59 protein-coding genes and 2 pseudogenes (1 of these 61 cut by a window edge) are annotated in these 56,074 nt (G+C 55.5%); 33 read left to right on the forward strand and 28 right to left on the reverse strand.

What is annotated here, in order from left to right; all coding sequences use genetic code 11:
* The 3 genes from ACR0IV_RS18765 to ACR0IV_RS18775 all read left to right on the forward strand — a co-directional run.
* Positions 1-1,976, forward strand: a 1,976-nt coding sequence (locus tag ACR0IV_RS18765; protein ID WP_480734420.1) for an efflux RND transporter permease subunit, incomplete at its 5' end; no start/stop codon positions are given.
* 23 nt (positions 1,977-1,999) lie between these two features.
* On the forward strand, positions 2,000-2,335 hold the full coding sequence (locus ACR0IV_RS18770; RefSeq protein ID WP_170624882.1) for a potassium channel family protein: 336 nt from the start codon (positions 2,000-2,002) through the stop codon (positions 2,333-2,335).
* 133 nt (positions 2,336-2,468) lie between these two features.
* Positions 2,469-3,272 carry a bestrophin-like domain gene (locus ACR0IV_RS18775; RefSeq protein ID WP_170624883.1) on the forward strand — a complete coding sequence of 268 codons (804 nt, stop codon included), beginning with the start codon at positions 2,469-2,471 and terminating at the stop codon, positions 3,270-3,272.
* A gap of 200 nt (positions 3,273-3,472) precedes the next feature.
* Here the strand turns inward: ACR0IV_RS18775 and ACR0IV_RS18780 are convergent, their stop codons facing one another.
* Positions 3,473-4,807, reverse strand: a complete 1,335-nt coding sequence (locus ACR0IV_RS18780) for a tetratricopeptide repeat protein (protein ID WP_480588544.1) — start codon at positions 4,805-4,807, stop codon at positions 3,473-3,475.
* A 410-nt stretch (positions 4,808-5,217) separates the two neighbouring features.
* Here ACR0IV_RS18780 and ACR0IV_RS18785 point away from each other — a divergent pair, with 410 nt between their 5' ends.
* The 7 genes from ACR0IV_RS18785 (at position 5,218) to ACR0IV_RS18815 (ending at position 13,211) form a co-directional block, all read left to right on the forward strand.
* Positions 5,218-6,885: a sulfatase-like hydrolase/transferase gene (locus ACR0IV_RS18785; RefSeq protein ID WP_170624885.1), complete on the forward strand. Its 1,668-nt coding sequence runs from the start codon at positions 5,218-5,220 to the stop codon at positions 6,883-6,885.
* Positions 6,886-6,953: 68 nt separating this feature from the next.
* Entirely contained in the window at positions 6,954-7,685 is a 732-nt protein-coding gene (locus ACR0IV_RS18790) for a hypothetical protein (RefSeq protein WP_170624886.1), read from the forward strand.
* 112 nt (positions 7,686-7,797) lie between these two features.
* Positions 7,798-8,907: an HlyD family secretion protein gene (locus ACR0IV_RS18795; protein ID WP_170624887.1), complete on the forward strand. Its 1,110-nt coding sequence runs from the start codon at positions 7,798-7,800 to the stop codon at positions 8,905-8,907.
* Between the two features lie 120 nt (positions 8,908-9,027).
* Positions 9,028-9,876 carry a formylglycine-generating enzyme family protein gene (locus ACR0IV_RS18800; protein ID WP_170624888.1) on the forward strand — a complete coding sequence of 283 codons (849 nt, stop codon included), beginning with the start codon at positions 9,028-9,030 and terminating at the stop codon, positions 9,874-9,876.
* Between the two features lie 190 nt (positions 9,877-10,066).
* A complete protein-coding gene (locus ACR0IV_RS18805; RefSeq protein WP_480659622.1) occupies positions 10,067-10,753 on the forward strand; it encodes a lipid-binding SYLF domain-containing protein in 687 nt (228 codons plus the stop codon).
* 59 nt (positions 10,754-10,812) lie between these two features.
* The gene (locus ACR0IV_RS18810; protein ID WP_170624890.1) at positions 10,813-12,009 is read left to right on the forward strand and encodes a DUF3300 domain-containing protein; all 1,197 of its coding nucleotides are present in this window, start codon (positions 10,813-10,815) and stop codon (positions 12,007-12,009) included.
* 50 nt (positions 12,010-12,059) lie between these two features.
* On the forward strand, positions 12,060-13,211 hold the full coding sequence (locus ACR0IV_RS18815) for a BamA/TamA family outer membrane protein (RefSeq protein ID WP_170624891.1): 1,152 nt from the start codon (positions 12,060-12,062) through the stop codon (positions 13,209-13,211).
* Between the two features lie 341 nt (positions 13,212-13,552).
* Here the strand turns inward: ACR0IV_RS18815 and ACR0IV_RS18820 are convergent, their stop codons facing one another.
* The 3 genes from ACR0IV_RS18820 to ACR0IV_RS18830 form a co-directional block, all read right to left on the reverse strand.
* Positions 13,553-14,506 (reverse strand): helix-turn-helix transcriptional regulator, encoded by a 954-nt coding sequence (locus ACR0IV_RS18820; protein ID WP_152460691.1) that lies wholly within the window; start codon positions 14,504-14,506, stop codon positions 13,553-13,555.
* Positions 14,507-14,693: 187 nt separating this feature from the next.
* Complete coding sequence (locus ACR0IV_RS18825; protein WP_152460690.1) at positions 14,694-15,983, reverse strand: helix-turn-helix domain-containing protein; 1,290 nt, start codon at positions 15,981-15,983, stop codon at positions 14,694-14,696.
* A gap of 367 nt (positions 15,984-16,350) precedes the next feature.
* Positions 16,351-16,845: a hypothetical protein gene (locus tag ACR0IV_RS18830; RefSeq protein ID WP_170417962.1), complete on the reverse strand. Its 495-nt coding sequence runs from the start codon at positions 16,843-16,845 to the stop codon at positions 16,351-16,353.
* Positions 16,846-17,228: 383 nt separating this feature from the next.
* Here ACR0IV_RS18830 and ACR0IV_RS18835 point away from each other — a divergent pair, with 383 nt between their 5' ends.
* The 17 genes from ACR0IV_RS18835 (at position 17,229) to ACR0IV_RS18915 (ending at position 30,832) form a co-directional block, all read left to right on the forward strand.
* Positions 17,229-17,585, forward strand: coding sequence for a hypothetical protein (locus ACR0IV_RS18835; protein ID WP_142638830.1), 357 nt, complete (start codon positions 17,229-17,231; stop codon positions 17,583-17,585).
* Positions 17,586-17,633: 48 nt separating this feature from the next.
* Complete coding sequence (locus ACR0IV_RS18840) at positions 17,634-18,047, forward strand: thermonuclease family protein (RefSeq protein WP_170602109.1); 414 nt, start codon at positions 17,634-17,636, stop codon at positions 18,045-18,047.
* An 814-nt stretch (positions 18,048-18,861) separates the two neighbouring features.
* Positions 18,862-19,410: a lytic transglycosylase domain-containing protein gene (locus ACR0IV_RS18845; protein ID WP_480734421.1), complete on the forward strand. Its 549-nt coding sequence runs from the start codon at positions 18,862-18,864 to the stop codon at positions 19,408-19,410.
* A complete protein-coding gene (locus tag ACR0IV_RS18850) occupies positions 19,407-19,688 on the forward strand; it encodes a hypothetical protein (RefSeq protein ID WP_480659620.1) in 282 nt (93 codons plus the stop codon). The genes ACR0IV_RS18845 and ACR0IV_RS18850 overlap by 4 nt, the downstream gene beginning before the upstream one ends.
* A gap of 3 nt (positions 19,689-19,691) precedes the next feature.
* The gene (locus ACR0IV_RS18855; protein ID WP_152460684.1) at positions 19,692-19,970 is read left to right on the forward strand and encodes a VirB3 family type IV secretion system protein; all 279 of its coding nucleotides are present in this window, start codon (positions 19,692-19,694) and stop codon (positions 19,968-19,970) included.
* Positions 19,963-22,329: a VirB4 family type IV secretion/conjugal transfer ATPase gene (locus ACR0IV_RS18860; protein ID WP_480659619.1), complete on the forward strand. Its 2,367-nt coding sequence runs from the start codon at positions 19,963-19,965 to the stop codon at positions 22,327-22,329. Before ACR0IV_RS18855 ends, ACR0IV_RS18860 begins: the two co-directional genes overlap by 8 nt.
* Positions 22,326-22,463, forward strand: coding sequence for a hypothetical protein (locus ACR0IV_RS18865; protein ID WP_170417970.1), 138 nt, complete (start codon positions 22,326-22,328; stop codon positions 22,461-22,463). The genes ACR0IV_RS18860 and ACR0IV_RS18865 overlap by 4 nt, the downstream gene beginning before the upstream one ends.
* Complete coding sequence (locus tag ACR0IV_RS18870; protein ID WP_170474359.1) at positions 22,463-23,209, forward strand: type IV secretion system protein; 747 nt, start codon at positions 22,463-22,465, stop codon at positions 23,207-23,209. The genes ACR0IV_RS18865 and ACR0IV_RS18870 overlap by 1 nt, the downstream gene beginning before the upstream one ends.
* Positions 23,206-23,706 (forward strand): hypothetical protein, encoded by a 501-nt coding sequence (locus ACR0IV_RS18875; RefSeq protein ID WP_170474356.1) that lies wholly within the window; start codon positions 23,206-23,208, stop codon positions 23,704-23,706. The genes ACR0IV_RS18870 and ACR0IV_RS18875 overlap by 4 nt, the downstream gene beginning before the upstream one ends.
* The gene (locus tag ACR0IV_RS18880; RefSeq protein ID WP_170474353.1) at positions 23,703-24,758 is read left to right on the forward strand and encodes a TrbL/VirB6 family protein; all 1,056 of its coding nucleotides are present in this window, start codon (positions 23,703-23,705) and stop codon (positions 24,756-24,758) included. The genes ACR0IV_RS18875 and ACR0IV_RS18880 overlap by 4 nt, the downstream gene beginning before the upstream one ends.
* A gap of 26 nt (positions 24,759-24,784) precedes the next feature.
* Positions 24,785-25,420, forward strand: coding sequence for a VirB8 family type IV secretion system protein (locus ACR0IV_RS18885; protein WP_170474350.1), 636 nt, complete (start codon positions 24,785-24,787; stop codon positions 25,418-25,420).
* Positions 25,420-26,235 (forward strand): TrbG/VirB9 family P-type conjugative transfer protein, encoded by an 816-nt coding sequence (locus tag ACR0IV_RS18890; RefSeq protein WP_170474346.1) that lies wholly within the window; start codon positions 25,420-25,422, stop codon positions 26,233-26,235. The genes ACR0IV_RS18885 and ACR0IV_RS18890 overlap by 1 nt, the downstream gene beginning before the upstream one ends.
* A complete protein-coding gene (locus ACR0IV_RS18895; protein ID WP_480659618.1) occupies positions 26,235-26,918 on the forward strand; it encodes a hypothetical protein in 684 nt (227 codons plus the stop codon). Before ACR0IV_RS18890 ends, ACR0IV_RS18895 begins: the two co-directional genes overlap by 1 nt.
* 11 nt (positions 26,919-26,929) lie before the next feature.
* On the forward strand, positions 26,930-27,763 hold the full coding sequence (locus tag ACR0IV_RS18900) for a TraB/TrbI/VirB10 family type IV secretion system protein (RefSeq protein WP_170474340.1): 834 nt from the start codon (positions 26,930-26,932) through the stop codon (positions 27,761-27,763).
* Positions 27,763-28,776, forward strand: a complete 1,014-nt coding sequence (locus ACR0IV_RS18905) for an ATPase, T2SS/T4P/T4SS family (RefSeq protein WP_170474337.1) — start codon at positions 27,763-27,765, stop codon at positions 28,774-28,776. Before ACR0IV_RS18900 ends, ACR0IV_RS18905 begins: the two co-directional genes overlap by 1 nt.
* Before the next feature lie 12 nt (positions 28,777-28,788).
* Positions 28,789-28,947 (forward strand): DUF4177 domain-containing protein, encoded by a 159-nt coding sequence (locus ACR0IV_RS18910; RefSeq protein ID WP_170474334.1) that lies wholly within the window; start codon positions 28,789-28,791, stop codon positions 28,945-28,947.
* A complete protein-coding gene (locus tag ACR0IV_RS18915; protein WP_170474331.1) occupies positions 28,940-30,832 on the forward strand; it encodes a type IV secretory system conjugative DNA transfer family protein in 1,893 nt (630 codons plus the stop codon). The genes ACR0IV_RS18910 and ACR0IV_RS18915 overlap by 8 nt, the downstream gene beginning before the upstream one ends.
* 214 nt (positions 30,833-31,046) lie before the next feature.
* On the opposite strand, the gene ACR0IV_RS18920 is transcribed toward ACR0IV_RS18915, so the two are convergent.
* The 3 genes from ACR0IV_RS18920 to ACR0IV_RS18930 form a co-directional block, all read right to left on the reverse strand.
* Positions 31,047-31,469, reverse strand: a complete 423-nt coding sequence (locus ACR0IV_RS18920; RefSeq protein WP_170474328.1) for a c-type cytochrome — start codon at positions 31,467-31,469, stop codon at positions 31,047-31,049.
* A gap of 161 nt (positions 31,470-31,630) precedes the next feature.
* Entirely contained in the window at positions 31,631-32,098 is a 468-nt protein-coding gene (locus tag ACR0IV_RS18925; RefSeq protein WP_170417767.1) for a DUF411 domain-containing protein, read from the reverse strand.
* A 74-nt stretch (positions 32,099-32,172) separates the two neighbouring features.
* Entirely contained in the window at positions 32,173-32,802 is a 630-nt protein-coding gene (locus ACR0IV_RS18930; RefSeq protein ID WP_170417770.1) for a cation efflux transmembrane domain-containing protein, read from the reverse strand.
* Positions 32,803-32,876: 74 nt separating this feature from the next.
* Here ACR0IV_RS18930 and ACR0IV_RS18935 point away from each other — a divergent pair, with 74 nt between their 5' ends.
* Positions 32,877-33,293: a MerR family transcriptional regulator gene (locus ACR0IV_RS18935; RefSeq protein ID WP_170417773.1), complete on the forward strand. Its 417-nt coding sequence runs from the start codon at positions 32,877-32,879 to the stop codon at positions 33,291-33,293.
* A gap of 209 nt (positions 33,294-33,502) precedes the next feature.
* On the opposite strand, the gene ACR0IV_RS18940 is transcribed toward ACR0IV_RS18935, so the two are convergent.
* The 12 genes and pseudogenes from ACR0IV_RS18940 to ACR0IV_RS18995 all read right to left on the reverse strand — a co-directional run bounded on the left by ACR0IV_RS18940 (position 33,503) and on the right by ACR0IV_RS18995 (position 44,219).
* Entirely contained in the window at positions 33,503-34,540 is a 1,038-nt protein-coding gene (locus ACR0IV_RS18940) for a hypothetical protein (RefSeq protein WP_170417776.1), read from the reverse strand.
* Between the two features lie 87 nt (positions 34,541-34,627).
* Positions 34,628-36,463: a relaxase/mobilization nuclease domain-containing protein gene (locus ACR0IV_RS18945; RefSeq protein ID WP_170417779.1), complete on the reverse strand. Its 1,836-nt coding sequence runs from the start codon at positions 36,461-36,463 to the stop codon at positions 34,628-34,630.
* A complete protein-coding gene (locus tag ACR0IV_RS18950) occupies positions 36,460-36,879 on the reverse strand; it encodes a hypothetical protein (RefSeq protein WP_170417782.1) in 420 nt (139 codons plus the stop codon). The genes ACR0IV_RS18945 and ACR0IV_RS18950 overlap by 4 nt, the downstream gene beginning before the upstream one ends.
* A 472-nt stretch (positions 36,880-37,351) precedes the next feature.
* Positions 37,352-37,552 carry a hypothetical protein gene (locus ACR0IV_RS18955; RefSeq protein ID WP_170417785.1) on the reverse strand — a complete coding sequence of 67 codons (201 nt, stop codon included), beginning with the start codon at positions 37,550-37,552 and terminating at the stop codon, positions 37,352-37,354.
* A gap of 683 nt (positions 37,553-38,235) precedes the next feature.
* Positions 38,236-38,778 (reverse strand): hypothetical protein, encoded by a 543-nt coding sequence (locus tag ACR0IV_RS18960; protein WP_170417788.1) that lies wholly within the window; start codon positions 38,776-38,778, stop codon positions 38,236-38,238.
* A gap of 22 nt (positions 38,779-38,800) precedes the next feature.
* A complete protein-coding gene (locus tag ACR0IV_RS18965) occupies positions 38,801-39,091 on the reverse strand; it encodes an addiction module antidote protein (RefSeq protein WP_152460667.1) in 291 nt (96 codons plus the stop codon).
* 5 nt (positions 39,092-39,096) lie between these two features.
* Positions 39,097-39,390 (reverse strand): type II toxin-antitoxin system RelE/ParE family toxin, encoded by a 294-nt coding sequence (locus ACR0IV_RS18970; RefSeq protein WP_170417791.1) that lies wholly within the window; start codon positions 39,388-39,390, stop codon positions 39,097-39,099.
* 115 nt (positions 39,391-39,505) lie between these two features.
* Positions 39,506-41,371 carry a ParB/RepB/Spo0J family partition protein gene (locus tag ACR0IV_RS18975; protein ID WP_170417794.1) on the reverse strand — a complete coding sequence of 622 codons (1,866 nt, stop codon included), beginning with the start codon at positions 41,369-41,371 and terminating at the stop codon, positions 39,506-39,508.
* 218 nt (positions 41,372-41,589) lie between these two features.
* Positions 41,590-41,769 (reverse strand): DUF3768 domain-containing protein, encoded by a 180-nt coding sequence (locus ACR0IV_RS18980; protein WP_480734423.1) that lies wholly within the window; start codon positions 41,767-41,769, stop codon positions 41,590-41,592.
* A 212-nt stretch (positions 41,770-41,981) separates the two neighbouring features.
* Entirely contained in the window at positions 41,982-43,013 is a 1,032-nt protein-coding gene (locus ACR0IV_RS18985) for an IS110 family RNA-guided transposase (protein ID WP_480659717.1), read from the reverse strand.
* 84 nt (positions 43,014-43,097) lie between these two features.
* Positions 43,098-43,763 (reverse strand): annotated as a pseudogene (locus ACR0IV_RS18990) (DUF3768 domain-containing protein); the annotation flags it as partial.
* Between the two features lie 168 nt (positions 43,764-43,931).
* Positions 43,932-44,219 carry a WGR domain-containing protein gene (locus tag ACR0IV_RS18995; RefSeq protein WP_237215935.1) on the reverse strand — a complete coding sequence of 96 codons (288 nt, stop codon included), beginning with the start codon at positions 44,217-44,219 and terminating at the stop codon, positions 43,932-43,934.
* Positions 44,220-44,434: 215 nt separating this feature from the next.
* On the opposite strand from ACR0IV_RS18995, the gene ACR0IV_RS19000 reads away from it, so the two are divergent.
* The 4 genes and pseudogenes from ACR0IV_RS19000 to ACR0IV_RS19015 all read left to right on the forward strand — a co-directional run bounded on the left by ACR0IV_RS19000 (position 44,435) and on the right by ACR0IV_RS19015 (position 47,050).
* On the forward strand, positions 44,435-44,827 hold the full coding sequence (locus ACR0IV_RS19000) for a GFA family protein (RefSeq protein ID WP_152460663.1): 393 nt from the start codon (positions 44,435-44,437) through the stop codon (positions 44,825-44,827).
* Positions 44,828-44,929: 102 nt separating this feature from the next.
* Complete coding sequence (locus tag ACR0IV_RS19005; RefSeq protein ID WP_152460662.1) at positions 44,930-45,232, forward strand: SH3 domain-containing protein; 303 nt, start codon at positions 44,930-44,932, stop codon at positions 45,230-45,232.
* 155 nt (positions 45,233-45,387) lie between these two features.
* A pseudogene (locus tag ACR0IV_RS19010) lies at positions 45,388-45,528 on the forward strand (DUF6429 family protein); the annotation flags it as partial.
* Positions 45,529-45,643: 115 nt separating this feature from the next.
* Positions 45,644-47,050, forward strand: coding sequence for a DUF7986 domain-containing protein (locus tag ACR0IV_RS19015; RefSeq protein WP_174819503.1), 1,407 nt, complete (start codon positions 45,644-45,646; stop codon positions 47,048-47,050).
* Positions 47,051-47,532: 482 nt separating this feature from the next.
* On the opposite strand, the gene ACR0IV_RS19020 is transcribed toward ACR0IV_RS19015, so the two are convergent.
* On the reverse strand, positions 47,533-47,832 hold the full coding sequence (locus tag ACR0IV_RS19020; protein ID WP_170417797.1) for an MBL fold metallo-hydrolase: 300 nt from the start codon (positions 47,830-47,832) through the stop codon (positions 47,533-47,535).
* Between the two features lie 84 nt (positions 47,833-47,916).
* Here ACR0IV_RS19020 and ACR0IV_RS19025 point away from each other — a divergent pair, with 84 nt between their 5' ends.
* Entirely contained in the window at positions 47,917-48,828 is a 912-nt protein-coding gene (locus ACR0IV_RS19025; RefSeq protein WP_170417800.1) for a homocysteine S-methyltransferase family protein, read from the forward strand.
* A 464-nt stretch (positions 48,829-49,292) separates the two neighbouring features.
* Here the strand turns inward: ACR0IV_RS19025 and ACR0IV_RS19030 are convergent, their stop codons facing one another.
* The 8 genes in view from ACR0IV_RS19030 to ACR0IV_RS19065 are tightly spaced (each overlapping or abutting the next) and all read right to left on the reverse strand, a layout consistent with a single transcriptional unit that may run on beyond the window.
* Positions 49,293-50,120: a citryl-CoA lyase gene (locus ACR0IV_RS19030; protein WP_170417803.1), complete on the reverse strand. Its 828-nt coding sequence runs from the start codon at positions 50,118-50,120 to the stop codon at positions 49,293-49,295.
* Positions 50,117-51,313, reverse strand: a complete 1,197-nt coding sequence (locus tag ACR0IV_RS19035) for a CaiB/BaiF CoA transferase family protein (protein WP_170417806.1) — start codon at positions 51,311-51,313, stop codon at positions 50,117-50,119. Before ACR0IV_RS19035 ends, ACR0IV_RS19030 begins: the two co-directional genes overlap by 4 nt.
* The gene (locus tag ACR0IV_RS19040; protein WP_170417809.1) at positions 51,313-52,758 is read right to left on the reverse strand and encodes an aldehyde dehydrogenase family protein; all 1,446 of its coding nucleotides are present in this window, start codon (positions 52,756-52,758) and stop codon (positions 51,313-51,315) included. The genes ACR0IV_RS19035 and ACR0IV_RS19040 overlap by 1 nt, the downstream gene beginning before the upstream one ends.
* Positions 52,755-53,450 (reverse strand): hypothetical protein, encoded by a 696-nt coding sequence (locus ACR0IV_RS19045; RefSeq protein WP_170417812.1) that lies wholly within the window; start codon positions 53,448-53,450, stop codon positions 52,755-52,757. The genes ACR0IV_RS19040 and ACR0IV_RS19045 overlap by 4 nt, the downstream gene beginning before the upstream one ends.
* A complete protein-coding gene (locus tag ACR0IV_RS19050; protein ID WP_170417815.1) occupies positions 53,447-54,457 on the reverse strand; it encodes an agmatinase family protein in 1,011 nt (336 codons plus the stop codon). The genes ACR0IV_RS19045 and ACR0IV_RS19050 overlap by 4 nt, the downstream gene beginning before the upstream one ends.
* Complete coding sequence (locus ACR0IV_RS19055; protein WP_170417818.1) at positions 54,454-55,329, reverse strand: arginase family protein; 876 nt, start codon at positions 55,327-55,329, stop codon at positions 54,454-54,456. Before ACR0IV_RS19055 ends, ACR0IV_RS19050 begins: the two co-directional genes overlap by 4 nt.
* Positions 55,329-56,003 carry a hypothetical protein gene (locus tag ACR0IV_RS19060; protein WP_170417821.1) on the reverse strand — a complete coding sequence of 225 codons (675 nt, stop codon included), beginning with the start codon at positions 56,001-56,003 and terminating at the stop codon, positions 55,329-55,331. The genes ACR0IV_RS19055 and ACR0IV_RS19060 overlap by 1 nt, the downstream gene beginning before the upstream one ends.
* Positions 55,996-56,074, reverse strand: the 3' end of a protein-coding gene (locus ACR0IV_RS19065) for an arginase family protein (protein WP_170608326.1). It continues 692 nt past the right edge of the window; only the last 79 of its 771 coding nucleotides appear in the window; its start codon lies beyond the right edge, outside the window; its stop codon occupies positions 55,996-55,998. The genes ACR0IV_RS19060 and ACR0IV_RS19065 overlap by 8 nt, the downstream gene beginning before the upstream one ends.

A 56,074-nucleotide genomic window follows, 5' to 3' on the forward strand; every position in this document is an offset into this window, starting at 1 on the left:
TGATCGGATTGCTGATGGCAATCGGTCTGATCATGGATGACAGCATCGTCATAGCGGACAATATCGCGAAATGGCGCCAGAAGCTGGGGCCTAAAGAAGCTGCAATCAAGGGCGCTACGGAAGTTATGCCAGGTGTACTGTCATCCTTTCTGACCACTGCGTGCGTGTTTGGCCCGTTGATGTTTCTTTCAGGTGAAACCGGAAAAGTGCTTCAGGTGATCCCGATCGTGTTACTGCTGACGATGATCACCAGCCTGATTGAGGCATTTCTGATCCTTCCTCATCATATGGCTCATACACGTGCCGATGCGGTTAAAAATGCCCGGCGTTTTGTACCACGCTTGTTGGATCGCTCGCGCGATGGGTTCTTCATTCCAGTCGCTTCGGCTCTGCTACGATGGCGGTACGCGACGTTGGGATCGGTCTTTGCGATCCTAATCCTGAGCATCGGAATGCTGGCATCCGGGCTAGTTAAAGTTGTCGGCTTTCCAGAGACCGAAGGTGACACAATTGAGGCGCGTATCGCCTTGGCTTCTGGCTTACCCATCGAGCGCACTCAGAATGCTGTGGCGCAACTGATTTCGGGTCTGCAGCGAGTAGACACGGAGCTGACGCCTGGAACCGAAGAGGCTCAGCCTCTAGTCGAGCGTATTCTGGTTCAGTATTCGGTCAATCAGGACGTCAAAGACAATGGTGCCTATACGGCTACTGTTACCGCAGATCTGCTTGAAAGCGATTTGCGCAACGTCGCTGCAAATGACGTACTGGCCCTTTGGAAACAAGCTACGGGACCTCTGCCGGATCTGGTTCAAAGCAATTTCACGCAGATCGCGGCTGGCCCCGGTGGAGACGATCTGGACGTGGAACTCGCCTCACACGATCTTGAGAATTTGGAGGCTGCGACCAATGAGCTACTTAAAAGGCTGATCGCTCGAGATGACGTGACCGAAGCCTATCAGGATTTTTCGAAGGGCCGATCTGAGATTCGACTTTCGCTGACGGAGTTCGGCTATGTCACCGGATTGACCCCACAGGGCGTAAGTGCGCAACTACGGGCTGCGTTTTCGGGAACTGAGACAGATAGCTTCCGCCAACAGTTTTCAGATGTCGCAATCCGCGTTGAGCTTGGCGACTCAGTACCAACACTTGCCGATCTAGAGCAGTTTCCAATTACAATCCCAACCGGTGAGCAAGTGGCACTGTCGGGCGTTGCCAACATTGAACTTACTCAAGCCTACGCGCAGATCACCAGAAAGAACGGGCAAGCCATTTCCCGAATTATTGGAAAGATCGACCGCCGAGCGACTACTTCAACCGCTGTCTCGGCCCTCGTCACAGACCAAATCGGGCCTGATTTGCAACAATCGTACCCCGAAGTCTCGATAGGTATCGGGGGTGCCACGGAGGAGCAGCAGAAGACGCAGGCCTCGATTTCTACTGCGCTGCTGACGGGCCTTGTCGGAGTCTATCTGATCCTCGCCTTTCAGTTCCACAGCTACACCCTGCCGTTCATGATTATGCTCAGCATTCCTTTTGCGTTAATCGGGACCATTTTTGGGCATTTTGCTCTCGGTATCGACATTTCAATGCCGAGCTTCATCGGCTTTGCTTCGTTAGCGGGTATCGTAGTGAATAATGCTATCTTGTTCCTGACGTTTTTTGAATCAGAGATCGAGGATGGCGATTATCTGAACGCAGCAATTGACGCGGTTCGCCATAGGTTCCGTCCCGTGGTTTTGTCCTTTGCAACAACCTTCGCCGGTTTAATGCCTATGCTCTTTGAAACCAGCCCACAGGCTCAGGTCCTTGTCCCATTGGTGGCGGCGGTAGCTTTTGGTCTGCTGGCCTCAACACTGCTCGTGATCTTCGTCTTCCCAACTGTGATTGGGATCTATTTCGACTTTGTCGATGTCAGAAAGTGGCGTGCAAATCGGCAGGGCCACAAGAATAACAGTTCAACACTGGAGCCTGCCTAACGTTTCAATGGCCGAGAACCGGAATGCTGAGTAACTTTCTATTCAATTATATTGGCCTGTTTCGAGCCTTGGCTATGGCGTTAACAGATGGACGGTCGCTGCACTTGCTCGCAATGTCCGCGTCACTGGTCTTTGTCAGTACTTGCTTTTACGTACTCGTCGAGGGTTGGAGCATTTTGAATGCGATGTATTTTTCAGTCATCACCATGTCGACTGTCGGCTACGGTGATATTGCGCCCATCACCGCAGCGGGAAAGGTCTTTACGATGATCTTCACCGTTGCTGGCATTGGAATTTTCGTAGCTACGATCACAACCATCGCCACCATCTTTGTTGCGAATTTCAAGGTGCGAAAGTGACTAGTGACAGGCTGAACCCCAAAGCAGCCGTTCATGCTTTCCGCAGCATTCAAAGGAACGAGATATACGGGCGCGCCATGCAACCGTTACCTAGCCTTGTTGATATTCAAAGCTATTCCAGAGGCCACTGACGATGGGTCCAATCGAGTATTTTTCAGCCTTTGCCTTCATTGGTTCAATTATTGTCTTAGCGCTTGTCAGCTATTTCTTGGCGCGTTTGGCTTTTCGCAACAGGATTGTGAAGGAGGAAACACGTGAGTTGGCAGTCTCTGTCCTGTTTCGGATTGGAGCCTTGCATGGATTGGTTCTGGCGCTTGTATTTGCGCAGGACCTGGCGGGAGTACGCAATGTTACGCAAGCTGCGGCGCGAGAAGCTTCACTGGTTAGCGACATCTACCATGACGCCGAACGTTACGGGCATGTCGAAACACATGCGTTGCGGCAGAGCTTTGCTCGATATGCCTTGATCGTCACGGAAGAAGAATGGCCACAACTCGCCAGTAAAAAAGAGCTTTCAGAACTGGCATGGCAACATTGGGAGGCAGGATATGCCCTGTTGCTGCGGATGACCCCTGAAACTTCCGAACAAAGCCGTTTACACCAATTCATGCTTGAAGATGTGCGAGAGATATCTGAATTGCGGGAACGGCGCGAGAACGCAGCGCGTGGTGCATCAAGGGCGTTGTTCAGTATGGCTGCTCTTGTGGGTATTGTTCTGATATCAGCGGCCTTTTTTACATGGCCCGCGACGGCATTGAATTTAACACTGGTCTCCATGTTTGCAGCTTATTCTGGGCTGATCCTGTTCATGACCGTTTCTTTTTCCAATCCGTTTGAAGCGCCGGGGAGGGCTCCAACATCTGGTTTTGAGCGGTTCTTGACTATTGAAGTACGAGAGATGGCAGCGACCGATTTTGATCAGGCAAACAGCGATTAGTGTCGCGGTTTGAGAGCATCTGGGCTGGAAATCGGAGAATTCAGCCGGAACCAAAAAAGGCCAATGCCTTAGACGAATACCTTGAATTTCACTTGTGCAGGCAAAGGAATCTTCTTGGCTAGGATTGCAATGATTGCCACGATCCTGGACAGAAATTTCAAACTTCAAGGGTAGGGCTTTCACTATGCTGGCCGGAATGATTAGGGCACCCATCCAGCCTGTCGCATCTGAGCAATCAGCTTCTCTGCATCTTGCGGATTTTGAAACAGGCGGAGCATGAGTTCTTCGATCCGGCTATCTGGCCAAGCTTCATTGTATTCCTTAACTAGTTTTTGCGCCTCTCGTGTTCTACCCGTCGCCTGTAGAGCAGCGATCAGATGCGCGGTATTGATCTCACTGACCGGACCACCCGATGCGGCAGCTTCCATCAGGTGTTTTGCGGCCTCGTTGTAGTTTCCAGTGTAGAAACTCGCATTGCCAAGTACGTTTCGCCAAGGAAAACGCGATCCTCGCCGGTTCAGGTGCAAACCCGGGTCTGAGTTGGCGATAGCCCTTTCAAAGTCACCTGAAAAAAAAGCGATGATCGCGTCGATTTCAAGTGTGATCAGGTCATCCGGGTCCAATGAAACTGCGCGCTTGGACAAGCGGTTTGCGTCATCGAAATCCCTCTCGAACATCAAAAGGAATGCCATGGCAGATTGGCTCCAGCCTTCTGCGGGAGCTAATCGCGATGCTTCCTCGGCGTATTGTCGCGCCTGCTCGAACATCTGATCGCGGTCTGGCCCATCTGGGGCTAGTCCACCAAACATAGCTGCGGCTTGCGCAGCTCCGGCATATCCACCGAAATAATCGGGGTTTAACTCGATGGCTTTTTCAAAAAGCGTTAGCGCAGCAAGCAGGCGCGTCGGCTGCGTTGCCGGAAATAACAAGCCGCGCGCTTCCTCGGCGAGATTGCGCGCTTGAAGTGCAGTGGGAGACTCCTCAAACAGGGCCGCTCGTTCTGCGTTTTGACGAGAGTCAGACTGGGAGTTCTTCGGCACCTTGTTTGGGTCATTCACCGAAATCCACAAAGTGATCGCAGCAATAGCCAACAATCCAAACGCACCGGCACCAATAAAGTACAGTCTAACATAGCTCTTTTTTGGTTTAGTCTCGTTTTCTTGGCTCTGTGCAACTTCAAACTGAGGCGTATAGCCACCCTTGGCGACTTGAATTCGTAGCGGATCTTTTGCCCCTTCGTCTGAATAGTACACTTCCAGTCTCCGTCGCAGACGACCCGCGTCGACTCGCACTACATTTGCAGTAGAAATGTCCTTCTGAGACTTCCGGCCATAAACGTCCTGAGCAATGTTTTTTCCACGTATTTTGTCGCCGCGCCCCGCAATACTTTCCTGAACAATGTACCTCAGAAACTCTTTGAGGCGGTCAGCTCCGGCGAAGGCTTTACTCGACACGACACGGTCCAAGGCACCCACGACTGCGTCGCTGTCCAAAACGATCTTACTTTGACCTTGCATTCCGAATCCCAAAGCCATGAATAACAACATAATATCATGAAGTTACGGGTTCAGTGTAACCGTAACATACCATATAAAACTATACCTAATTTTCTCATTCAAATATTCAATCCTTGTCCGCTAGTTCCCGGAGGCCTGCTGTGGAAATCGAAGAATTGTGGAGTGCTGGGTTAGAAGAGTGCTTCGAGAATGGGTTTGAACACGTTTGCGCGCTCTATCAGCGGGATGAAGTTTTTGCTGAGATGTGCCGCGACTTTGTCGAAATTCACAAACTGAGCAATCTAGACCACACCACAGATGTACATGTGCTTGAGTGCTTGATTGGGCTCAGACAAGAAATCCAATCCCACTTCCAGAGCGTACAATCATCGATCACTCCAAACCATCCGTAGAGAACTGGCAAAGTCAATCAGAGGAAATGTAAGAGTATGAAACTAACCTGGTTAGCAATTGCTCCTATTGCCTTGGCAGCGCAGCCGCTGCTGGCACAGGAAGCGCCGATCAATCATGACGCTGAGTATTATATCCTGCAATCGCAGCGCAGCACTCAGTGGGCTGAGGATGACGCTGCCGTTGATGATGCGCTGGCAGGCTTTCGCGAAGCGAACGGCGGCAAAGCGCCAAATATCATCAGTGTTCTGATTGATGACTTGGGTTTCGGCGATATGGGCATCCCGGAATTGAACGCGCTGCGCGGATATGAAACGCCAAACATAAACGATTTCTCGGACGAGGCTATGCGCCTGGTGCGCATGTACACCGAGCCATCTTGCACGCCAACCCGTGTTGCACAAATGACTGGCCGTTTGCCGGTCCGTATGGGAATGGGCGACACTGCGGTTGATATCGCGGGCTTTGGCCTACCGGGTGATGAAGTCATCCTGCCGGAAGTTCTGAAACAGGCCGGGTATGCAACCAGTCACGTTGGCAAGTGGCACATGGGTGACATTGCTGAGAGCTGGGCCATGAACCAGGGCTTTGACTATGCCCAGATGGCGGTACACCAGCAGGGTCAGCTCACGATTTTCAATGACGACGCCATCAAAGAGGGCGTGTCGGTCGCGAATAATGACTACTTGCCCACTTACACCTTGGACGCATTCTTTCGACCTGACGCATCGCACATGATGACCGTTATCGAAGGCGAAGCTGGAGGCCCGATCCGTGAGATTCGGATGGAAGAAGGCGAGCGATGGAATGCCGCGAAATATGGTGAAATGAACCAGGCGTTTCAGGACAAAATGATGGAAGAGCTGTCCCGCCTTGCTGGAGGAGAAGAGCCGTTCTTCCTGCAATACTGGCCGATGCTGCCGCTCGACAACACGCGAACTGGTCGGGAGGGGCCGCAGTCGCCGAATGGGGGCCTTTATGCGGACAAGATGCAGTTGGTCGACCGTTGGCTGGGCGACATGTTTGATGAAATGGAGAAGCTGGGCATCGCTGACAACACCATCGTTGTGGTGATGGGCGACAACGGTCATTTCACCAAGTATTCGCCGCAATCCGGCTATACCCCGATGATTTTCCGTGGCGGCAAATCGGATACGACCGAAGGGGGTGTGCGTACAGATGCCTTTATCCGCTGGCCTGGAATGATCGAGGCGGACAGCATGCTGAACAGCATCATCCATGTGTCTGACATCTATACGACGCTGGCACGCTTCGCCGGGGCTGATGAGTATATCCCGCGTGACCGGCTTGTAGATGGTGTGGACCAGACAGCGTCAATCCTGTTCGACGATGAGCAAAAGGGACGCCGTGACCATGTCATCATCTATTCCGATGATAAGCCAAAGGCCATTGTAAAGGATCAGCTGAAGCTGAAGCTGCCGCCTCCAGGCGAGAACCCGATCGTGGCGAAATTCTACAACCTGTACCACGATACACGCGAGGAATACTCGGTTTCGACAGAAGTCGGCGCATGGGGTGGCCAGGAATTCGTGCGTATTCTAGCTCGGCACAAAGCGCGCAAAGAGAACTATCCGGACACACCACCCGCTTTTGGAATGCCCTACGAAGGTATAGAGAACATTCGGCCAGAAACACAGGCCGCAGTTGATGCCTTTATCGTCCGCAAGGACTCTCCCAATCAATGACAGAACTCCGGCGGCCCTGATCTTGGGCCGCCGGGCATCTAGTTGCCACACGAAGATGGAGAAGTTGTTTGAAACAGCTCATTAGCACTACCGCGTTGACCGCGATCATGACTTGTGTCGCAGGGCCATCCTTTGCTGATCAAAATAATTGGGACTTCCGCGCGTTTATCTATCTCTGGGCGCCTGAATTGGGTGGTACCACGGTCACCGGCGAAAGCATGACCGTGAGTTTCTCAGACTTACTTGATAACCTTGATTTCGGTTTGATGGGCGCACTGGAAGCAAACAACGGGCCGATTTCAGTATTAGGCGATTTTCAGTACCTCGATGTAAGCGCAGATCAAGACAGTGCTGTAGGACCGGGCATCCCGGCCAGCGCAGATGCGGACGTTACAGGTTTCGTATTCACCGGCTCCGTCGGGTATGACTTCAGACATACGCAGGATGGTCAGTTGGTCGGTTTTGGTGGCTTCCGCTACCTCGACATGGACACGACGGCGAACCTGGCTGTTGGTAACGGTTCACAGCGCGTTTCCGGGTCAATCTCCAACACTGATGCCATCGTAGGCGTGCGAGGCGTCTTCCCAATAGCAGATCGTTGGGCCTTTTCATTTATTACCGACGTTGGCGGGGGTGATAGCGATCTGACCTGGCAGGCAGGTATCACGTTTGACTACCAGATCAACAATTGGAACCTGAGTTTTGGGTACCGCCATCTCGACTGGAATATCGGGAACTCAGACGTTGTGAGTGATCTCTCATTCTCCGGGCCCATAGTCGGCGCGAAGCTCTCGTTCTAATGCCGCGAAAGAAGCAACGACAACCGACTCCCAACTAAGGAAACCCGTGTGAATGGCCTTCCTATTGCCGACGGAGTTGATTGGATGATGAATACCTGATGAGGCACATTAAATGCTGATTGTTTTGGCACTGTATTTCGGGCTCGCCTGGCTCGTGTTCTCAAAACTCCGCCTGTTACCGTGGAACGCTGTCTCTAAGACTGTCATCTATGGTGGCAGTATTCTCATCGCGTTGGTTGTCATCGGGGCATTGAATCATACGACACCCACAGGAACGGCATCCGTTCAAGGCGCGGTGATCAATATAGCGCCCAACGTTTCTGGCCCGGTGACGGAAGTGGCTGTGAAGCCCAATCAACCGGTGGCAAAGGGCGATGTGCTTTTTCGGATCGACAACACCGAATACTCCGCAGAAGTGGCTCGGCTTGAAGCCGCTCTTTCTTCTGCGCAGGCTGAAGCGGACCAGTTGGGCCATGACCTGACAGCCGCCGAAGCTGATATTGCATCACTTGAAGCCCAGCTAACCTTTGGCATTGCGCGGCGCGATGACATCATCCGTCTCGCAGACCGGGGCGCATCGTCAGAGTTCCAGCTGCAGGAGGCCGTTTCCACAATTGAGCAACTTGAGACGAACCTGCGTGCGGCGGCGGCCCGAAAAGCGGGCCTTGAGAGGCGTCTCGCAGCGCAGGTGGACGGCGTCGATGTGGGTGTCGTCGAAGTGGAGAACATGCTGGCTCAGGCACAATGGGTGCTTGAACAGACGGTAATTCGCGCGCCTGCCGATGGTTTGGTGACGGGGCTCTCGCTCAGGCCCGGAAACCGGGTTACGACACTGCAGGGCGCGGTCAATTTTGTGGTTCCGGGAGATCGCGTCCTGATTGCGACCTTGCCGCTGAGCAGCCTTGAGAACGTCTCCGCGGGTGACAAGATCAGGATCGCGATGCGCAGTGCTCCAGGCCAAGAGTTTGAAACAACCATCCGAGACATACCTCCTGCAACAAGTGAAGGAGCACTTGATACAAGGAGCGGCCTCCCCTCGCTCCGTGAATTGGCCGGATCATCGGAATACATCGTGATCGCAGACATTCCGAACGACCTGAGTGACAAGACGACAAAGCTTGGTGCGTCCGGCACCGCCCTAGTGATTACCGAAGAGGCCGGAGCGATCTCCGCGCTGGCAGAAATCCTTTACTGGATCACAAAGAAGCTGAATTACCTATGAACAAAGCGATGCAACAGGTGCATGTCTATGTCGGTATCGAATAGGTCTTGCTGTGCCCCGAGTCCTCAAAAAAATGCGAACGCAGGAATATTCGCGCTGAGAGCCGGTGCCGCAGCACCGATGCTGGACGGGACACTCGAAATCCCTGGCGGCAGCCCAATCGTCGGCACTTCGCATCCGTTGATACCTGACGATGGTGAAGAGACGCGGCGGTCCAAGCCGCTCAAGCCGTTTCGCATTGGTGCGACCACAGTCACCAATGAGCAGTTCAAAAGATTTGTCGATGAAACAGGATACGTCACGGATGCCCAAAGAATTGGATGGTCCTTCGTTTTTTGGCTCGATGTGCCGGATGATACCCCCAACCCTCTTGGTGTCGCAGGTACGGAATGGTGGCGTCGCGTTGAAGGCGCCAACTGGATTGACGTTAACGGTCCCGGCACGTTTGGGACCGCCTGGTTTCCGGATCACCCTGTCGTACAGGTCTCCTGGAACGATGCCCGGGCATACGCAACTTGGGCAGGTGGCCGATTGCCGACCGAGGCGGAGTGGGAACATGCGGCGCGCGGCGGGCTGGGGGATGTGAGATATCCTTGGGGTGAAGAAGACCCGAATGATCGCGATTTCTTTCCCTGCAACATCTGGCAAGGCACTTTCCCGCATCGGAACATTGAGCTGGATGGCTACGCAGCAACTGCACCTGCTTCGTCATTCAAGCCAAACGGCTATGGTCTCTATAATGTCGTTGGGAATGTTTGGGAGTGGACTGCTGATCCATACCGAATTCCCTCTTTGAAGAAAAGCGTCCGCAAGAAGCTCGATCGGATGAAAGGTTTTCGACTGCTGAAGGGCGGATCGTACCTTTGCCACGCGACCTATTGCTGGCGGTATCGAATTGCGGCCCGGTCGGGAAACACGCGGGATAGCACCACCACACATCAGGGCTTCCGCATGGTGTTTGATGTTTGAATGTTCGTCATTTTCCAATCGCGCGACCGGTGCAGTTTTGCCGTGCTGGAGTTCAAGGAAATGACATGCGGACGACGTCTGAATTGGGGGGGTTTCTGTTTGAGGACCCAATGGCAGAAACGGCGTACGTAGCGACCAAGCACGGCTGTCAACGTACCTGGCAAGAAGGCTTTTTAGCGCGGCGCAAGTGATGCACCGGCAAGTCAAGTGGGAGGAAGAAATGCAACTTACAAAAGCAATCACAGCAATCGCGATAGCTGGGTTTGTACATCTGTTACTGGGGCAACCCGTGAATGCTCAGAAGCTGCTGGACAAAGTCACAGAAGGCGTTTCTGGCGTCGCCAAGAAAGTTGGAGATACCGCAGAGGGAGCAAGCGAAGCTGTTGTGGATGCGACCGAAAGCATGACAGCGGCTCAAATTGACAATGGCGTCAATGAGGTTCTTACGCAGCTCTACGCAAGCTCACCTGAGACCAAAGAGCTGTCTGAGAAGGCTGTTGCAGTCTTGGTGTTTCCCAAGATTACCAAGGGTGGGCTGATGGTTGGTGGGCAATATGGCGAGGGAGCTTTGCGGGAAAACGGCAATACGACCGGATACTACAATATTGCGGGCGCATCGTATGGGTTTCAGGCGGGCGTTCAGCAATTCTCTTACGCCATGTTTTTTCTAAATGACACGGCTCTCGAATACCTTAGCAGCAACAATGGTTGGGAAGCAGGTACTGGTCCAACGCTGGTTGGTGGCGACCAAGGTTGGTCGGCATCGATGGGCACAAGTGACCTGAATGGAGACATCGTTCCCATAGTCTTCGGCCAGGAAGGTCTGATGGCAGGCACGAGCCTTCAGGGAACGAAAATCAGCAAGATCGAAAAGTGATCCACTCTGTAGCTACGCAGAGTGCAATACCGTTGTGAACGAGGGGGTCGGACAGGGCCATGTCGATAAAATTTAATCTTCTTTGTGTTGCTTGTCTGGCTGCGTTTGCGACAACCACCCATGCGCAGGACGCTGTTCCCGACCAAGACGGCGGCGTCGAAACCACATCTGAAACAAATGACGCAGCAGTAGACGCGGACTTGCTTACGCAGGCGGAACTGGAAGCGCTTGTCGCACCCGTTGCCCTTTTTCCCGATACCGTCCTGACCCAGTTGTTCATCGCGGCAACGCAGCCCCTCGAAGTGGTGAAAGCGGAACGCCTTCTGGCCGAAAATGAGGGTGCCACCGCAGATGAGCTGACCCCGCTGATCGAGGCGGAAGGATTTGACGAAAGTGTGGAGGTGTTGGCCATTGGCTTTCCCGAGGTCATATCAGGTATGGCCGCCAATATCGATTGGACTGAAACCATGGGGCTGGCGATGCTGGCGCAGACAGAGGACGTCTTGGGCGCAGTACAAACCATGCGTCAGACTGCGATCAATGCCGGCACGCTTGTTTCCGGTGATGAAATGACGGTGACGCAAGATGCAACGGATGCTGTCGTTGTTCAGCCCACTGATCCGGAGGTTGTCTATGTCCCGCAATATGACACCGAAACAGTTTACGTGGAGCAGGAAGACACGACCGGCGACGCACTGCGCAACATCTTATTTGCGGCAGGCACAGTCTATCTCATAAGCGAGATTTTCGATGATGATGATGACCGATATTACTACTGGGGGTGCCGCAACTGCGGAGGATGGAACGGACGCCCGATCATCGGCAACCCGAACACACGTCCGAACATCGACGGGGATGTTAATATCGATATCGACATCGAAAACTCCCGAAACACCGTCTGGCGTCCCGATGATGACCGCAAAAGGGAAGCCCGTCGCGAGATCAACGACACCCGGCGCCTAGCGGATGGCAATCCCTCCACGCTGCCCGCAAAGAACAAGCCGTCCCGTACAGATGAGCTAAGGCGCGACCTGAAGGCCCGCCAGCAGGGCGAAGGTGTTCTGAGCAACGGGCCCGCGCCAAACCCACAACCGCAATTCAGCCAACCCCCTGCCAGCCCACCTGCAAGCGGTAGTTCGCGCCCCGCCCTAGGAGACGCAGGTGGTGGCACTCGTCCCGCTCTGGGAGGCGGAAGCGGAGGCCGTCCCAAACCCGGCAACCGCGCCGGTGGAGGCGACAGGTCTATCAGGCGCTAGTCCAGTAAGATTTGGCAACCAAATCGGATCGGTCAGAGTAGTCTAAATCAATGGCGCATTTGTACCCAACTGAGTTTAAGAGCGCGATCAAGAGGTGTCTGCGTGGCACGGTTCCGAGCATACTATTACTTCAAGGTGTTCTCTCGTTTGCTGCGGGCGCAAATGAAACCGCTATCGAAGAAAGCTTCGGACCGACCCTCGAACAGGATACCAATAAGGCGTACGGGCTACGAAATGGTTCATTTCTCGCCGTCCCGGTTCCGTTCTCAAACCCGCTTTTGGATTCTGGTCTTGCACTTGGTGCCGGATATCTTTTCCAAACGTCTGAAGACTCAGATACATCCTATTTTGGTCTCGGTGCTATGAGATCTTCCAATGGAAGCGAAGCTTATGGCTTCTCCGGAGATTTGTCTTTCAGAAGCGGGTGGAATTTCGACGCAACGCTAGCCACCGCGAATCTAAACTATGACGTTTTCTTTGGCGGCACCCGCTTCCCATTGGAACAGGAAGGCCAATTCGTGGAAGTCGGTTTTGATCGTGATCTAGGTCGTAACTTTTCGGTAGGTGCAGGCGTTCGGTATCTGGAAAGCACGATCAAACTCGCGGCGGAAGATGATCGCATCCCTGATGAATTACTTCCAGATCTTACTGGCGAGTATCTGGCCCTTAGCCTGCGTGCTGACCGAGATACACGGGACGACAGTGATTATCCGACAACAGGAACAAACCTAAGTTTTGAGCTAAATCTTGCAGACGTTATTGAAGGGGTAGAACGAAGCTACACTTACGCGTTTGCAAATTTTGATACTTTCCATTCGTTGAGCCAAAGTTCGGTGTTGGCAACCCGCCTGTCTGCGTGTCAGGCTTCAGATGAAACTCCGTTTTTTGACAAGTGCTCCATCGGCTTCACAGATGGGTTCCGCGGTTTCACCCCGACTGAGTTCTTCGATACTAACTTAGTCTCGACGCAGATTGAGTATCGGCAGAGGCTGAGCGGTCGGTTCGGTTTTGTCGTATTTGGAGGCATCGGATGGACCGGATCGAGTTTCTCCTCATTAACAGACGATGGAAATCGGGTAGCAGGTGGTCTGGGACTGCGGTATCGGGTTTCCAATGACTTCCCGATAGACTTTTCTGTCGACGTAACGAGAAATAACCAAGGTGATGGTTTTGTCTACGTCTATGTCGGACAAAGCTTCTAAGGACTGGTATCCATAATCACCGTAACTAAGCAAGTGGTGCGAATAGCAATAATTCGCGTATGCACCGAATGCGGCATTGAAGAGCTTCGCTGGACGTCTCTTCTTGAGCCGCACGCTCGACTTTGCAAAGTCCTGGAAATCGGTGACATTCGGACCGTCGGGCACAATTCGGTCTTAAGCTGCGTCTAGTTCGAATGGCAGTTCCCCAAGCAAAGGTGTCCCAGTAAATTTGTAATTAACATAAGATTGACTACGGCCAGAAGGACGGCCTGTAAGTGAAATTATGTGAAACTTGCCCCTGCTCACAATTTTGCAAATCAAGCGGTGCACGTGGGCCGAACTCAGAGATGCCTGATCCACACGCATTGATCCCGGTTGGGCCCAAGTTCTTCGAGGATCCTTTCAGCATCCAGATTGAAGTCTTTGGCAATTTCCTGGACCTGAACCGCCTGAAAGCTATCCAAGTTCCGCACCGTTCGACCATCTTCAAAGGTGATCAACTCGTGTGATCTTCCAGACCAACGCACGATCCCGCCGCAAAGGGTCTGTCCTTCAACATCCGCAAGTTCGGCGACCGGGTCGGCAAAGAAATCGGTCCATTTAAGAATACCTGTGCTGACAGCTCTCGCCACTGCTTGTTCCGTTGTCCGGCACTTGAGTTTTGTGACGATCGAAGACGTCAAAGCATGCACCATTCTGGAGGAGAGCCCCGTCTGGCCAGCAACTACGGATGGGATCAATCCTGATGCGAGCATCTTCAGAACATCCATCTCCTGATCGGACAACGCATCCGTAGGAAAGTTGAAAACCGTATCAATCACATCGAGCGCGAGTAGATGCAGGACCTGCGCTTCGTGGCGAAGGGCAGGGAGCATACTCCCGACCAAGGCGTCCCAGTCGGAACGGCGCAGGTTGGAGGTAACCGTAAAGACGCCACGCTCCCCAAACGGATTGATAACCGGAATGGATAGTCCGTGCTGACCCACACCAAATTTTCTCGCTGCATCGAATAGCGGTGCGTGTTCACGCTGATCATCAAACACAGCCCAATCAATCGGGGCAATCATTGCGGCGCCAAATCGAATAAGGGGATCAATCAGAACCAGGTCGTTGTCGACGTAATGCCTGACCCATTCGGCCGGGAACGTGGTGCAACCGTGGACAACGTTGTGATGCTTGTCGATATGGGCGTAGGACGCATTCTCCAGCTCAAACCTGGAACAAATTTCCTGAAGGCGCGCCTCCCCGGTCTGTCTGAAATCCAGTTCAGAATTGCCAATGTCCGCGATTTTCATAGACCGTCTTCCTGTTCCGCGTTGCCGTCGAGGCCGATTAGCAACCTAAAGCTGAACAAACCACTCGGGATTTCCCGTAGCCAATCACAGATTTGAATACGCTTCTGTTCTGGAGGCGGAAACAGAGCAAAAACCTGCCGATGAGACACATGAATTGGAGAAGCTGGCAGCGCGCAACCCGACACGGTTAAATCCGCTTCTTGGGGTCTTGCGGAAACCCGTCTTCCTCCTCCCGGGCTCTTCGTGCCAACAAACCCATGAAACTGGAAATCAGGTTCAACTCCCCGCGCTCATCTGCGCGCACCATACCGCGAAGGTATCCGCCCGGATTAACCACGGGCGGCAGGCGCGGATCACTCAGCCTCGCGTCTATGATCAACCCGGCCAGGATTGCACCCATCACGGTCAAACGGTCAATCGCCGTATGCCATGCGGAGGCATTGGCGCCGATCTCCGACAATCGCGCCGAAACGCCGGTCTCAATCGCGTAGAGCGACGGGCTGGAATTCTGATCTCCGCCACCGGCGATATCGATATGCATACGCAGCTCGGGTGAGGCCAGTTCATATAGGATGCGGTTATTCACCTGCGGTAGTTTTTGGGCCTTGCTTGATGCCGTATCTGTCGGATGATTGCTTTCTAAGCAATGCGGAGGGCCGTAAGGCCCGGAGCCAGAACAATCTGGTTCCGAGGCTTCAGCCGAGGGCATTGTAACTTCGCCATCGGCGTTACAAGACAGAATTTCTTCTTCAATTTGGTCTTGTATATGGCACCCGAAACAGGCTTCGGGTTCACCCGAAAATTCACCGGGTTTTTTAACATATATTTCGATCCGCTTCCAAAGATCGTGAGCTGCCTGAACATGTGATCTGAGCCCATCCAGCGACATGTATTTCAGCTTGTCGGCACGCGGCCAGGATCGAAGTTCCCCCATCATGTCTTCCAGGCCTTCAGGACTGCAGGGGAGCGAGGCAAACACTGCCAAGCTGTGTTTCACATGTCGGTAAAGCCGTGATCGATCCCCGCGCAGCTCGTCATGTTCTTTCTTCTCGGCTTTGCTTTGCTCGTCTGCGTCGCGCATCTCTGAAATGAGGTTTAGGGCAGGGGTCAGAAAGAGGCCGAGCCCCTTGCGCTTACAACGCGCCCCATTTGCACCAAGCCTGCGTTCGAGCAGGCCAATCATTTCCAGTTCTCGTTCGTGATTGTGGATTGTCCGATCTGTCACGCCTCGACCGGCAATGAGGGTTTCCTGGCGCGCGTAGCAAAAGGGTTCCTGAGACGGGTCTCGAAAAGCACATGGCGTAATCATATCGATGATGATCTCTAAGGTGCGAATACAATGGGCTGATGCGCCTCTGATCTGCGCATATCCCACGCAGAGCTGCCGAAACCTGTCTCGATTCCAACCCTCGGGAAGGCCGTTGTGGAAGCGTATATTTTCGTGGTGATGGACGGATGCGATCTGCCGAAAGCTCATCGTATTGGCTTCCCTTGGCAAAGGTCAGTATTGGCATCGCAGCTTAGCGGGGCAGGGTGTTCGGTATGGTTAAGGGGTCTCATAGTCTGCTTCTCTTTGGGGAAGCAAGGCAGGTTGAACCTCAGCAAATAAACACAGAAAAACCGTTCGCACAGATGCGTTTGTCCTTGTCAGTAATTTTGGAGTTTCCTATAAATCAGGTGATCAAACGTGACTTAAGAAGATCCCCGCTGAGGCCCCGCCTTGCGGGGGTTTTTGTTTCTGGGATTAAGTTTTTCCTCCGGGCCAATCGGCCTGGTTTAAAAATGCAGCTGGCGATTTTTGGTGGCATAGCCAGGAGCAACGCGTTGTACCGCAGGTCAGCACCTCAATATCGGATGAGTTCGTAGTCGCTGAACCCGAATGTGTCGGTCCACTCGACGCCAACGCCGCGGAAGTAGCTGGGAGGTTCACAGCGATTGCCCAGTGGCAGCCAGTAAGGGATTGGGGCAGGAGCGCGCTCGGACCAGCGAAAATTCGTATTATCGTCGTAGGTGCCAACCACAAGATCAAGCGAACGCTCGCAATCTCCCTCCCTTGAACGACGGCGATAGCTGTAGTGGCGCACATCCCAAACCCTGATGGATCTCACAACGTCGAAATCGGAAGAAGAAAGATCGACGCTGATCGGGGTGGCTTGGAAACCGTCACCGTATTGGCCGTGATGTGCATCGATCCTTCCTATCGAGATCGCTGCGTCTACCAGTATTGGCTTAGCGGTGTCATCCGATGGAAGCTCTGGAACTGGGCTAGCACTGGTGCGCTTGATGGCTTCCAACCGTTCCATAGGACCCAAGTCCGAGGGGCTGTGTGACGTATTCATCGGACAGCGCCAGAGTTGAAGCGGCGGTTCGACCGGGTAGGGTGTGATGCGCCGAATGAACTCCGCCTTGGCTGCGACGCAATCAGCCGAACTTGGCCAACCCCCGGCGAGGCAAAGGAATATGGCACAGTCAATTGGATAGGCACGAGCCTGCGTGGCTGGCAGTGCAGCGAGTGCAACTGCAAGGGCCTTCGCGCGAGTTCGATTTCCGGATTTTGAGTGTTTCAAGATGGTCTCTCCTGCTTGCGAATCGCCTAAGCAATATCCGGCCAATATATTTCTGACAATCCAATATCGTATATTGGCGGGTTTTCTTATATTGACGTAGATTGTGTTTTAGTCCACAACTTTTGGATGTAGAAGACGGCCCATAGGGGGTCGTCATGGCGGACAACAAGAGACAATACACTGTGGTAACCATCGAGATGGTCCGGGGCCTGAAAGAGGATCAGGTTCCCTTTACATGCCGCTACGAATTTATCGGACTCGCTTCCCTTGGACGACCTAAGTACCACTGCATTTACAGCTCGCCGAACTATGTCGGGGCCTTGTGCAAGTCGAAGATCTCTCGAGCGGGCGCTGAGCCCAGAGAGTTCGATCTTTGGCCGGGCCTCTTCAAGCATCATCAGGAATTTGGTGATGGGCGCATTCTCTGCGTCAAATCAGACTATACGATCGAGTCGATTACCCCAGAGGGTCTCGAAGCAGCTCAGGCCCTGGACGCGAAATCCAAAACCTGATCGGTCACGTTCGAGAACCCGGCTCATCAAAATGCTGGGGCAGGGCGCATGAAACGGCTCTTGTTTCTCAGCGCTACACTCGCGTCTTTGTTTTTTGTTGCGGTCTGGATTGAACCATCAAAACAAACAATAACCCTGAGCGCATCCGAGGTGATTGCCGTTGATGGTGACACCATCGACCACGGTGATGACCGCTACCGCCTCATCGGTTTCGACACTCCTGAGACCTTCCGCGCACAATGTGAGGCCGAGAGAGCTTTGGGTCTGAAAGCCAAAGACCGCCTGACGGAGATCATTCAGACCAGTGGGCAGATAGAATTGGTTATCCAACCAGACCTGGACGTGCATGACCGTTTCCTCGCGGTCGGACGTTCAGGTGGTCAGGAGATAGGTAAAACTCTGATATCCGAAGGTCTCGCGCGACCCTATTCGGGCGGCAAACGCGGGTCCTGGTGCGGCTAGACGAAAGGACTGAGCGACGATTTGCAGAAAATGGAGCGAAATAACTGAGCAATGAGCGGTCCTGTCGATTGCGCCAACAACCGACAGGACAAGAAACGCCCCAAATCCATCCGGGCATTCCTCAAACATCAAGAGAGAACTGTACTATGGTAAAAACAGTAACCCTAGATGCCGATCTTAGATCGGACAGCACCGCGCCAGAGTCAATGGGTACGACCCTGAACAACGTATCTGCACTTGCGATGGCACAGCACTGACCAGCGACAGCGCCGAACAGGACATCCCCGACACTTTGGTCAGACCTTCCGGCTGATTGATCCAAGCTGAACGCTGGCTGTCTGCGAAGCCCGCGAAGGGCTCAGTGATGTGTCCCGGCATCCAATTCCCTGCTGCTCAGATGATCGGAACCGCAACCTCATAATAGTAATTATGTAAAAACTACTGACCTATTTAGAAGAACGGAAAGGGTATCGCCTTGGCCTTCGAATCTTGGCTGAACTACATAACAACGAGTGATGTTCTCCGCGGGGAACTCTCTTCGATGCATGTGGTGCTACACCGAAGAGAGAACGTGGTGAGCTCCAGATGGGGCTGTGCCCACCACCTATCCGACTCCGCCAATCAAAGCGAAGCGGCACCATCAAAACTACCCAAGCCAATCTTTTCAAAACAACGCGAAATCAATTCCGATCACGGATTTGTTAACCAACTCCTTAGGACGCTTTTCAGTCGCTCCACTTTGGCTTTCTTGCTGTGGTTTGCGGCGACAAGCCCCGCTCTTGCCCAGGTCATCGAGTATGAACCGGATGGCAGCGTGTTTCTGAACGGTGCGCGGGCAAAAATCGTCAATGGCGTCGTTCGCCCAATCCGGATGCGTGAGTACACGCTTGACGAAAAACCGGAAGCGCCGAAGGCCAAGCCACAGGATAAGATCGAGATTGCGGGCAAGGCACCGCGGCCTCGCAGATCCTCGGGCGGCTGGTCGCAGGAGCGTATCGTCAAAGAAATCCACGCAGCGGCGGAACGCCATGACATTCCGGCCGAGTTGTTCATGGCGCTGGTCTGGCAGGAAAGCCGGTATCGGGCTGACGCTCTGTCGCCCAAAGGTGCCTATGGCTTTGCACAGCTCATGCCGGGAACGGCGAAAGACCTGGGCGTGAACCCAAAGAACCCTGCTGAAAATCTCGACGGTGGTGCCCGCTATTTGGCAGCGCAGTACCGCGAGTTCGGAACCTGGAAGCTGGCGCTTGCCGCCTACAACGCCGGGCCTCACCGCGTCGTCGAATATGGCGGCGTCCCCCCCTTCACCGAAACCCGCAACTACGTGCGGATCATCCTAAGCAAAGTGAGTAATTCCTCATGAAAAGAGCCCAATTCTACCAGCAGATGGCGTTTTTCGCGATCACAGCGTTCATCATCACCGCAGCGCCCGCCTCCGCTGGCTGGCTGCAAGATGCCATTGGCGATTTCATCAACGAAACGCTGGCCGACTCCAAAGTCGTTGGCGTCAGCCTTGCCGCTGTCGGCTTCATCTGGGGCTGTCTCGCCTACGTGTTCGGCTGGGGATCACTGAAAGGCCCGGTGGTCGCAATCGTTGTCGGTGCCGTCATTGGCCTCGCCGACACCTTCATCGGAGCCTGATCGATGCCGCGCCGCAATACGGTCTTTCGCGGCCTGAGCCGCCCCGCTGAATGGGGCGGCCTACCCGTGATATATCTGCTGGTGATCCTCGGGATGACCATGCTTTCGTTCTTCATGTTCGGGATAGCGCCAGCAATCATTGCGGGTTTTGTTTTCTACACCGGGCTTCGCCTCTTTTACGAATGGGAACCGGCTTTCTTCCGCGTCCTGTCCGTAACCCTTTCCAAAACTCCGCGCACCAAAAACCGCCAGCATCATGGGGGAGATTACTATAGTGCCTAAGCCTGCTGCCCGAAGCATGTGGACCCTTGCCCGCTCGTTGATCGAGCCGAGCTGGCGCAAGGATGAAATGAGCCTCTTTCAGATGTTGCCCTATGGCTACGTCGTGGACGATGAGGTCATTTCCACGCGCAACGGTGGTCTTATCGCCGCTGCGGAAATCACCGGTGTCAACGCAAACACGCTGGACGAAAACGAGTTCGAGTTCCTTGCCGAACGGTTTGAGCGTGTGTTGCGCACAACACCCAATGACGTGGCATTTTACGTTCATCGACTGACCGTCCCGGCTGAGACGGGTCATGTCATCACAGATCTAACCGGCTTTGCCGGTGCAGTGGCACAGGCCATGCGCTCAGCTTCCGTCGATGCAAAGCTGAAAGAACGCAAGATCATCATCAGCGCCATTCTGCAAAAGCGGCAGGATGAGCGGGCAAAACAGATGTTCGGCATGTCGTCTGGAACGATAGACGAGGAACGCCGCGAAATGATCGAACAGCTCGACGGTGTTTTCACAACACTGGCGGGCACGCTGGGCGAGGCCCGGGTGCGCCGGCTGAAGCTCAGCGAGGGGCGTTGGCTGGGTTACTATGGAATGCTGTTGAACGGTCGGTATCAGCCGATCATTCACACGAACATTGCAGAACCCATCGCCTTCAACATGCCGCAAGAGGATGTGCTGTTTCAGGGCAAGCGCGGCAAACTGGTCACGGGCGACGATCAGGAACGCTCCATCCGTGTCTATTCCCTGAAGAATTACCCGATGGCTTCGTTCCCCGGCATTTTCGACGGGCTGGACCTACCGGTTGATGTTGTGATTTCGCAATCCTTCCTGCCGATCAGCCGCGCCCAGGCGCAGGAAATGGAACGCCGCAAGTCGGGACAAATGCGCTCGGCAGGCGACAAGGCAAAGTCTCTCGAAGAGGATTTGTCTATTCTGGCGGACGGCATTGCCTCCGGCACCATGTCACTCGGCAAGCACCATCTGTCGATCTGCGTGTTCGGGACAGAGGAAGATCTGAAAACCGCCGAAAAACATATCATCGGCGAAATCCAGATTTCAGGCGGCACAGTGAAGCGCGAAGCGATGTCGGCCCGTGCGGTATACTTCGCGCAGCATCCCGGCAATTTCGCGTTCCGCGCCCGTGAAGAACTGATCACGGACCAGAACTTTGCGGACATGGTTGCGTTCCACATGCGCCCCAAAGGGTTGGATGCGGAAAAGCTACCCTGGCCGGGGCCATTGGCGACGTTCCCGACAACGCACGGGGACAGCTACGATGTTTCGCTTCACCTTCCCAAGACCAGTAACGACCCTGAAAACCTGCCCTCCGGGCATACGATCGTTCTTGGACCGAACGGCTCGGGTAAAACTGTGATCGCGATGCTGCTGGCAACAATGGCGGTTGCACAGGGCGCGCGGATCATCGCTTTTGACAAAGACCGGGCAATGGAGGCTCCAATGCGGGCGCTCGGTGCGCAGTACACCCGCGTCCGGGTGGGCGAACCCACTGGCATGAACCCGTTTCAAACGGAAACGGATGAGGCTGGGCAAAGCTGGCTCGCCAATTGGGTCATTGCCCTGTTGAGCTATGACGAACCACTGACCACCGATCAGAAGGATGAAATCACGCGGGCTTGCCAAGCGAATGCCACTTTGCCGCCTGCGCTTCAGAACTTCGATTCACTGGTGGAACGGTTCAGAGCTTTTGACGATGACAAGAACCTGTACAAGCGTGCAAGTGAATGGGCTGGCGAAGGCCGCTTGTCCTGGATGTTTGGCGAGGGTGGCTCAGATCCGTTTGCTGCTGGCGACCGTCATCTTGTTTTCGACATTTCCGAGGTTCTGGATGACGAATTGGTGCGGCTGGCATGGATCAGCTACGTCATGCGCCAGATCGAACGCCGCTGCGCCACCAAGATACCCACTGTCTTTGTGATTGATGAAGCATGGGTAATTGCTGGCAACCCTTATGGCGCTGGCATCCTCATAAATGCCTACACCACGTATCGGAAGCTGAACGTCATGATGATGATGATGACGCAGATCCCCGATCACCTCCTGTCGTCGGCAGCAAGTAAGTCGATCCTGGAAAACACCAGCACGCAGCTCTTGTTCCCCTCTCGATCCGGCAATGAAGCGGATTACAGGGCAATCGGCTTGAACGATTCAGAGCTGGGCGCGCTGAGGGCGCATTTTGGCGACCGCGTAATGCTCATGAAGAAAGGTGATGAGAGTGTTTGGCTCGATGTCGATGTCGGCGCTCTCGGCCCGCTTCTCCGTGTTCTGAGCGGATCAGACGGAAAATCGTTCCCTGATCCTGACTGGCGAAAAAACCCCATCTTCTGGAAGGAAATCACATGAAAACTCGCCTTGTAATCGCCCTTGTAGTTCTGGCCGCCGTCTCGGCCTGCACCAGCACCTATTCGGGCTATCGCAGCAAATGCGCCTGCGACTTTGAGCGCATGACCCCCCCTGAAAACTTGGAGCTTGTCTAATGAGTATTGCAAAGAAATTGCGGACAACCATTGCTGTTTCGGTTCTGGCCGCCCTGCCCGTCGTTACAGCAGCCCAAGGTGTTCCGACCGTCGACGCCACAGCCATTGCACAGGACGCCGCCAATTCGGCCCGCGAAGTCGCAGAAATGGTCCGCCAATACGAACAGCTGATACAACAATATGAGAAGCTCGAGCAGCAGCGCGCGATGCTGGAGAACTCCTTCAAGGCCATTTCTGGTCTAACAGATTTGGACGAGTTCAACAGCCGCAGCTTTTTGAAGCTGGCGACCGCTGCTGACACGCTCGGATACGCGTTGGACGCGACCGAAGATACGATTGGTGATCTTCCGGGCGTGGCCGGGCTCGCGATGGAGCGCCGATCGATCAGCCTGGGTCTGAATAATGGCATCCTCAAAGAGTTCAGCACGTCAGACGTGCCAGCCCGGCGCATTATCTCGGAGCGCGGTGGCGCTGGCTTGATGGCGTCCGCTCTGGGCGAACAGGGCTATGACATGGCCGGTCAGCTCGCTGAAGATGCCGAAAAGCTGCGCGATGAAATCGGCCAGCAAGAAGATCTGAAGGACGCCATCGACTACAACACGGCGGTTCTCCTGAAACTCTTGCAAGTTGAAATTGAAATCTTGCGCACAACCTCTGCTAATGCTCTGGCGTCGGGCACAGATCTGGCTGCAAACGCAGCGGACCTAAAGACGCTTAGCAATTACGCAAGAGGAGAAACCCAATGAAAAGCCGCACCACTTTCGCCCTGATCACACTGACGGCGACGCTTTTAGGGTCGTCGGCCAGTGCTGAGGCCAGACTGCCGTTTCCCCCCAATGTTGATTGGACATTTGGGGAATATCGGACCTGTCTTGGTTATTCGGGCGTGCGAGCGTTCAAAAAACCCCTGAAGGAATACGGAGTTGAACAGCTCGCTAACGCTGGTCAGGGCGCGGATCAACAGTATGTCGTCGGCAACTGGACCGATGCCATTCTGAATGAGCAAGTGATCGCTGCTCATGAGTTTGCCATTGAGCAATGCCGACTGCGCAAATCCGATGAAGCTTTCAGCACTGAATGCCCGCTCGGCAACCTCAGCCGCGAAGCTGCAATCGAGTTGGTGGGCGCTGACCAGGGCGATTTCTGGTCAAAGCCATCCAGCGAACTCAAATCGCTCAAAGCAACGCAGCAAGAACGCTTGGAAGCGCTGCGCCCTGTAATTGAGGAGGCTTGTGGGCCGTGATTCAGGATTTCGTCAGCTCGATTGAATCAGCAATCAGCAACTTTTCTCAGCAAGCATACACCAGCCTTGCGGCGGATCTCGCATCCGCCCTCTGGGCTATTGCTGCGCTGATCTTTGTAGCGATGCTGATCAACGGCGTACTTCAGATCAGAGAAATTGGGTTTGGTGGTTATGTAGGCTGGATCATTCGGGCGACGATAATCATCGGAATGGCGTCGAGCTGGTCCTTTTTCCAACCAATCTATCAAGGCGTCCAAACCTTGCCGGACAGTATTGCCGGGGCACTCACTGGAACCACTAATGTATGGCAAGCGTTGGATGAGATTGCGCTTCAGTGTTTCTTGATGGGCCAGCAGGCCATTGAAAACGCGACTTGGGGCTTGAGCATCACCGGGGCTATTCTCTGGGTTGTTGGGGCCGTCATCGTTGCCTTTGGCACTGGCATGGCACTCATCGCAAAAGGCGGTCTGGCGGTGTTGCTGGGTCTAGCGCCAGTTTTCATCGCAACGCTACTCAGCTCGGCAACAGCCAATATCTTCGCAGCCTGGGCGAAAACGACCGTTGGCCTGATCATGGTCATCGTCGTTCTGACAGGCATCGTTTCTCTTATTCAGGCGCTTTTCGCTTCGGAGCTTGGTTCCTTGTCTGATGTTAATGACATGGAAGCGAGCGGGCGTTTTCTAGCAATCTGCATCGTGGCTATCGTCATGCTCACGCAAATCCCGTCACTGGCTGGCGGCATGTCTGGCGCGATAGTTTCGGCATCCTCCGGTCTTGCCGTGGCAACCGGCGCGGTAGCAGCCGCAAGAAGTGCATTGGGCACTGCCAGCGATGGCGCGCGCGGTGCTGTTGCCGGTGGGAAAACTGCCGCCGCTATGGCTTCCGCAGCTCGTGACGGGACTGGCGTTCGTGACAGCGCGTCTCGCGCAATGCAAGCGCGTCGGGACATAGCGCACAGAGCCCGCAATCAGGATGGGGCAGCTCGTCAGAGCTACGCCGCTGACCGTTACCGGCAGAGCATTCGACAAGCTCGCGCCAATAAATCTTCATAAATCGAGGTACAGAGCAAATGTCACACGTGACAGATCACGAAAAAGAACTCTTTCTGGGCGCACGCCGCGATGCCTTCAAATGGCAAGTATTCGGCATGGTCGGTATGGCAATGGGCGTGGCCTCTATTATTGGCTGGGCGATGCTCCTTCCCTTGAAGGAAATCCGGGCGGTGCCATTCTCCATTGATCCGGACACAAAGCTGCCGGTGCTGCTGACTGAAAAGGTCGAAGAACTGGAACCATCTGAAGCGATGGCCTTCCGTGAAGTCGCAAATTATGTGCGCGACCGGGAAACCTATGATGTCCAGGACAACAACGAGCGCCTGAAATCGGTACTGCGTCGTTCTAATGAGCTGGCCGAAACGTCTTACCGCGAACTGTGGGATGGGTCGAACGACAGCCATCCGGATGAAATCTATACGCCCAAGACAAAGGTGCAGACGGAAATTCTGGGCGTCTCGCCGGTCAACGATGAGACGGTGCAGGTCGAGATCCGCAAGTCCCTGATCGTGCCAAACCAAGAAACGGCCTCAGCCCGCTACGTGGTCACAGTGACCTACGGGTTTGAGGAAAAAATCGTGACGTCGATGGATGAGCTTCTGGAAAATCCTTTCGGCTTCGTCGTCACCAACTACCGCGTAGACGCCATGGGAAACATCTGATGCTGCGTACGTCAAAAACACTCGCGACCACCGCCGCAGCAGTTCTGGCATTCTCTACGCCACTGCTCGCTGAAATCACACCGACGCCAGACGGAAAGAATGCGGATCACCGCATCACGCATTTCCATTACGTCGAGAACCAAGTGTACCGCATCCCTGTAGGTGAACGCCTGATTACCTATGTTCACTTTCCGCAGGGCGAAACCGTCCGCAGCATTGGTGCGGGCGACACCGAGAGTTTTCAGATCACTCGCCTGCAGGAAGGTCGCGTTATTGCGTTCAAACCGGAAATCCTGAACTCGGATTCAAACCTGACCGTTCTGACCAATCGCGGGACATACAACTTCTATCTGGTTCCGGCCGAGAGTGCCGCCGAACGTAAACGAGTACCGTTTCGGGTCACGTTCTATAACAAAAACAACAGCGGCGGGACTACAAAGCGCCGTGGCACAGTTGCTCGGAGTGAACCGAAACCGACAGGCCGGTTTGTGAACCAAAACTACTCGCGCTCGGGCAAAGCTGACTTCGCGCCCACCGCCGTGTGGGATGATGGCGTTCACACCTATTTGCAGATCCCGCAGGATGCAGAGTTGCCGGGGATCTTCCGTGTCCTGCCTGATGGCCGCGAGCTGATGGTGAACACCACAGTCAAAGAGCGCGGCATTATCCAGGTGCAGGGTCTTTCCGATCTTTGGACACTGCGCATCGAGGACACTTCGATCTGTGTTCGAAACGATGGCGACGCGTTTCAGCAGGCAAGCGTGAGCGGTCGGCCCGTCACTTCACAGACAGTTAAACCGGGGGGCAGCAAATAATGAACCGCGAGCAGACAATTGCGGCGCGGATTGCAGCGGAGCAACCGCCTCAACGAGTAAGGAAGAGGTTTGAGCCCAAGAAGCTCATTACGGTTACTGTCGCCGGAACAGTATTCGTGGGCTTCGCGCTGTTTGTGTTGGGCGAAGACAGCAAGACCTCTCGCGCCGGAGTTCGTGTCGACGCTCTGCAACAGAGTGGTGGTGAGCGATACGGGCTTTTGACGGCACGTGGGCCAGAGGTCGATGAACCGAAACCCCAAGCTCTGCCAGAGACAATTGCTGTCGCGACACCGGCGACAGCGTCTGTGCGGGTCGAGTCCGAAGGGCTGAAACAAGCCTTGAAAACTATCGAGCAACAGAACGGCCGGATTTCCGAACTGCAAGACGAGCTGACGGACGCCAAAGTTTCGCTGTCAGAAAAAGACGGTGAAATCGCAACGCTGAACCTGACCAATGAACGCCTTCAGGTCAGATATGATGAGCGCGAGAAGAAGTTCCAGACCGAACTTGCCCAGGCCATCGCGGATGCGGAGGCCCGGGCACTTGCCAGCGTAAGCCACCTTCAGGCGCAAGGTCTGACCGATGATGAGCGGCGCAGACTCGAAGAACTGAAGAAGATGCGCCAGCGGCAGAACCAGTCGGACGGCATTGTGTTCGATGAAAACCCATACGGCAGAAACTAACGGAGCTGACGATGAACAGAACAGCACTCACCCTCGCCCTGGTCGCGTTGGCCTCAAGCGCGATGGCGCAGAATGCCACCGGGCAAAACTACGAGCCGATTAACAGCGGATCGCAGCCGGTGATATTCCAGCCCTACTCTGCTGCGCCGCAGCCGGTTCAAATCCAGCCAGACGACACCCGCCTGCATGAAGAACAGCGCGGTTACCAGGAAAACCAAAACACGACATGGCAAAACAATCTGGTCGAAGAATATCCCCCCATCGTGGGGGCCTCGATTATTGACGACCCGTCACGCACCCTAACGCAAGGGACGATCTTGTCGGCTGTGTTCGGTGGCGCGGTCAGCTCGGAATTGCCCGGTAGCGTCGTGGCGACGATCACACGTGGCGTCTACTCGATGGACGGCACTCGTTTGCTTCTGCCGCGCGGATCGAAGCTCTATGGCGAGTATCGAGCGGATACGACGTTGGCGCAAACACGCATCATGATCGTTTGGAGCCGTGTGATCACGCCTGACGGCCTGTCAGCTCAGATCGGATCGGCTGGTACGGACGGTCAAGGCCGGACTGGTGCGACCGGCAGGGTGAACACACACTTTGGGAAGCGGTTCGGCACGGCTGCGTTGTTGTCCATCATCGGCATAGCGCCTGTCGCGCTGGTGTCTGACAACGATAGCAACAACTCGGTTCGCACTGATCTGGCAACGCAAGTGGGTTCCAACCTTCAGAACGCCACGGCGGCGGCGCTTGATGAATACCTGCGCATTACACCAACAATCTTTGTAGATCAGGGCAGTCGTATCAACGCGATCCTGCAGCGCGACGTTGTGTTCGATAGCTTCTGATGAGCGGGCGGAACGATAATAGCCTTCTGGAATACTATACAGGCAAGATCGAGCATCTGTTGCACGATGAAAGCCTGAGCGAAATTTCTGTGAATCCTGACGGATCGGTCTGGGTCGAAGAAATGGGCACAACGCACATGACCAGGACAGACATCACTCTGAACAGAGACGATGTAGAAAACATCGGGCGCTGCGTGGCCGGTTTCAGTGATGTGACATTCGGAGAAAAGAAACCCATTGCGACGGCCAATGTGCCAACACAGCAGGGCAAAGCGCGGGTCCAGGTCGTGATTCCGCCAGCAACAACCGGCGTGGGGTCCGTGGCGATCCGCCTCCTCCGCTTGAAAACCGTCGATCTGGGCGCGTTCAGCTTCGCCTGCAAAGAGGCGGCGTTGGCGGAAAGCAACGATCACAGCGCGCTTGAAAATGCCCGTGCTGCCCTTGCAGCAGGCACGATGAGCTTTGACGAGCTGGCGGACCTCTCAATGCTTAGCAAATGGAACGTGATCATTGCGGGGGGCACCTCGTCTGGCAAAACCACTGTTCTCAATGCAATGCTGAAGCGCGTCGATCCGGGCGAACGGATCGTGACGATTGAAGAAGTGGCCGAGTTGGACATCGAGCAACCCAATTCTGTCGATCTGCTTGCTGACCGTTCCGAAGAAGATGGCCCTCGATCACCAACAAAGCTACTGGAATCGGCGCTTCGCCTCCGGCCTGATCGGCTGGTTTGCGGGGAAATCCGGGGCGACGACGCGAATATGTTCCTGGAGCTGGTGAACACCGGCCACGATGGATCAGTCTGTACCATGCACGCCAACTCGCCCGTTGATGCCATTGGACGCATGAGCAAGATGGTGCGTCGCGGATCTCCGACCGTTCAAAAGTCAGAAGTGGTCGATGACATCCGGGCCACCATTCACATGATCGTTCACATGAAGAAAATCGGTGACGAACGGAAGGTCAACGGAGTGATCTTCCCACCCCTGATGGCCGCTGATCAACTTATCTGAAGGAGAAATAGAATGAAAAAATTTGAGTATCGTAATGTCTTGATGCGGGTAGAGGAAAATGCAGGCGAGAAGTTTGCGAAGCTCGGGCAAGACGGTTGGGAAATGGTTGGTGTCGCACGTGCTGAATTTGGCATCGTGTGCTTCTTCAAACGCGAGCTGACCGATGGCTGAGTTTCAGGATCTCCCAAAGGGCAAGAAGGTCGCGATCGCCGGTACAATGGGCTTTATCGCTACCTCGGCTTGCGCGGTGTTGGTGGTCGGGCTGGCTCTCGAATACATCAACACCAGAGGCTTTCGCGGGCTGGACATCTGGGCGATCCCAGAGAAGTTCATGGCACAGCCTGCAGAGACGCAGCAGATCATGGGTCTGGTGGCGGTGGTCGCAGTGGGTGTTTTGACCTTTGCATTTGTGGCGGCTGCGCTGCGTGGTCCCTCAACGAAATACGGTGATGCGACCTTTGCAAAGGCCCCTCAGCTCGTCCAGGAAGGCTATGCGTCGGTTCTGAAGCTCAAAGACAAATTGGATAGTGAAATCGTGTTTGCCAAATTTGGTGAGCCAAAGGACAAAAACGCGATCTACTATAAGCCCGGCCCCGGTGTCCAAAAGCCGCACGCGATGTTCATTGCCCCGTCTGGTTCGGGCAAAACCAGCGGCTTTGTGATCCCGAATGTCCTGCGTTTCAATGGGTCTTGCGTCGTCCTGGACATCAAGGGCGAGATTTTCCAGACAACCGGCGCGCGTCGGGCAGCAATGGGCGATGAGGTTTTTATGTTCGACCCCGAGAACCCCGACAAAAGCCACAGCTACAACCCTCTGCGCCGCGCAGCACGTGCCGACAATCTGGACCGGCGATGGGAAGAAGTGATTCAGGTTGCAACTCAGATGTTCGACACGCCCAGCTCGTCCGCGCAGGGCTTTATGGGTGGTGTTGAAGGCATGTTCTGCGCAATGGCGATGCTGGCGATCAAAAGAAAGCGGCCATACATTTCCGAAGTCCTGCGCCTGGTCAAAACGACCAAGCAAAAGGACTATGAGAAAATGGCTGAAGAAGTTGGATATGCGCGAGCTGCAGATGAGTTTCTGAATCTTGCAGCCGAAGAATCCAAAATCCTGCGGTCAACGATTTCGGTTATGTTGAACTCCGGCCTGCAGCTCTGGCGCAACCCGTCGGTAGCAAGAGCCACGCAGGGCAATGACATCAACTTTGAAGATCTGCGTCGGCGCCCCAGCTCGATCTACTTTTCCGTGCCAGGGAAAAAGGTCAAAGAGTTCCGGACGCTCATTCGCCTGTTCTTCCTCGATCTGGTGAACACCATCGAAACTGTTGAGCCGGGCGAAGATGAGCCGTTCAAGGTTTTGATGCTGCTCGATGAGTTCCAACGCCTCGGCCATCTTGAGCGCGTTGTTGAAGCCTATGACACCATGCGATCGTTCGGGGGCAGGCTCGTGGTGATTTCGCAAACACTGTCGCGCCTACAGGACATTTATGGGCACGAGGGTGTGCGGGCGATGCTGGCAAACGCTGGAACCCAGATGTTTGCCGCCTCAGAGGATTCCGAAGTACGCGAACATGTGTCCAGGTCCATCGGGGACAAAACGGTCATAAGCAAGTCGAAGTCTCGAGCACTCGGCAAGATGGAAATGGGCAGCATATCAGAGCGTGAAGAAGGCATTCGGCTGCTCCGGCCAGAGCACGTTGGTCGTCTGCCGGAAAACGAGGTTGTGCTGATCCGCGAAGGCAAGATGCCGGTGATTGCAAACAAGATCCGATACTTCGAAGATCCGTATTTCATGCAGTTCTTGGGTGGCGAAAGTCCGAAGATCAAAGGCACACACCTCGATCTGGCTGTAGAGCAAGCCAGGGACACGGCAAAGGCAGTGGCTGATGCGAAACCGGCCCCTGCCCCGGACAGAGAGGTTTCTGAAAAAGACCAGGAACTTCAGGCGGCATTTGATGCGCAGCGCACGGTCGCAAAGCGGAAAAGTCGGTCAGCGAAAGATATGGCGATGGAGAAAATGAAAGCCAAACGGGCTGAAAGTAGCGCCTTCACTTGACGGGGGTAACAGGACGCGGCCGAACCGGACCTTACTTCAATATGCAGAGAACGGCAGGAGAGAGCCCTAACCTGCTCGTGCTGCGACTTACATATATGTCCGCTTCCGTGAAGCTTACTAGAATGGCGCATTGTCAGCTTTATGCCTGCTGAGAATTGTCGTCATAGTATCGACAGCAAAAACACTCATCAAAAACCAACAGATTGACGACAGATCAAGGGAACCCCGCACGCATATAAACGATGATCTTCCAAAGGTCTTCTTCGCTCAGCGCTTCCTTGAAGGCTGGCATGTCTGTTCCGAAGCGTTCGCCGCCCTCGGAAATTGCCCAAAGAAGGTACTCGTCCCCCGACATCGGCATCTGAACGAACCATCGTAGGAGAGCGGGAGAGGGCGCGAGCGAACGTCCGGCTTCACCATCGCCCAAACCCTCAGCTCCATGACAGCTTGCGCAGTTTTCCGTATATAGCGTCTTGCCCTCCGAAACATTCTCGGGCGTTGCACGAATGGTGCTCCGAGCCCCGCGGTAGGCTGCGGGCACGTCCTCGTTCATATACGTCCAATGTCGTTGCATGCGCTGCTGCTGGCCAGGCCCCATATTGCCGTGCCCCCAACCACGCATGTGCTCAGACCTCATGTGGTTAGATCCCATTGGCCCGTGACCCCACCAATCTCCTCGTTGTTGTTGTGCGCAACCCACTGTAGCAATGGTGATAGACAGAACGCTTAAGGTAAGAGTGCGTAATCCAAGCTTCGTCATCTTCTCCTCCTTACTGTTTCCGCTCGATGAACGTCGCCTCAGGCCGCTTCGTAACTCTTGAACACCTCGGTGCTACCGTCCTTGAGGATCAAAAACACGTCGTAGGCCTCACGACGATCTTCCGGCCCCATCCCAGGGGAACCGTAGGGCATGCCAGGAACAGCAAGTCCAACAGCACTGGGTTGCTCCTCCAGCAGACGACGAATGTCTGCAACCGGCACATGCCCCTCGATCATATAGCCATCGATCTCGCCTGTGTGGCAGGACATCATTTCTTCGGGAATGCCGTTGTCCAATTTGTGGCGGACAAGCTGTGTTCCAAAGCTGCGCTCCTCGGTAATGCGAAAGCCTTCCTGCCGCAGGATGTCGATCCAAACCTGGCAACAGCCGCAGTTCGGATCCTTGAGAACACGGACGGAAGGCGTGTCTTGCGCAAACGCGGCAAATGGTACTGTGCTGGCAAAGCCAGCGGCGTAAGTCAGTACTTGGCGGCGTTTCAGGTTCATGGCGAGAGTCCTTGGTATTTCCAACTAAATTGAGCCGATTTCGTATCATTCGAGATCAAAGGTCATAATCCACGTCAAACATGCTCATGTTCGCCAACTTCCCGACGCTCGGCGAGCGCTTGGCGCACGATCTGGAAAGCAGAGGAAAGAAACAACGTTGCCATGACCGCCGCAACAATCAGGTCAGGCCAACCGCTAGCTGTGCCCCAGACGCCTAAAGCTGCAAACATAACGGCCACATTGCCAATGGCGTCATTACGCGAACATAGCCAGACAGAGCGCACATTTGCATCGCCGTCCTTGTAACGGACGAGCAAGAGAACACTTGCGAGATTGGTCATAAGAGCGAAAAAGCCAACGATGCCCATGATCTCGGCCTCCGGCACTCCGACATAGAACACCCGGTACACGGTCGATCCAAACACCCAAAGACCCATCAGCAGCAAGCTCACCCCTTTCGCCAGAGCGGCATTGGTGCGTGCACGGATTGAAGCCCCGATCACTGCCAGCGAGATACCGTAGGTCAAAGCATCCCCAAGGAAGTCTAGAGCGTCGGCCTGAAGTGCCTGAGACTTTGCATAGTGACCGGCAGTCATCTCGACGACGAACATCACCGCGTTCAGAGCAATGACAATCCACAGCCTCCTTTTGTAGTCGTCTGATACGCCGTCGAATTTGGCGTTGTGTCCGCAACATGCTGACATTGGGAAGCCCTTTTTGTATCTGTCGTGACCATAGTGTAGTGTCTCTAGTTACTAGAGGTTCAAGAGGTATTTTCATGTTTTCTATCGGGGAGCTTTCCAAGCGCACGAAGGTCAAAGTTCCGACTATCCGCTACTATGAGGAAATGGGCCTGCTTGCCGCACCAGAACGCACCGAAGGCAACCAACGGCGCTACGATGTGGCAGGGCTAGAGCGTCTCAGTTTCATCAAGCATGCACGCGATCTTGGTTTCTCAATTGAAGCGATCTCCGAATTGATTGTGCTTCAAGGCCACCCGGATCGTTCATGCCAAGCCGCAACGGACATCGCCGTCTCACAACTTTCCGAAGTAAGAGCAAAGATCAAACGACTACGGGCTCTTGAAAAAGAGCTGGTTCGGATTTCGAAGGGCTGTGATGACGAAGGAGTGTCAGAGAACTGCTATGTGCTCGCGTCTCTTGCCGATCATAAACTCTGTCACCACGATCACTAAACTATGAGCGGACATTGCTTTAGTCCCAGCGAAAGACTGTTTTGTCCGCTTCTTGCCTATTCAAACGTGGTGCAGCGAATGCCCGGAATGTCCAAGGACAAGAGTCCGTCCCAATCGGAACAGACCCCACATTACTCCAACCCGGTGGTCTCGCTGTTCCCGGCAACACATTCACCGGCGCGAACAATCATCTATCATGTCCTCCGTGGTTAAAGACTGTGTCCATCATACTCATGGACGTGGGTAGCCTGTTCGCGGGTATGGGCAATCTCTTGCACCACGGCGGCAATCTTGCTGGATGAAACTTGGTGCAGCTCACCAACAACGGCCTCCGCGCGCTCGTAGCTGTCCGGAACGCCTTGGCTGTTGAAATGGGCGGCAGCGGTGGAAATGTCCGCGTCTTTCCAAGTCGCCGTTGTGCCGATTGAAACGCTGTCATGATCGTTGTAGCGGGCCAGGAACTTGCTTCCGTCGAGACCGAAGCTGTGCGCGGTCGCCACAATGTCATCACGCACAGCCAGCCATTTTTCGGCTTCCGTGGGGTCCAGGTTGTCCAACTCGGCCGCATTCATGGATGTGGTGTAGCTGTCATCAGCCAAAGTGTATGCCTGCAGGTCGGTGTCATATGGGCGCAGTTCGGCAACATCGCCTTTCAACTCCCCGATCTGAACGTCCATTGCGGCACGCAAGTGTGGATCTTCGACCTCTCGTGCAAGAGCCTCCATGTTCTCGATGGAGTTCACGATGTCCTTGGTCTGCTGCTCGTAGTTCTCAAAGATGGCCTCCCCCAAAGCGGATTGCATATACTGAACATAGCGATCACCGGGCGACTGGTAGTCGTCGGACTCCTGAAAATCCTTGTCACCACTCAGATCCGCAAGGGACGAATAGTAAGGGTGATACAGATCGTATTCCTGAGCATCACTCATGTGCTGAGAAACCAAAGCCTGCATATCGTTCAGATCAACCGGCTCCCCTGACCGCTCCGCAGCTTCAAATTCGATTTTGAATTCTTCGACCAGATCTTGTTGCGCAGTATGTTCGTCAACACGGCGGTTGGCCTGGTCCTCGATGTCGAAGCTGTTTGAGGCGATGGCTGCACGATCAAAGCCCATCGCCTGCTGTTCTTTCCTGATGATGTCGATCTGCTCTGAAACGCGATCTTCACGCGGGGCGGATTGATCAAATCTGGAATAGGGTGCGAAGTGTTCGACTTCGTTCAAAAGATAGTCTGTACGCGAAACCATAGTTTTTCCTTTGCGAGTTGATGGAAAACTCTGTGATGGGTCTGCCTGGGGCGTTGGCGCGCGCATCAGGCAGACCGGTTAAAGTCCTTACAAGCTGTGCCCGTCATCGTCACCGCGCCCCTGCAAGAGCGGGTGCGTTGCGTGGGCGTGAACGTCTGAAAGTTCTTCTGAGATTGCGATGATCCTGGAAGACGCAAGCTGGTGCAGCTCGTCAACAACGGCCTCAGCGCGGTCGTGGCTGTCGGGTAATCCTTGCGCCTGGAAGTGGGCCGCGGCGGTCGAAATGTCGTCGCTGCGCCATCCCATTGTTGTACCCAGGGTGACGTTCTGATGATCGCCAAAGCGGGCAACGAACGCCTCGCCATCGAGGCCGTAGCTGCTGGCCGTGTCGGTGACTTCTTTGCGGATCGCTGCCCACTTGCCGGCCTCTGAATAATCCAAGACATCCATTTCGGCAGTGCCCATTCCCATCATCGTTGAATAGCGGCGGTCCTCGATGATGAAGGCTTGAAGGTCCGGATCGTTGGTGCGCAGGTCCGCAACGTCGCCCTTCAACTCGCCAATTTGAATATCCATAGCGACACGCAGATGAGGGTCGTCAACCTCACGGGCCAGCCCTTCCATCTTGTCGATGGATTGCAGCAATTCTTTGGTCTGAGTCTGGAAGTCCTCATAGGCCCCCTTGCCCAAGGTGTCCTGTATATAGACCTCGTACCGGCGTGCTGCCGGGGCATAATCAGCGGACGACTGGAACGCCTTGTCATCGACAATATCAGCAAGGGCAGACAGATACGGATGGCTCTGTTCGTTGTCCCGAACGTCGCTGATATGGGCAACAACCTGAGCCTTCAGCTCGGGTGCGATTGTTTCCTCAGAACCGCCTAATTCGATGTGTCGCCGCAAGTTGCTCATGACTTCGGGCGACACATAAGACGGGTCTCCTGGCTCGCCGTAATCATCAAAATGATGGGCTTGATCCAGCAGATGTTCCATTCTCGATACCATAGGTTCCTCACTTTCAACGAGTTGGATGGCAAACTCTTCGATCCGGTCTTTGACAGCGTTGGCGCGCTCATCAAACAGATCCGACATTCTTGCGATGGAGAGTGTCATCACATCACCGGCCATGTCGCGGGCCGTAACTTCAACCTCCGGAGTGCTTTCAACAACAGACAGTCCGGCCTGAACCTTCCACGTGTCGGTCTCAACTTCCTGCCGCAAACCGCGCTCAAGGCGGGTCGTTGCGGTCAGCTCAATTCCGTATCCTTCGGCAACCTCAACCTGGATAGAGCGCTGAACGTCGATGTTCATGTCGCTGCTCATACCCATAGCCAACCACTGCCCATGTTCCACGCCTCGGTTATTCACAACGATGTGGACATGGGGGTTGTCAGTGTCGTTGTGGAACACGGTCAGATAGTCCCAGGTATCGCCAAAATCACCGCTCCCAAACAGGCGATCCGCGAAGTCCAAACCGGCCTCATGCGCGGCATCCGGATAGGTGCCTTCGGGAAAAGAAACGATCATGTGACGGGTATAACCATAGTTGGTTTTCCCGTTGAAATCCTCGGCCCAGGTCTCGATCAGATCACTCACCTGATCGGCATCGAGCGGGGTCACACCATTGTCGCGGATGTCCAACACGCCCTCTGCCCTGACGGTCAGGTAATTGATCTGGCGGCGCAGCTCATGCGCTTTTTTCACCCCACCTTTGCGGACGTGTTTCACAACCGCCTCGGGCTTTCCAACCACAGCACCAAGCCGCGCCTTGATGGATGAGGCCCGCGAGATCATGAACTTCATGCGCTTGGCGGTTTGCAGCTGCTGGCTGATCTGCTTGGACCGATCGATACCCTTCTGCGCTTCCCGGAAGGCTAGCTCCAGAAAGTCCCCTGCCGTCAAATTGTGAGCCGCGACGTTCATGCTTCAGATGTCCTCTCATCGTCGCGCAAGATTCGGCGAATGGCGGAGTCTGGCTCTCGGTTTCGGCGGGCCGCGGTGATCAGCGCCTTCAGGTCTTGCCGGTGCTGGATGATCGCACGATGGAGGTTTTCGACATCGCGCCGGTCGTCATCGGTCCAGATCACCGAACCGCGTTTGGCCGATTTTGCGAGCTGATTGAGGTTGGTGTATCCACCCTGAACCTGCCGCAAGTGCGTCTGCCAGAGATCGACAACGGCCGGGTCAGGATCGAGATACCCGATCAGACGATAGATCAGTCGTTGGATGATCTGGTTGCGGCTCTTGGCCCCAAGCGACTGCACGGCCTCCTCCAAACGCACCAACGCATCTGACGGCAATCGAACGGAAAAGACAGTGGTGTCGCCGGGCTTGCTCAATGTATACCTCTGGTTGTTTTTATGACTTGTAACACAACTACCTTATCCTGTCATACTCTCCAAGAGGAAACCGGGGGTGATTTTAGAAATCCGTATTTTCTCAAATTGCCCCCGGAACAGTTTTGCTCTTGGAGGCAATCTCCACGCCGGGAAAAGGGTCCTGCCCCTTTTCCAGCCAGCAGGCGTGGGTGCCGGTGGACCGGCGCAGGGCAATCACGCAAAGCGGGAGCTGCCCGAACAGCGCCCGTCACATACCGGCACGTTCAAGGTCAGTATGGCATTTTCCGCGCGCCTCAGCGCGCTCAATGTCCCGCCGCTTTCGCGGCGGGTGTGGCAGGGTTGTCTGCTGCCGCATTGGGGCAGGTCGGCACCCCTGCCCGGTCTTAGGACCGCGCGCCACCTGTGGCGCATATGTGGTCCGGCCTGCGGCCGGAGCAGAAGAAAGGGCGGCTTGCGCCGCCCTGCCCTCCCGTCATTCGGTGACGGGATCGTCATCGGTGCGCTTCGGGAAGGCCACCATCTCAACGCCAGGGAACATGCTGTGCTTGACCTGGATCGAGGTGATGGTGCCGGTCTCATCGGTATTGACGAAGAGCACCCCGCATCGATCCCAGAATGTCTTGCCTTCTTTTTCACCGGTCTTGACGCTCAGTTTCAGAGTTTGAGTTGCCATTGTTTGATCCTCGCTATGGCGTGTTTCGATGAACAAGGGAAAAGCGGGCATCAAGGGGATGTCAGCAGGGAATTTGATCCGCGCGGAATGCGCCGCAGGCGCAGGGGACATTCCTTGTTGAAGCGCGGCGCCCGGCCCGGGCGCCGCGCGTCTTCCCCGACTGCCCGCTTATGTTCATCCCTTCAGAAACACCGCAGCCGAGGATCTTCTCCGGCAACGTACTTGAAACTGTCAGACCTGGTGAAAGGCAAGGCTTTCTGGGATCGCTGCGCGCGGAACATCTGAACAAAACGATGTCTTTGATGGCGGCAACATCACCTCGATCCGACACAGGCGCGGCGCTCAGTTCTAAGTTGGGGGTTGCCCTTCTGGGTCGGTATGACCGTCGTCGCAAAGGATGAAGAATGACGGACGGTGCAAACCGCCCTATCCAACTGGCGGAGGCCAAAGACCGGACGGTCCGGCCCTGGTCCGTGCTTGTGCGGATCAGGTAAACAGCCGGACTCAATTTGGATTGGCGGGTTCGGTAGGACGCCCCGGTAATCCGCAAGAACTCTCTCAAGCGCTGTCGCGGGGCGAGACCGGCGCACGGGCAGATACAGTGATGAGTACGCCAAGAAAAAGGCCCACCGAAGCGGGCCACGAGTTTAACCAAAGGAAAATCTGGAGGTATTCTTTACAGGCTAACGCTTGCGCGCGCGATCGACAACACCGTCAGCTGTGATCGTGGCAATGCGATCCTCTGTGCGGCGGGTCATTTCCACCCCGTCACCCGTCATATGCGCCTCGGCAAATTCCGTGAACTTGAAGATGCTGCCATCTGCTTCAACATGGGTTTCGTCCTCTGCCGAGCGCCGCTTCACCGATCCGTCATGGCGGATTTCGATGATCGTGTTGTCGGCCATTCGGACCGTCACGGTATGCTCATCTACAGCGACACCCTGCCACCAGGCATCTGCATCGCGGCGCACAACAATGCGGTTTGGGTGCAGCTTGATCTGCACGTCCTGTACCTCGTCCGGATCAGCGGCTTTGACGACCACGATGGCCTCCTGCGCGCTGGGATCACCATGGATCGACGCGCTCCCGTTTTTTGGCGGCCAGAGCTTCGGCTGTGTGCGCGGCTTGCCCTTCTGGTCTGTATGAAACCCGACGAACATCTGCGCGGATTTCCAGACGCGGCGGGCGGCTTTTTCAACCGTAGACGGAGCTGCATCGGTGGACATGGTGGATAGCCTTTAAAGTGGGTTAATTCACGTGCATTTTCGGGGTGAGCGTCACACCCACAGCGCTCAGCACTTTCAGCACCGTGCCAAACTCGGGATTGCCATTTTCGCTAAGTGCGCGGTAGAGGCTTTCCCGAGACAGACCAGATTTGTCGGCCACACTCGACATACCTTTGGCCTTGGCAACATCGCCAAGTGCCGACGCGATCAGCGCCGTGTCGCTGGTTTCAAAAGCCGCTTCAAGATAGGCTTGAATGGCTTCCGGGCTGTCCAGATAGTCAGCCGCTTCAAACTTCGTTGTTTTGACACCCATGTTTTTCACTCCAACTCTCTTGCCATCGCCTTGGCGGTTTTGATGTCGGCTTGCTGGGATGACTTGTCTCCCCCGCACAGCAAAACGATCAAAACGTCACCGCGCGACACATAGTAAACGCGATACCCCTTCCCTTCGGAGATACGCAGTTCACTCACACCTTCACCAACCGGTTTCACATCACCGGGATTGCCCAGGCTCAACCGCGTGATGCGAACCAAGATCCTGGCTCTCGCCCTTTGGTCCTTCAGGCCCTTGAGCCACTTGTCGAACAGGTCCGTCTTACGAATTTCTATCATACCTATATGTAGCCTACAGGCTACAACCTTTCAAGTCAAAACAACCTATACCATTGAACTAAAATCAAAAATCATTGCTGAAAAGCAGGGCGCGTTGCGCCCTGCCCTGCCAGTTTCAGAAGCAATCCGGCACCCATGCATCGATCCGGGCTTTCTGTGCCTCGGTCACGCCCAGTGCCTTTTGATGCTCTGGATCATTGAAGAGCTTGTGCAGCGCCTCGTTCTTGGCACCCTTTTTGGATTTCGCGAAGGCTTTGAACATGTCGGCGTCGATGTGCAGGTCCAGCAGGTCTTTGTAGAGATCATCCAGCTGCCAGCCTTTCAGACGCTTGAAGCAGTTTTCAGCCGAAGGGGTCCAGATCGCGCGCATGTCAGCCTCGATCTCAGCCTCGATCTCCGCCATGAACTCCGGGCGTTGGGTCAGAAACCGCCGGGCCAGAAAACCCGTGATCTCACCATTGCGGGTCTTCTTGCCCAGATCGCGAAACGCTTTGAACGCTTCCACGCTGCCTTGTGCGGCAATCTCGTGGAACTGGTCATAGGCTGCCTGTGCCGCTTCATCCCGTTCTCCGCCAAGACGCGGGTCGAGGATGAACTGGTCATCGATCTCGGGTGTGTTCCGCTCGGCACCACCATAGCCAAACCCAAACAGATTGCTGCTCAGACCGGAGGCCGGGGTGGCAAAGAAAGCAAACAGGCTCAACACATAATCAGGCTTGTCCAGCAGGGCCGTTTGAACCGCTGCCAGCCGGATCGCCACCATGTCGTCGATGAACTTCTGCGAATAAACTGGTTTTGGTTCTTCCTTGATCTCCGGTTCTTTGACCGGGGCCAGAACACCAGCCTCAATGGCAGCCTGAACATGTTCCGCCGCGACATAGGCCGGGGATGTTTTGATCTCGCCATTGTTGGTGACATAGACAAACACGCCGGACAGCTTGCGCTGCGCGTCAGAATAGAACGGCGCCGTATAGTCCTCAAGCGCGGCCAGCTCCTTTTCACCATCCGCGTCCAGAGCCTCACCCTCATAGAGTTCGGCAAGTTCGTCATACCGTTCGGCCTGTCCTTCGGTGAAGTCCCGGCTCACCATGTCCAAACGGTGCATGTCTTTCGTACCCGAGAACCCATAGGGAATGTAGCTTTCCTCATGGGTGTCCACCCAGTCCCAGCCTTCCGCGTCGCGCAGTTTTTCCGCTTCTACCGCCAGTTTCTCGGCAAACAGACGATCCAGTAACGCGCCTTCATTGAATAGGGTTTCATCGGCAAACAGATCAGCGGTGACGGTGCCGCCCGCCTCAACATAAGCCTTCTGCCCGACAAATACGGCCTTGCGGCTAGTGCTGCTAACAGCCTCCGACGTCAGTGCCTGTTTGACATCATGCTCACTGAACCACCGACATTCTTTGGCCCGTTCCAGAACCTCCAGAATTTTCTCTTCTTCGGTGCTGACGGTCATGGCCTTGGCCAGCCCCATGCTGATCTCACCGGCTTTGAGCGCATCCAGAACGGCGGCGGGCAGACTGGCAAGCGCGAGGCGGCGGCGCACATGGGATTCGGTCACGCCAAACGCATTGCTGATCTTGGCAATAGACAGAGATTTCTCGGCCATTTTGCCATAAGCACGGACCTCGTCCACAGGGTCCAGTTCTTCACGGGCGGTGTTCTCCGCATTGGCCCATTGCTCAGCCACGAAGGGATTGTCCGTGACCTTAACGGGAACCTGTGCCAGATCAGCGCGCTCAGTCACGGCGATGTTCAGAGCCCGTAGGCGGCGACCACCGGCAACGATTGCGACTTTGCCATCGGTATCGCGCAACCCGCTGAGGTTCTGGATCAAGCCACACATAACCAAACTGTCGGCCAGAAGTGCAATACCTTCCTCACCAACCTCCTGTCGTGGGTTGATGTCAGACAGGTAGAGATCGGACAGGGATACGGTTTCGATGGTTTCCGGTGCGGTGAATGTTTCGACTTTGCTCATGGGGCAAATCCTTGTTTGAGTGTTTGAGATCGTGTTAAGGGTGCCCTACCCCTTCCGGGGTAGAGCGGAGCCGTTTAGATGGCTGCGTGTTGGATCAGGAAGCGGCGCGCGATGTGGAAATTGTCGCCCTTCCTGATTAGCGCCCACGCTTCTGCGATACGTTGCTGCAAGATTTCATTGCTCATGGTGTTCACCTCCTTTCCGGTTTGGGATTGAGATCAGTATTCGCTGGGGCACATGATGGTCAGAACGCGGCGCGTCACTGACGTGTCAAACGGCCGGTCGGACCCATACGTGTAGTCCGTGTCGTAAAGATCGTGTGTGGATGCTCCCGGTTTCGCAAGGCGATTTCGGACAGATTTTTTGGTTCTCAGATATCGGTATCGGTCGTGTGTCAGGCCTCATGAGATGTGGCTCTGAACTGCCACGGGCCGTTATGGTGTTCGATCACCTCGGGTCCAAATCGATCTTTAGGACTCACTTCGTCCCTGACCTTTAGATGGTTTTCCCTTAGTGGATCAGCCGATCCTGGTTCCCATAATCGTCGTAGATCTCCTCACTCTCCGGAATTGGTCAGCTTGAGTTGACCAGCCCGAATCTTTGCGCGTTATCAGGCATATTCCACCAGTCCTCCGCGATAATCCTGTTTCTTCGTGACCATGGCCCAGAGAATACGTGCCATCTTGTTTGCCAATGCGACGGCTGCGAGCGTTCCTTGTTTGCGTTCGAGTAGTCGCCCGAGCCAGGTGTCTGGCTTGATCCCTTTCCAGCGCGCCCATCGAATGCAGACCGTCGCGCCGGTGATCAGTAATCGCCTGAGATCGGATTGACCCATCTTGCTGACACGGCCCAATCGGGTTTTGCCACCCGTTGAAAGCTGTCTCGGAACCAACCCAAGCCAAGCGGCGAAATCACGACCGCGACGGAAGCTCTCCATCGGCGGTGCAAATGCCATAAATGCCGCTGCGTTGATTGGTCCGATGCCGGGCATTGTTCGCAGGCGTCGCATGTCTTCGTCGCGTTTCGTTGCTTCGGCCATCTGCCGTTCAAGCGTGGCGATGGACTGCGCCAGCTGTTCGATGTGGTGGTAGTACAGCCGCGCCGCCTCCAGAACCAAAACTGGTACGAGTTCCTTCTCACTTTCCAAAGTGTTCTCGAAGTCGAGCAAGGCAGCATTCCCTTTGGCGACAATGACCCCGTGCTCGGCCAGGTGGCCACGCAATGTGATGATGAGCTGTGCCCTCTGACGCGTAAGAGTTTGATGGGTGCGGAACAACACGGCATGGCTCTGCTGCTCTTGGCTTTTGACCTTTACAAACCTCATGCTCGGCTGACGCACCGCCGTGGCGATCGCGGCAGCGTCATTGGCGTCGTTTTTGGCAGACCGTTTGACGAACGGCTTAACGTAGATCGGCGGGATCAGCCTCACGTCGTGACCAAGCTCTGTGGCGAAACGGCCCCAATGGTGGCTGGTCGCGCAAGCTTCCATGGCAACCAGACAAATCGGATGTTCGGTGAGCAGCTGCTCTAACTTGCCACGGGTGAATTTGCGATTGAATACGACAGCGCCTTCTGCCGTGGTCGCGCAGACTTGAAACGAGTGCTTTGCAAGGTCGACGGCCAGAATGCTAATCTCTGACATGGATGCTTCCTTTCCTTTGAACTGACTTCTCACAAAGCCAGTCTGGCACATTGCGATGCCGTTGCGGGAGGGAGCATCCACCCCATCAATCTTCCAGAACAGCTTCTGGTCACGGACTGTCACCGCCCCAAAGGTGTGATCGCCATAGGGGTCATTGCCCTCGTCAAACTGGTCATCCGACGCCACCGCTGCCAAAGCTGCAGTCTGGAACTCCATCCCTTCACCTGACACGCCGGGCGTGACAAATACCTGACCCTGAATTCCCTTAGAATGCATCTCGATTGCCGCAGTCGGATCGATCAGCGCTTTCCGAAATAGGTCATTCTGGGTCGCAATCTCTGCCGCCTGCAGGCTGGTGTCAGTGTCGATGTCTTTTGTCTTTTCAATGTCCAAAACCGTCTCTCCTTTTGTGGTGCGACCTCTGGGGTTGATCCCCTTTGGTGCTGGTTTTGAGCCGAGCCCTGAAAGGGCGTCGTCTCTAAAACCTGCCCCGTGGCGAACGCGGAGAGGGGCGAGACAGGACAAATCGACAAGAGTGGTGCGGCCCGCAGCGCCCCGCGCGAGGACACGGTCTTGTCTATTTGTCTTGTCCGAGGGGGGAGGCCGCGCCTTCCCCCTGACGTCGGGTGGCGTTTGGCTTGTCCAAATCCCGCCTGACCAACAAAAGAAGCCAAAGGATCTTTGATCCTGCGGGAGCGCAAAAGGGATCGTCACCCGAACGGGCAGATCACCTCGGCTTGGACCGACCATGACCCAAAGCCCCTGCCCCGGCTCGCTTGAGACGGTTCAGGGGCTACTGGGACAGGGAGATCATTCTGGGGTGTTCTGGGTGGAAGCCGATACGTCGGCTGAAACCTAGAGCCTGCTCACGAGCCGAAAGGCTCGGGATTTGCCACAGAAACAGACTGCAGCCCGAAGTCACTCACCGACCGGAACATACCCTCGACGGAGCTTTTGCTTTTCGAGATTGTGGAGCGCTTCACTAGCCAGGGCTTCGTCATCATACGTCACCATCATGGCTTGCCCGTTCGTGCCAATACGCCCCCAGGTACGAAGCACTGAAACCTCCCCAAACAACGTCGGCTGCAACTCGATGCCATAGAACCGCGCCATGTTGATCTCAGGGTCCACATGGATCAGGTGCACAGGTGTGGTGTCTGTCAGCTCCATGACGCGATTGTCGATCAATAAAGCTCGTCTGTCCAATGACTTTGCTGGAACAGTCAATTGGCAAGGATTCAGAACCGTGATGAAAACATTCGACAACTCAATCTGTCTGATGCTTGCCTCGTACCCATCCAGGTACAGGAGCTCATATTGGCACCATTCCACATTCCGCTGCTGGAACCGTTGTGACCACTGGCCAGAGTAGGTACGGTTTTCTCATATCTTGCAAAACGAAATAGAAGGATGAAGGCAACGTGGCTGAAATCTTGGAAGGCGGATGTTTTTGCGGTGAGGTTCGATACCAGGTCACTGGCAGCGCAGTAATGCAACTCATGTGTTTTTGCAGTGATTGCCTATCGATGACCGGAACGGACGGTTATGCCGGGTACATGATAAAGTCGGAAGACCTGCAGCTGCTGAAAGGCAAACCACGGACCTTTGAGAAGACCTCAAAGGAAGGTCGACCTGTCATCAAGCATTTTTGTGGCACCTGCGGATCAGGCCTGTGGGGCGTGACAGCCTTCGGATTGACGAGCATTGCGGCTGGGACATTGGATGAGCCAAACAACTTCAAGCCAACGAGCAAGGTTTTTGTGAAAGATGCCCCCAACTGGGCCAGGGTTCCCCACCATTTGGAAGAAATGTAGCGTTTGAAGCTTTGGTATCACCTACATTTCTGTCTTGGAGTTGTTCCTCTTGGTGACCCGAGTTGCTACGATTGTCGTTGAGGCAATAAGCAGGACATCGCGATGCGCAATGCAATCTTTTTACCCCTAATGGCTTTGTTCCTGGGGGTCGTCATGGACGTTAAACCGGCGGCGGCCGCGTCACTCGGAACATATGAGGTTTTTGGCGTCGAAGACGGTGACATGCTAAAAATGCGCAGTGGGCCTGGAACAGGGTTCAATGTGATCGTTGGTCTTCCAAATGGAACCGCACTACGAGTTCACGGCTGTGAGCAGACCGGTGGCACCCGTTGGTGCCGCGTCTCTTTGGAGCGCGCGCGCAAGCTTAAGGGATACGTCTCTTGGGCATATTTGCGGAAAATCTAATACGACAGCGATCAGCACCACCATCTTTTAGCAATCATAGAATACCGGCGGAAACGCCCTGACGAATCCACTAGTTGGGCTCACACCCGTCGTCGAAGCGGCTCGCAACATCCCCGAATTCGCTGGGTTCAGGACGGCCCTAAGGCTTTGACTGGGGAGCGCTTGATCGCCTGCACCGTAACGGATTGATCCTGGACCCGGTTGGAAAGGCAAAATCGGTGGTACTGACCGATGAAGGCCTGCGCCGCTCCGAAAAGCTTTTCACAGAGCTTTTTGGGCGGGAGCCAAAGACATAGCATTCGCCATGACAAGTCCCTCCATGTAACGCAGGTCTGCATACGCGTGTGGGCTGGCTGGCGGTTGCAATCTGCGCTAAATCGCCCCTGTCCGGCAAACAGGGAGAAGCTGAAGATGACAACGGGGAACGATCTTGGTGGGCTCATCGGGTTTATCACCCGTGACGAGATTTGGCATGAGCGGCTCGCTGATGTGTTGGACGAGCATTTTCTGCCAGCGCTCGAGGCCTTCGATCTTGAGTTCGAGGATCTGGGCGACTTGCTGGGCGAGGATTGGCCGATGGTCCTGTGGGGTGGTGGCCTGGAAGATTTGCTGGGCAGGACATTCGGAGCGGACGCCGAAAACGCTGCGGATGCTTATCTGAAAGGGAGCGGTTCCAAGGAGAGTGCGCAGACCCGCGCCTATATCAAAGGATTGCGGGACGCGTCGGTCAGCCTTTATGAGGTGAGCGAGGTAGACCCCGGCAGATCCATGGTCTTGCGCAACATGCTTTCGGACGCAGAGCCGGTTACCGTCCGGGAACACAGCGCGACGCAGATGCTGCAGCGATGGGATCGCATCGCAGCTCGGGTTGTCGCACAGGGGGATTATAACGTGATCTCGGGGGCGCTGCTCCCATTCGACCCCGACACCGTCGCGTTTTTTGAAGACGGGCTCCGCTCCGTGTTGAAATTGAACCCCGACGTTGAACTGAGGCTGACACAGGATCAGCTACACCGTTCCGCACCCCTCTTCACCAATGCCTGGCTCTTCGCACATCTGCCGAACCTACTGGATCCGGAACCACCACAAATCAGCAACAGCGATGGCGACAACCTGCTCTTTCACGACATGCGCTTCCCCCTCGCCAGCAAAGTGACGCAAAGCCAGGTATCTGAAAAGCTAACACAGTCCGCAGAACTCGTGATCTCAGGCCAGAAGGATTGGACCTGGCTTGACCTCGACACCCCGTCCGGCACCAAGCACGGCACCGGCCTCGTGTTGGACAAATCAATGTCAGGGGCCTCCGTGCTTGGGTCCCTAGATCTGAAAGGTCGGACACTCACACTTTCTGTGAGCTCTACAGCGCGCGCTGAACGCGGCGAAGCCCTGGTCCGGGACCTCCTGGGCGACCTGGTGAAATCTCCGCTGACATCAATCCAGACCGCCGAACAGATGATGGCGGATGACAGCACGAGTAACGGAGTGGCAGAAGAAGAGGACATCCCCCGTGCCCTTGCCCGTCAGATGGCCCACGAATATCTCGAACAGCATTACCGCGATACGCTTGACCAGCCGATTCCTGCCCTGGATGGCAAGACCCCGCGCCAGGCCGTTCGCAGCACGGCGGGCAGGAAGAAAGTCATAGACTGGCTGAAGACAATCGAAAACCGCAGCGCGCGCCAGACCGGCTCTCCGGTGGCTGAGTATGATTTCGGCTGGATGTGGGACGAGCTTGGTCTGTCAGACTACCGAAATTGGACCAGCGATGGTTCTTGCAAAAACCGTTCCAAAGCTTCGCCTCCTGAACCCATCGACTAACCCATGTTTTCCCGGCTGCGTCTTGCAGAGATGTGGCAAGGGTTATGCTGTCGCTGCGCGTCCAGATGGTTTGCCTCGTGACAGCTGGGGCACAACAAAATTTCAGTCTCCGTGGACACACCGGTTTCATAATCGAAACAGTACTCTTGTCCACATATTTCCAGCACCTCTCCACTCTTGGCCAGTTCCGAACTTGTCACCTCGCAGTGATCACAAATTCCGTCCAAGAGAGCTGATTGGAGTTCAGAAAGAACCACTGTTTTCTGAAAATTGCACACTCTGTCACTCATAACTGCTTCAGGCTTTCACAAAATGGTGAAGAGAGAAAGCTTGTGAAACAAGAATTCAAGGGAATGTGACATAGCCCAATGGGTTCGAGATTTAGTTTCGCCGATCATTGCCTGTAAGCTGCGCGGCGCGTCGAACTTTCACGTCAGCCGCCATCCCACAACAGACCCGCGCACATCAAAATACAACCTGGGCTAGTCCTCCCAGCGAAACGCGTCGTTGTCCGCCTTCACCCGACCAATAGACGGCAAAGCGAAGTGGTTTCCCAGCACAATACATCCCGTTTCCGAGGCGCTTTCCAACAGTTTCCGACGGGATGTCACGGCCATCTCAGCATCGGAATCAAACATAAAATGCCACTCGGGATGCCAGCACTGGGCGGTTGTATGGATTGCATCACCTGTAATCAGAGCGCGCCGGTCGCCACTGGTGATTTCGACCGAGACATGACCTGGTGTTTGGCCTGGCGTGGGGATCAGAGTGACGGAATACACCCTGTCGCAGTCCTAAGGTTCACAGGAGGCCCGAGACAAAGTAGGTTTCTTGTGCAGAGGTAACGGCAATAGGCGTGGATCAGAATGGCGCGACAGCTCCCACTCGAAGGTAACAAGCCCTTTCTGGTTTACGCCGGCACTGGCACCGACCTGATTTTCAATCATGGAATTGAGCTTCCCGGTTTCGCGTCGTTTCCATTGCTGGAAGAACCTGGCACCAGGGTGATACTGGCCGGTCAAATGCAGGCTCTTGTCGATCTGGCCCGTGAAATGAATGTCGGATGCATCCTTGATGCGCCCACATGGATGGCGAACGCCGACCGGGCAGCGCCCTTGGGGTACGATGCAGAGCGGCTCGCCGAAGTAAACAAAGATGCGGTCAGTCTAATGGAAGACGTGCGCCAAGCTGCCGCTCGCGATGATGTACTGGTGTCGGCCTGCATCGGCCCGCGCCATGATCCTTACGCCGACATCCCGCCGGTACCCGTCGAAGATGCACGTCAATACCACGCCGCTCAAATGCACAGCCTGAAAGACACAAGCCTCGATCTGGTCACCGCTTATACATTCAACCGCCCAAGCGAGGCAGCGGGATGCATCCTCGCCGCCCGGGACGCTGAACTGCCGATCATCATGTCTCTGGTTGTTGAGACAGACGGGTGCCTGGCAGACGGGACCAAACTTGTGGACGGAATTGACCAGATCGACGCAGCAACCGACTCGGCGGCGCTGTTTTTTATGGTCAACTGCGCTCACCCTACCCATTTCGCCGGAGCGCTTGGCAACCACCCCCGGCTGAGAGGCCTTGTGGCGAACGCTTCGAGTTGCTCGCATGCGGAACTTGACGAAGCAGATGAGCTGGACGAAGGCGATCCAGCTGAACTTGGTAAACAGATTGCCGCGATTGCGAGGCAGAATCCGTCGATCCAAGTATTTGGAGGATGCTGCGGTACCGACATGCGCCATCTGAAATCGATGATCAGCGAACTAGCATAGCCAACTTGGTTCAATCTGAGCGATAACGCTGAGATCTAAGGTGATCCCGTAATTTCTTTCCACAACTTGTTAGGAGATCGGCCCATTCCTGCCGTTGACCGAGGGCGCGCATCGCTGCGGTGCGGCCCACCAGACCGGACTTTAGCTGCGACTGCGAAATCCAGCGATCGACAAACTCACGCATCGCGGACCAAGTGTGAATTCGCCGCGCTTGTCGCGATGGCAGCTCGGTGCGCTTCGCTGACGTCAGAACAAGCGTGAAAATGTATCGATTCTCGCCTGGATTGAAATACCTTCAAAGACAACACCAAAGAAGTGAATCTTTGTTCAGACTAACATGTTGGGTCTGCTTCTAGGGGGGGATGCCCAATGACCGAGACCGGCAAAACAGTCCACACGCCAGTGGCGCTTCAATGCCAAGTTCGGTGTGAATTTAGGCGTTCGCACCATCAATGGTCATCGGGTTAGCGCTCCGATTTGACACCAATATATTCCGGCAGATAACGCGGCGGCATTGGCCCCTTGTTCCGCCCGCCCTGTTGAATCTGTTCCCAGCCATGAGACAAGACGCCAACCGAGCGGGAAAGACAGAACAATCCCCGGGAAAGCGGTGCCGGGAACCCCAATTCGCAAAAGATAACAGCCGTGGCCCCATCGATATTCATCGCGATATCGGCACCGCGCTTACGTCCGATTTCCGTCTGTATAGCTTCACCGATATCGGCAAATCGCCCTTCTACAGTGCCTGACATCGCGGCCTCGCGTACCAACGCCATCAATCGCGGTGCGCGGGGATCGACGGGCTTGTGGAAACGGTGGCCAAAACCCGAGACGATCTTGCCATTTTCCTCACACCAGGCGGCGATACCGTCGCGGACGGCAACTTCCTGTTCAGCGCCGTCATCCATCCGTTTGGCGACGTCGAAATAAAGCTCGGCGCATTGTTCACCGGCGCCGCCATGCACGTCACCCAACATGTTGACCCCGGTGGCCATGACGTTGTTGAGCCCCAGCCCACAGGTCGCGGCCATACGCGCTGCGGCTATCGATGGCGCCTGCGGACCATGATCCACGCCCGCCACCAGCGCGCATTCAAAAAGCGCCGCCTGTTCTGGCGTGGGCAAATTGCCGCGCACCATGAGCCAGATCATCTGAGCAAAGCTGACGTTTCCGATCAGGTCCTGGATCGGGTGGCCGCGAAAGGCGATCCGCCCCGGAGCCATGTCGATAATTTCGGTGCGCCACCAGTGGCAAATGGCATCGGCGTCATTGCGTCCTGCGGGGTCCGTCATATCGCGCCATCCTTTGCCAGTTTTTCAATGTCTTCCGGTGAAAGACCTAACTCGCTCCAGATTTGAGAGTTGTGCTGCCCCAATGTGGGCGGTGGTGCATCGACGGTGGGCGCGCTGCCGTCCAATTTGATCCCGGTCGTGGCAACCTGAATGTCGCGTCCGACGCCGGGGACGTTTTCAAACTGGTCGAGGAAACCGCGGTCTGCAACCTGCGGCATTTCCAATACTTCCGGCACTGTCAAAACCGCTCCTGATGGCACACCAATGCTATTGAGTTCCTTGGCCCAGTCGCGCGGTGACCGGGTCTTCAACACGGTCTCCAGCTCAGTTTTCAGAGCCAGCCTATTGCGTTTGCGATCCTCGCGCGTGGCATATTCAGGCCGCTCGCGCAGCGCGGCCAATCCCAGGTGGTCCGTCAGTAGCTCCCATTGCTGGTCTTTGTTTGCGGCAATGTTGATCAACCCGCCCTTCGCTTCAAACGCACCGGAAGGCGCCGAAGTGGGGTTTTCATTGCCATTGGCAGTCGGATTGACGCCGGCGATCAGATAGTTCGACACCACCCAGCCCATTGTCGCCAGCACCGATTCCAGCATCGACACATCAATAAAGGTGCCGCGCGGATTGGCGTTCAGAGCAGATGAAATCGCAAAGGCTGCGGTGATGCCCCCCACAGTGTCTGCCACCGGATATCCAACGCGCAGCGGCGCGCTGTCGCTATCCCCGGTGATCGACATCACACCCGAGGTTCCCTGTATGATCTGGTCATAAGCCGGGCGGCGTATCCACGGGCCCTCTTGGCCAAAGCCGGAGATAGCACAATAGATGAGGGTCGGATTGGCCTCTTTCAGGGTCTGGTAGCCCACGCCGAGGCGCGTCATGACGCCGGGCCGGAAGTTTTCAACCACGACATCTGCAGTTTCGACCAGTTTCAGAAAAATCTCTCGACCCCGTGGGTTCTTGAGGTTGACCGTGACCGATTTCTTGCCCGCGTTCTGGGCGAGAAAGGACACGCCCATGTTGACTTTGTTCAGCTCTGGGTCGGCCCCCAGTTGGCGGGCGAGATCGCCCCGACCGACGGCTTCGACCTTGATAACCTCGCCGCCCAGATGCGCCAGATGATGACAACAGAACGGACCGGCAAGGACATTGGTCAGATCAAGAACACGAATGCCCTTCAAAGGTGTCTGCGACATTATCCGCGCCCCGCGTGTACAACCTTGGCCGCCGTGAAAAACTCGCGGCAATAGCTGCCTTTTTCCGGTGCACCATAAGAGGATCCCTTTCGGCCCGTAAAGGGTGCGTGGAAATCCATGCCGGCGGTGGGCAGATTGACTTGTATCATGCCTGCTTCGGCGTTCTGCGAGAAGTGATCGATTTTGGCGGGATCCCGCGTGACAATTCCTGCGGACAATCCAAATTCGCAGTCGTTGGACGTGGCCAGGGCGGCGTCGTAATCCGGCACGCGTAACACGGCGGCGATGGGCCCAAAGATTTCGTCTCGTGCCACGGCTGCGTCGGGTGACACATCCGTAAACAACGCAGGCGCAAAGTAATGGCCGGTTGTTTTGGATTTGACCTCGCCACCACCTGCGGCAAGCGTTGCACCGTCATCCACAGCCTGAGACACGTATCGTTTGTCGATGGCGAGCTGCGCTTCACTGGCGACCGGACCAATCTGGGTTTCCGGAGCGCGCGCATCACCGATCCGAAGGTCTTTCATTGCCGCGCAAAGACGGTCAACAAATGCGTCGTGAATGCCCTCGGTCACAATCAGGCGGGAAGACGCTGTGCAGCGTTGTCCGGTTGAGAAAAAGCTGCCCTGAACGGCGCAGTGCACCGCCAGATCCAGATCGGCGTCATCCAGCACGATCAAGGGGTTCTTCCCCCCCATCTCCAGCTGCATTTTCGCTCCTCGCGCAAACAGCGCCGCCCCCATATGGCGACCGACGGGTGTGGAACCGGTGAATGTGACCCCGGACACCTTGGGGTGCGTAACGATTGCCTCCCCAACCTCACGGCCTTTTCCCATCACAAGGTTGAACACCCCCTCAGGCACGCCCGCACGGGCAATAATATCGGACAACATCCATGCCGATCCGGGCACCAGTTCGGCAGGTTTGAACACAACCGTATTGCCATAGGCCAGAGCGGGTGCGATTTTCCATGCGGGGATCGCCAGTGGGAAATTCCAGGGCGTGATTACGCCCACAACGCCGATTGGCTCGCGTACAACATTTAGCGACACACCTTCGCGCAGAGATTGGTAGGTGTCGCCGGTCGCACGATACGCCTCAGCCGCGAAATATTTGAACAAATGCCCGGCGCGATGCGCTTCGGCCTTGGCTTCGGGCAAGGTTTTGCCCTCTTCGCGGGCCAGCATATCGCCCAGCTCGTCTACACGGGCGAGGATTTCCGACCCGATCCGGTCGAGCGCTTCGAACCGGACCAGAGGCGATGTCTTGCGCCAATTCGGCAGGGCCGCGGCCGCGGCCTCGATTGCGTCAACCGTTTGATCGGCGCTTGCCCGGGCATACTCGCCGATCGTGTCGTTCAGGTCGGACGGGTTGACATTGGGGGCCGCGTCGCTGCTAGCAACCCATGATCCGGCGATAAAGTTGGCAAAGGGGTTTGCAGTCATAGCGCTTCCTCAAGAACTGGTCGCCACCCGATATCTTCATGCCGGTGGTCCACAGTATTCACGTAAAAATAGGTCGGGCCATGATAGCCCCTGCACACCCGCCCATCGGCCCGTCTGGCAACCGGTTCGGCGGTCCAGCTGACCGCGCCGAACCAGTTCCACAAACGGTTATGAGGCGAGGTCAGATGATCCGGGCAAAGCGGTGCTGTACTATTGGCCGGGTCCGGTTGCGGAGCGTTCAACGCCCCGCTGCCCCCCACCAGCGCATCCCATTCATTGGGGCGCGTCGCCCCCTGAAAAGGGTCACTACAGGGCGTATCCCCCCCCGTAAGCAACCGGCAGCGAAACAGGCGTCCATCAATCGACAGCTCTGTGCCATGGACATACCCCGCATCATCCAGATCCTGCCAGCTGACGCGGCTCATAAGCATCCGGTCGGCGACCATCAATCTTCTTCCACCGTCCTCAAATAGATGCCAGTTCAGGCGCAGGTTCGGGTCTTTGGGACTGTCGGTGAGCGCCCAGTTGTCCCAATTCGGGTCGCGTTCAAATTCCGGTAGGTTCCCGGGTTGCAGGCCCTCGTAAGGGCAAAGCGCTGACAGGTCTGTGATCCAGGGCCGTGTCGCGGGCGCAAGTGTTTTTCCTGCATGGGAAAACCCACCCAGCTGCTCTGTTCCTTTGTAGTCCATCATTGCTCTGTCACCGCCCCGGTCACAGGTTGTGTGCGGAAGCGACGCAGGATCCGGAACAACATTTCTGCAGCCAGAAATTCGGTACGCTCCGACGGATCAAGAGGAGGGGACACCTCAACAATATCCAGTCCACCCAACGGGGCCTCGGCCAGCCCATCCAGCAGATCGTAATACTGACGCGGTGTAATACCGCTATGAACGATTGAGCCGGTGCCGGGGAGGTAGCCAGCGTCCATCGCATCGATGTCGATTGACAGATACAGTTCGTCACATCCCTTCATGGCATGCTCCAACGCCTGACGAATTGCCTCTGCCGTCCCCAATTTATGTACGTCGCCAGCCGAAAACACCCGACCGCCCTGCTCTTCGATCAAGGCGAGTTCACCGCTGTCGACCCAACCGGTGATCCCGACCCAAACCATATTGGACACGTCGACATTGGGCAGTTCGGAAATCCGACGGGCATTGGTTGCGTGGTTATGGCTGCCCCACGCGCCAAGCCGGTCAGAGAAATCCAGATGACCGTCGATCTGGATATACCCAAAACGTGCATTTGGTGCGCGTTTGGCCAACCCACGGGAATAGCCAAGGCAGGCCGGGAAGCTATTATAGTGATCACCGCCCAGTGCCAGAGGGATCGCCCCTCCAACGCTCAGCGCCTCGGTCATTGCGGCAATGGCCTCGGTGGTTGCGTCTACATCCTCAGGGGTGATCACTGCATCCCCGCAATCCACGAGCCAGTCGCTGGCCGTTGCGCTTCTTTGGCCCGTATCTGGATCAAAACTGACCCCCTGCGGTCGCATGGATTGCAATACCGTCGTTGCCTTACGCAGCGCCTCGGGACCAAACCTGGTTCCGAGCCGGCTTGAATGTGTCCAATCGCTGGGCATACCCACCACACCGATTTGGCCCGGACGGACGTCGGCGGCATCGAGCAGAGGCCCATCAAACAGCCGATACCCCGGTTGTGCCAGAGGCGGGAGAAATGTCGTTATCGCTGCAGTCATGTCAGTACTTTTTCCTTGGAAGTTTGGCGGCGCGGAAAATCAATCCCAAAGCCGAGGCGCGCATAGATAAACGCCAGAAGAGCCGTGACCATCAGGCGTTGGCCAACCTTCACGACACCCATTCCGGGACGGTTCGGATTCAGACCGGTCAACATAATGGCGCTGACCTCGTGCCGTCCCAAAAGCTCAAGCCATTGCACCACCGTCGCAAGATCGCAGCCCCCCAAACGGGGCCGATCACAAAGCGCACTGAGCGATGTTTCAAACACCGAGAGATCAAACCGAACAAACAACGGCTTTGATGGATCCCGCCACTCTGAAAACGCGGCACGCTGCGCGGCAGTATCTCTATTTACCGGCGTGGTCGTTCCGTTCGGCAAGGGCGCAATATGAAAATCGCGCGCATCGGCTGGTGTACCGCCAAGCTGCACTGTCTGACAATGAGGGAGCGCGCTCCGCGCCGTCTCGGACATGCGATCTGATCCGCCCAAAAAGATTGCACAGGCGCCATTGTCGCTGATCTGACGCATGGCCGCCTTCAAGGCCGCGTGGATCGCATCTTCGGACCCCGGTGCAATATCTCCGAGATCACAAAGCCGCTCGTGCAGGCCATCGGTACTGATATCCTGACGCGCATCGATATCTACGGGGTGACTGAATTGTGGATTTGCGTGCCAACCGAAATAGACCGAGGTTTCGCGTAATGCACGCGGCGCCAGAGATTGCCCTGCATGAGGTGCGTTTGTATCTTCAAACGGGATGCCCAGTACGGCCAGATCTCCAGACCGGACGTCGCCGATTGCTTTGGTCTGAGAGCGCATGAACGACAGATGCCCTGCCATGCGCGGCAACGGGGCCGAACGTAGAGGCATCAGCCTGCTCCTTTCTCAAGACGAGCTGTGACCGCTTGCAGGATCGCCAGTGCAGCGCGGGTTTCAGCCTTGCCACGGTTGTCCAGTTCCGGGGCAAGCCCAAAAACCGCAGCCGCGATGGTATCGCCCGGGGTGGCGTCAATTTGCGCGATCATTTGTGCTGGTGACATTCCCGTCAGGCGATGCGGGTGCGATACCCATTTGCCCGCAAGCTCTTGTAAATCCACAGACAGGATGACCGGTTGGGTGCGGGGCAAATGGCTCACTGCGCCGCCATTGACCCCAATGATGGGAACATCCGCACCTGTGACCTGTCTTGCGGCGACGTCAAGCGCTTCCAAACCGCTGGAATCGCCGCCTACCAACACCATGCGGGCACCGGTTTCAAGAACCGATTCACATTGCGAGGCAACTGCGAGAAAATGCTTGTCAGGTTCTAGCGGAAAGACGTTCACGTCCCCAAGGTCAATTGCATTCGCGGGTGTTACTGTGGGGCAGGACGCATACCGAAGCTGGCGCGCGAGATAGCGTTGCCCTGCCGATGGCCGGGCGAGATTGTCACAAAAATAGCCTGCAATCGCGACCTGACCGGGCACGAGATCTTCCAGATCGCCAATGGATGCGCCCAGAAAACTGGGGATCGCGTCAAACTGTATTTGCGCCGCTTCACTCATTGTGCAACGCCGCGTTCAGGGTTTCGATCGCCGCCAGTTCCGACATTCCCCTGGTGTCGCGCGCAGGCGCA

Source organism: Ruegeria sp. C2 (genome assembly GCF_056537765.1).

What these genes read in the sequence shown, in the direction of transcription:
- ACR0IV_RS19055 (WP_170417818.1), bottom strand. Translation starts at nt 55,329, where the DNA reads ATGCCTCTACGTTCGGCCCCGTTGCCGCGCATGGCAGGGCATCTGTCG.
- ACR0IV_RS18775 (WP_170624883.1), top strand. Translation starts at nt 2,469, where the DNA reads ATGGGTCCAATCGAGTATTTTTCAGCCTTTGCCTTCATTGGTTCAATT.
- ACR0IV_RS18875 (WP_170474356.1), top strand. Translation starts at nt 23,206, where the DNA reads ATGAAAAGCCGCACCACTTTCGCCCTGATCACACTGACGGCGACGCTT.
- ACR0IV_RS18770 (WP_170624882.1), top strand. Translation starts at nt 2,000, where the DNA reads ATGCTGAGTAACTTTCTATTCAATTATATTGGCCTGTTTCGAGCCTTG.
- ACR0IV_RS18895 (WP_480659618.1), top strand. Translation starts at nt 26,235, where the DNA reads ATGAACCGCGAGCAGACAATTGCGGCGCGGATTGCAGCGGAGCAACCG.
- ACR0IV_RS19030 (WP_170417803.1), bottom strand. Translation starts at nt 50,120, where the DNA reads ATGACGGACCCCGCAGGACGCAATGACGCCGATGCCATTTGCCACTGG.
- ACR0IV_RS18830 (WP_170417962.1), bottom strand. Translation starts at nt 16,845, where the DNA reads ATGAATACGTCACACAGCCCCTCGGACTTGGGTCCTATGGAACGGTTG.
- ACR0IV_RS18855 (WP_152460684.1), top strand. Translation starts at nt 19,692, where the DNA reads ATGCCGCGCCGCAATACGGTCTTTCGCGGCCTGAGCCGCCCCGCTGAA.
- ACR0IV_RS19050 (WP_170417815.1), bottom strand. Translation starts at nt 54,457, where the DNA reads ATGACTGCAGCGATAACGACATTTCTCCCGCCTCTGGCACAACCGGGG.
- ACR0IV_RS18785 (WP_170624885.1), top strand. Translation starts at nt 5,218, where the DNA reads ATGAAACTAACCTGGTTAGCAATTGCTCCTATTGCCTTGGCAGCGCAG.
- ACR0IV_RS18870 (WP_170474359.1), top strand. Translation starts at nt 22,463, where the DNA reads ATGAGTATTGCAAAGAAATTGCGGACAACCATTGCTGTTTCGGTTCTG.
- ACR0IV_RS18985 (WP_480659717.1), bottom strand. Translation starts at nt 43,013, where the DNA reads ATGTCAGAGATTAGCATTCTGGCCGTCGACCTTGCAAAGCACTCGTTT.
- ACR0IV_RS18930 (WP_170417770.1), bottom strand. Translation starts at nt 32,802, where the DNA reads ATGTCAGCATGTTGCGGACACAACGCCAAATTCGACGGCGTATCAGAC.
- ACR0IV_RS18850 (WP_480659620.1), top strand. Translation starts at nt 19,407, where the DNA reads ATGAAAAGAGCCCAATTCTACCAGCAGATGGCGTTTTTCGCGATCACA.
- ACR0IV_RS18935 (WP_170417773.1), top strand. Translation starts at nt 32,877, where the DNA reads ATGTTTTCTATCGGGGAGCTTTCCAAGCGCACGAAGGTCAAAGTTCCG.
- ACR0IV_RS18865 (WP_170417970.1), top strand. Translation starts at nt 22,326, where the DNA reads ATGAAAACTCGCCTTGTAATCGCCCTTGTAGTTCTGGCCGCCGTCTCG.
- ACR0IV_RS19005 (WP_152460662.1), top strand. Translation starts at nt 44,930, where the DNA reads ATGCGCAATGCAATCTTTTTACCCCTAATGGCTTTGTTCCTGGGGGTC.
- ACR0IV_RS18890 (WP_170474346.1), top strand. Translation starts at nt 25,420, where the DNA reads ATGCTGCGTACGTCAAAAACACTCGCGACCACCGCCGCAGCAGTTCTG.
- ACR0IV_RS19035 (WP_170417806.1), bottom strand. Translation starts at nt 51,313, where the DNA reads ATGTCGCAGACACCTTTGAAGGGCATTCGTGTTCTTGATCTGACCAAT.
- ACR0IV_RS18965 (WP_152460667.1), bottom strand. Translation starts at nt 39,091, where the DNA reads ATGGGTGTCAAAACAACGAAGTTTGAAGCGGCTGACTATCTGGACAGC.
- ACR0IV_RS19015 (WP_174819503.1), top strand. Translation starts at nt 45,644, where the DNA reads ATGACAACGGGGAACGATCTTGGTGGGCTCATCGGGTTTATCACCCGT.
- ACR0IV_RS18835 (WP_142638830.1), top strand. Translation starts at nt 17,229, where the DNA reads ATGGCGGACAACAAGAGACAATACACTGTGGTAACCATCGAGATGGTC.
- ACR0IV_RS18940 (WP_170417776.1), bottom strand. Translation starts at nt 34,540, where the DNA reads ATGGTTTCGCGTACAGACTATCTTTTGAACGAAGTCGAACACTTCGCA.
- ACR0IV_RS18805 (WP_480659622.1), top strand. Translation starts at nt 10,067, where the DNA reads ATGCACCGGCAAGTCAAGTGGGAGGAAGAAATGCAACTTACAAAAGCA.
- ACR0IV_RS18840 (WP_170602109.1), top strand. Translation starts at nt 17,634, where the DNA reads ATGAAACGGCTCTTGTTTCTCAGCGCTACACTCGCGTCTTTGTTTTTT.
- ACR0IV_RS18945 (WP_170417779.1), bottom strand. Translation starts at nt 36,463, where the DNA reads ATGAACGTCGCGGCTCACAATTTGACGGCAGGGGACTTTCTGGAGCTA.
- ACR0IV_RS18905 (WP_170474337.1), top strand. Translation starts at nt 27,763, where the DNA reads ATGAGCGGGCGGAACGATAATAGCCTTCTGGAATACTATACAGGCAAG.
- ACR0IV_RS18825 (WP_152460690.1), bottom strand. Translation starts at nt 15,983, where the DNA reads ATGAGCTTTCGGCAGATCGCATCCGTCCATCACCACGAAAATATACGC.
- ACR0IV_RS18810 (WP_170624890.1), top strand. Translation starts at nt 10,813, where the DNA reads ATGTCGATAAAATTTAATCTTCTTTGTGTTGCTTGTCTGGCTGCGTTT.
- ACR0IV_RS18960 (WP_170417788.1), bottom strand. Translation starts at nt 38,778, where the DNA reads ATGTCCACCGATGCAGCTCCGTCTACGGTTGAAAAAGCCGCCCGCCGC.
- ACR0IV_RS18900 (WP_170474340.1), top strand. Translation starts at nt 26,930, where the DNA reads ATGAACAGAACAGCACTCACCCTCGCCCTGGTCGCGTTGGCCTCAAGC.
- ACR0IV_RS18925 (WP_170417767.1), bottom strand. Translation starts at nt 32,098, where the DNA reads ATGAACCTGAAACGCCGCCAAGTACTGACTTACGCCGCTGGCTTTGCC.
- ACR0IV_RS18800 (WP_170624888.1), top strand. Translation starts at nt 9,028, where the DNA reads ATGCTGGACGGGACACTCGAAATCCCTGGCGGCAGCCCAATCGTCGGC.
- ACR0IV_RS18795 (WP_170624887.1), top strand. Translation starts at nt 7,798, where the DNA reads ATGCTGATTGTTTTGGCACTGTATTTCGGGCTCGCCTGGCTCGTGTTC.
- ACR0IV_RS19060 (WP_170417821.1), bottom strand. Translation starts at nt 56,003, where the DNA reads ATGAGTGAAGCGGCGCAAATACAGTTTGACGCGATCCCCAGTTTTCTG.
- ACR0IV_RS18910 (WP_170474334.1), top strand. Translation starts at nt 28,789, where the DNA reads ATGAAAAAATTTGAGTATCGTAATGTCTTGATGCGGGTAGAGGAAAAT.
- ACR0IV_RS19040 (WP_170417809.1), bottom strand. Translation starts at nt 52,758, where the DNA reads ATGACTGCAAACCCCTTTGCCAACTTTATCGCCGGATCATGGGTTGCT.
- ACR0IV_RS19045 (WP_170417812.1), bottom strand. Translation starts at nt 53,450, where the DNA reads ATGATGGACTACAAAGGAACAGAGCAGCTGGGTGGGTTTTCCCATGCA.
- ACR0IV_RS18815 (WP_170624891.1), top strand. Translation starts at nt 12,060, where the DNA reads ATGGCGCATTTGTACCCAACTGAGTTTAAGAGCGCGATCAAGAGGTGT.
- ACR0IV_RS18820 (WP_152460691.1), bottom strand. Translation starts at nt 14,506, where the DNA reads ATGAAAATCGCGGACATTGGCAATTCTGAACTGGATTTCAGACAGACC.
- ACR0IV_RS18955 (WP_170417785.1), bottom strand. Translation starts at nt 37,552, where the DNA reads ATGGCAACTCAAACTCTGAAACTGAGCGTCAAGACCGGTGAAAAAGAA.
- ACR0IV_RS19025 (WP_170417800.1), top strand. Translation starts at nt 47,917, where the DNA reads ATGGCGCGACAGCTCCCACTCGAAGGTAACAAGCCCTTTCTGGTTTAC.
- ACR0IV_RS18915 (WP_170474331.1), top strand. Translation starts at nt 28,940, where the DNA reads ATGGCTGAGTTTCAGGATCTCCCAAAGGGCAAGAAGGTCGCGATCGCC.
- ACR0IV_RS18970 (WP_170417791.1), bottom strand. Translation starts at nt 39,390, where the DNA reads ATGATAGAAATTCGTAAGACGGACCTGTTCGACAAGTGGCTCAAGGGC.
- ACR0IV_RS18920 (WP_170474328.1), bottom strand. Translation starts at nt 31,469, where the DNA reads ATGAGGTCTGAGCACATGCGTGGTTGGGGGCACGGCAATATGGGGCCT.
- ACR0IV_RS18975 (WP_170417794.1), bottom strand. Translation starts at nt 41,371, where the DNA reads ATGAGCAAAGTCGAAACATTCACCGCACCGGAAACCATCGAAACCGTA.
- ACR0IV_RS18780 (WP_480588544.1), bottom strand. Translation starts at nt 4,807, where the DNA reads ATGGCTTTGGGATTCGGAATGCAAGGTCAAAGTAAGATCGTTTTGGAC.